Below are 55,916 nucleotides of genomic sequence, written 5' to 3'. Positions count from 1 at the left end.
TCGGCTCATCACATCCTGGGGCTGTAGCCGGTCCCAAGGGTATGGCTGTTCGCCATTTAAAGTGGTACGTGAGCTGGGTTTAAAACGTCGTGAGACAGTTTGGTCCCTATCTGCCGTGGGCGCTGGATATTTGAGGGGACCTGCTCCTAGTACGAGAGGACCGGAGTGGACGGATCTCTGGTGTACCGGTTGTCACGCCAGTGGCATCGCCGGGTAGCTAAATCCGGAAGAGATAAACGCTGAAAGCATCTAAGCGTGAAACTCGCCTCAAGATGAGATATCCCGGGGGTTCAACCCCCCTGAAGGGTCGTCCAAGACCAGGACGTTGATAGGTCGGGTGTGGAAGCGCAGCAATGCGTTAAGCTAACCGATACTAATTGCCCGTGCGGCTTGACCCTATAACAGTGAACTTCAGTTCCTGTGTAGCGAAACAACCAAAGACAGCACAATCACCACCCAATCCCCTTACTTCTTTCGAATCATGTGCTCCGGCCCAACGCCTCACCGCGCCATCCCGGAGCACCCCCTTTCAGTCTGGTGTCCATAGCGTCTTGGTACCACCCCTTCCCATCCCGAACAGGACCGTGAAACGAGACCGCGCCGATGATAGTGCACTTCACCGTGTGCGAAAGTAGGTCAACGCCAGACTCCCCCTCAAAACCCCCCTCCCGAATTGTCGGGTCGGGGGTTTTTGTTTGTATTGGCGCCGCCGTGTCGGGAACCTTGGCTCTGATGATTTTCCGTGGATTTCATAACACTCAGCACTGGTAAAATCGCCAAATGAAAACCAGTTTTCTCGAATTCGAACAACCCATCGCTGAACTAGAAGCGAAGATCGAGCAGTTGCGGTTTGTTCAGGACGATTCTGCCGTCGATATCTCGGAGGAGATATCTCGACTTGACGCGAAAAGCCAAAGCCTGACGAAAGACATCTACGCGAAACTCACGCCCTGGCAATGCGCGATGGTCGCGCGCCATCCGCAACGTCCCTACACGCTGGACTATCTGGAGCTGGTGTTTACGGATTTTCAGGAGTTGCACGGTGATCGGAGCTATGCCGACGACCATGCGATAGTTGGTGGCCTGGCGCGGTTCAACGGGCAGTCGTGCATGGTGATAGGTCATCAGAAGGGTCGTGACACCAAAGAGAAGATCCACCGCAACTTCGGCATGCCGCGCCCGGAAGGTTACCGAAAGGCTCTGCGACTGATGCGTTTGGCAGAGAAGTTCGGACTGCCGATTTTTACCTTCGTCGACACGCCCGGCGCCTACCCTGGAATCGACGCGGAGGAGCGCGGTCAATCCGAGGCCATCGGACGCAATCTTGCCGTCATGACCGAAATCAAGGTCCCGGTGATCGCTACCGTGATCGGCGAGGGGGGGTCGGGCGGTGCGTTGGCGATCGCGGTCGCGGACGTTGTTGCAATGCTGCAGTACTCGACCTATTCCGTGATCTCTCCGGAGGGATGTGCGTCCATCCTCTGGAAAAGTGCTGAACGGGCCGGCGACGCGGCCGAGACAATGGGAATCACCGCCCCACGACTGAAATCCCTCGGACTGGTTGACCGCATCATCAATGAGCCGGTCGGGGGCGCCCATCGCGACTATCGCCTCATGGCGCAGAACGTCAAAAAATCCTTGCAGGAAGCACTCAAGCAGCTTTCCTGCTTGTCATCCAGCGAGCTCATCGAGCGCCGCTTCGAGCGGCTGATGAGTTATGGTCGCTTCAAGGAACAATCGATTCACTGAGCCCGTGCTTCGGGCTGTCGCGTCCGCCCTTTCCGGACAGGTGACCCAGGCCGGCTCGGTTCTTCTTGTCGGTTATTCCGGTGGCCTCGATTCCACGGTTTTGCTGCACGCGTTGCACCACCTCGCCAGGGGTGGCAGCTACCGGATCGCGGCTCGTCATGTCCATCATGGTTTGAGCGGCCAGGCGGATGCCTGGGCCGAATCCTGCGTTCGGTTTTGCGCGGCTCTCGGCGTCCCGCTCGATGTGGTTCGGGTGAACATCGCAAACCACAAAGAAGAGGGCCTGGAAGCTGCAGCCCGCCGCTTGCGTCACGCTGCGTTGGCGGACCATCCGGCCGATTGGATCCTGCTTGCACACCATGCAGACGATCAAGCCGAAACGCTTTTGCACAACCTCTTTCGAGGAACGGGAGTGCGTGGCGCCGCAGCGATGCCCGCAGCGAACGGACGCCTGTTGCGGCCTCTGCTCGCCTTGGCGCGCAGTGATTTGCAGGAGTATGCGCGGACCAGATGCCTGTCCTGGATAGAGGACGAAAGCAACGCCGACCCACGCCATACGCGAAACTTCCTGCGGACTCGCGTACTGCCCGTCATTGCCGACCGATTTCCGCAGGTCAGTCACCGGCTTGCGTCGGCGGCACGTCGCTTCGGCGAAGCGGAGTGCTTGCTAGGTCAGCTTGCCTTGATCGACCTTGGCGAACGGTCTCCGCAATTTCCGCTACCGCTATACCTGTTTCGGGAACTGCAGGACGCCCGGGCACGCAACCTCTTGAGGGCTCTTCTTGGGTGGCAGCTAGTTCAAGCGCCCGACGAGCCACGGCTGGCGGAATTCGTTCGTCAATTGCGAACGGCCGGAAACGATCGACGCCCACGAATCGAGTTGCGCGACTATCTACTTTGGTGCGAGTCGGGCAGCTTGCACTTCCAACGCAAGGTCAGGCGGCTTGCGCGACCTTGCGAGCCGTCATCGTGACCGACTGCTTGCCTGCGGCGCCCGGCATGCGGGTACCGCTCTACAGCGGAGGACATCGATGCGGACATCCGTATGGATTGCTCGCACTTCCCTGGTTCGCAAAGACGCGGATTGTGCTGGAGAGTCCCGCCGCCAGAATGTCTCGTGCTGCCGTCGCCCCTGTCAATTGCATTGGAACGGCCCGATGAATCCAGTTCCAAGAGTCGGCGCTGGCAGTACGGCGGCCGGCCAGTGAAATTCGATCCCGAGGCGCGGCGGGCGGCGCGGCCGGCGCTGACCTATGACGAGGCGCTGCCGGTCAATGTGCTGCGCGCGGAGATCGGAGAGACGATACTCCGGCACCAGGTGGTGGTCATATGCGGTGAGACCGGTTCGGGCAAGACCACGCAGCTGCCGAAGATATGCCTCGAGATCGGCCGCGGCCTAAACGGCATGATCGGCCACACCCAGCCGCGGCGCATCGCCGCGCGCGCCACGGCGACGCGGATTGCGCAGGAACTCAAGTCTGAACTGGGCCGCCACGTCGGCTTCAAGATCCGCTTCACCGACAAGGTGACGCCTGGCTCCTACATCAAGCTGATGACCGACGGCATCCTGCTCGCCGAGACGCAGACCGATCCGTTACTGCGCCAGTACGACACGATCCTGATCGACGAGGCGCACGAGCGCAGCCTCAACATCGATTTCCTGCTCGGCTACCTCAAGCAACTGCTGCCGCGGCGAAGCGACATGAAGGTCATCGTGACCTCGGCGACGCTGGATGCGGAGCGCTTCAGCAGGCACTTCAGCATCGGCGGCAGGCCGGCCCCGGTGATCGAGGTGTCGGGGCGCCTGTTTCCGATCGAGACGCGTTTCCGCCCGTGGCAGGACAACAAGGAGGGCGACCTCAATGATGCCATCGTCGATGCCGTCGACGAGGCCCACCGCGAGGGACCGGGCGACGTGCTGGCGTTCCTGCCCGGCGAGCGCGAGATCCGCGAGGCGGCCGAGGCGCTGCGCAAACACCACCCACCGGGCCTTGAAGTGCTGCCACTGTTCGCGCGCCAGACGGCGGTGGAGCAGGGCCGCGTGTTCGCCGCGCACCAGGGTCGGCGCGTGGTGCTGGCGACCAACGTCGCCGAGACCTCGCTGACGGTGCCCGGCATCCGCTACGTGATCGATTCGGGCCTGGCGCGGGTCAAGCGCTATTCGCATCGCAACAAGGTCGAGCAGTTGCAGGTCGAGCCGATCTCGCGCGCCGCGGCCAGCCAGCGCGCCGGGCGTTGCGGCCGCGTCTCGGCCGGCATCTGCTTCAAGCTCTACGACGAAGAGGACTACAACAAACGTCCGCCCTACACCGAGCCGGAAATCCTGCGCTCCAGCCTGGCCGGCGTGATCCTGCGCATGAAGTCGCTGCACCTGGGCGATGTCGAAGACTTCCCCTTCCTCGAAGCGCCGGCGCCGCGCATGATCGCGGACGGCTATAACCTGTTGGCAGAACTCGGCGCGCTGGACGAGGCCAGCAAGGAGCTGACGCCGGTCGGGCACGAGTTGGCCAAGCTTCCCCTCGATCCCAAGATAGGCAGGATGATCCTCGCCGCGCGCGAACACGGCTGCCTGCGCGAGGTGCTGATCATCGCCTCGGCGCTGGGCACCCAGGACCCGCGCGACAGGCCCGCCGAGGCCGCCGGCTCGGCCGACCAGGCCCATGCCAAATGGAAGGACGAGAAGTCCGAGTTCCTTTCCTACCTGAAGCTGTGGGCCGCGGCGGACGAGGTCTGGAAGCACGAGACCAGCAACAAGCAGCGCCAGTGGTGCCGACACAATTTCATTTCCTGGCTGCGGCTGCGCGAGTGGCGCGACGTGCATGGCCAGTTGATGACGCTGTGCCACGAGCACGGCTGGAAAATTACAAGCGCCTACCCCCCTGCCCCTTCCCCCAGGGAGGGGGTGACCGGGGTTCGCTTCGCTCCGGGTTTGAACGCTGCCCCCGCCTTGGGGCGGCCCGGCGGCGGGGGCGATGCCGCCTACGAGGCGATCCACAAGGCGCTGCTCACCGGCCTGCTCGGCCACATCGGCTTGATCAGCGAAGAGGACAAGAACTACCTCGGTGCGCGCGGCATCCGCTTCTTCATCCATCCCGGATCGTCGCTGTTGAAGAAGGCCGGACGCTGGATCGTCGCCGCAGAACTGGTCGAGACTTCGCGCCTGTTCGCGCGCTGCATCGCGAAGATAGAGCCGGAATGGCTGGAACAGGTCGGCGCCCACCTGATCCGCAAGCATGTCTACGAGCCGCACTGGGAGAAGGGGCCGGGCCAGGTTGTGGCCTGGGAGCGCGTCACGCTGCACGGCCTGATGCTGCATGCCAAGCGGCGCGTGCATTACGGCCCGAGCGATCCGAAGCTGGCGCGCGAGATCCTGATCCGCGAGGCCCTGGTCGAAGGCCAGGTCGGGGAGGACTGGGCGCGCAAGTGGCGCTTTTTCCAGCACAACGCGAAGTTGAAGAAGGAGATCGAAACACTGGAGCACAAGTCGCGCCGCCCCGACGTGCTGGTCGATGACGAATTGATTTACGCGTTCTACGACGCCAAGCTTCCGCCGGGCATCATCACCCTGGCCGCCTTCGATCACTGGCGGCGCGAGGCCGAAGCCGCCGATCCCAAACTGCTCTGCCTTGAAAAAGAGCAGCTGATGCGCCACGAGGCAGCCGGCATCACCACCGATGCCTTCCCGCCCGAGCTCATCCATCGCGGCCGCGGCTACAAGCTCGCCTACCACCACGACCCCGGCGCGGCCGATGACGGCGTGACGCTGACCCTGCCGTTGGCGGCGCTCAACCAGTTGCCGGCCAACCGTTGCGAGTGGCTGGTGCCGGGCCTGCTCAAGGAAAAGGTGGTGGCCCTGCTGAGGACGGTGCAGCAGAAGTATCGCCACCGCTTGCAGCCGCTGGACGAGTTCGCGACGAACTTCTGCGATGCCGAACATGACCTCGACGAGCCGCTGGTGCGTGCGCTGACCCGTGCCGCCGAGGAACACCTGGCCATGAAGCTGCCGCTCGACGCCTTCCGCACGGGCGAACTGCGGCCGCACCTGTTCATGAATTTCCGCCTGGTCGACGAGCACGGCGGCACGCTGGCGATATCGCGCAACCTCGGCGAACTGCGCGCCGAGTATCGCGGGCGCGTCGAGCAGGCCTACGCCGACGCTGAGATCAGCCACGAGGCCGCCGCCAGCGATGCGCCGGGATACACCGCCTGGACCTTCGGCCCCTTGCCCGAACTGATGGAACTGAAAGTCGGCGCTGGCACTACGGTCGGTTTTCCCGCGCTGGTGGACCTCGGCGAAAGCGTGCGCCTCACCGCCTTCGACACCGAGGAAAAGGCCCACGTCGAACACCGCAAGGGCCTTGCGCGCCTGTTCGCGCTGCAGCTGGCGGCGCAGGTCAAGGCCGTCGAAAAGCTGCCGGGCCTGCGCGAGCTCGCGCTGCAGTTCATGGCGATGGGGCCAAATGCGGGCACCGAGAAGGATCTGCGCGAGCAACTGGTCGCGGTCACGCTGGAGCGCACCTGCCTGATGGACCCGCTGCCCGCCGAAGAGTCGGCGTTCGCCACACGGCGCGAAGCGGCGCGCGGGCGCATCCTGCTGGTGGCGCAAGAGATCCTGCGCCTGGTCGCGGCCGTGCTCACCGAGTACGCGGCGCTGACGAAAAAGCTCGCGTCCATGCAGAAGGCCTTTCCGCAGGCCGCTGCCGACATCGCCGCGCAGCTTGCCGAGCTGATGCCGAAGAAATTCATCCTGGCCACGCCTTTCGAGCGCCTGCAACACTATCCTCGCTACCTCAAGGCCATCGCCCTGCGCCTGGACAAGGCACGCAGCGACCCGGCACGCGACGCGCGCCTGATGGCCGACTGGCAGGGCTTGGGCAAACCCTGGGAACGCGAGCGCAACGCCATGCAGAAATCCGGCCAGCAGCAGGATGGCTTCCTCGACGAGTTCCGCTGGCTGCTCGAAGAGCTGCGCGTCGCGCTGTTCGCGCAGGAACTCAAGACCTCGTCACCGGTCTCCGTCAAGCGACTGCAGAAGATGTGGGATAGTCGCGAACGACGTTGATTCGACGCGACAAGGACACACCATGACGGAACTGCTGGCTGCCTTTACCCGTTCGCTGCGCGACCTCGGTCGCGGCGAGATCCTGTGGCACGCACTGTGGCCGCCACTGGCCTCGCTCGCGCTGTGGCTGACGGCGGGCTATACCTTCTGGTCCGAGGGCCAGATGCTGATGGCACGCATCCTGCCGCAACTGCCGTGGACCGGCTGGGAATGGTTCGCGCGCTGGGCCGCCGGCTTCCTCATGCTGGCCGCGCTGGCCGCCCTGATCTACATCACGGCGACCATGCTGGTGGCAATCTTCGCCCTGCCGCGCCTGATCGGCCTGGTCGCCGCGCGCGACTATCCCGAACTCGGCCGCCACGGCGAGAACGTGTTCTGGGGCAGCCTGGCCAATACCCTGACCGCCGGCGCCATCTTCGTCCTCGGCAGCCTGATCCTGCTGCCGCTGCTGCTGATCCCCGGCATGCTGCTGGTGCTGCCGCTGTTTTGGGGCGCCTGGCTCAACCAGCGCACCTTCCGCTTCGATGCGCTGGCCGAGCATGCGACGGCGACCGAGATGCGCCGCCTGGCGCGCGAGAACCGCCGCAGCTTCTACGCGGCCGGGCTTGCCACCGCGGCGGCGGCGCACCTGCCGCTGGTCAACCTGCTGGTGCCGGCCTTCACGGCGCTGGTTTTCGTCCATCTCGGCCTGGCGGCACTGCGCCGCCAGCGCCAGAACGGGGGTATCGAACTGTGACAAGCCAAGGCAAGGGCATCGGCGCCATCATCATCGGCGACGAGATCATCCTCGGTCGCCGCCAGGACAAGCATTTCGCGCGCATCGTCGACATCCTCGCCGCGCGCGGCCTCACCCTGGCCTGGGCGCTCTACGCCGGCGACGACCGGGCGCGGCTGACGGACACCCTGCGCCGCACCCTGGCCGGCGGCGACATCGTCTTCAGTTGCGGCGGCATCGGCAACACGCCGGACGACCATACTCGGCAGGCGGCGGCCGCGGCGGCAGGCGTCGAACTGGTGCTGCACCCGGATGCCGAACGCGAGATTCGCGCCCGCTATGCCGAGACCGGTCGCGAGGTCACGCCGTATGCGCTCGACATGGGGCGCTTCCCGGCCGGCAGCCGCATCATTCCCAACCCGGTGAATCGGATCGCCGGGTTTTCCCTGGCCGACCATCACTTCGTGCCCGGCTTCCCGCAGATGGCCTGGCCGATGATCGAATGGGTGCTCGACCATCAATATGCCGATTGCTTCAACCGCAATCCCTCGGCCGATGCGGCGATCGTGGTTTGGGAAGGCCTGGAAAGCGTTCTGACGCCGCTGATGGTCCGCATCGAGGCGGAATTTCCCGGGCTCAAGGTGTTCAGCCTGCCTTTCCTCGGTTCGGCCGAGGTCCGGCGCAACATCGAACTCGGCGTGCGCGGTGCCCCGGAGCAGGTGCCGGCGGCAATGGACCTGCTGCGGCGCGAAGTCGCCGCGCTGGGCTACGCCTGGGACGAAAAGTCCGCGCCGGCGAAGTGATTTATGATGGTCTTTCCCGTTTACGACATGGGTGGCACCGATGGATGAACTGAAACGGCAGCAGTTGCGGAGCACTCCACTGTTCGTCAACGTCGGTCAGGAAAGCGTCGAGTATCTGTTCGAGCACTGCGAAGACCGGACGCTGGAACGCGGCGAGCGCCTGCTCGAACCGGGTGCCGCCAACTGCCACCTTTACATCGTCCTCGAAGGCGAGTTGCGCGTCTATCTGAGCGACCGAACCCTGCCGCCGCAGGCCGTGCTCGGACCCGGCGAATGCGTAGGCGAAATGTCGCTGCTCGATGGCCAGGTAGCTTCCGCTCTGGTACTCGCGGCGCGCGACAGCAAGCTGGTGGCGATCCCGCACGAGGTGCTCTGGTCGCTGGTGGATTGCTCGCACGCCATCGCGCGCAACCTGCTGGCGGTTATTTCCGGCCGCATGCGGGACAGCAACCGCGCGCTGGTGGTTCTGCAGGAACGCAGCCTGGAGTTCGACGATGCCGCCAGCGTCGATGCGCTGACCGGAATCCACAGCCGGCATTGGCTGCGTAGTGCCTTTCCGCGCGCCATGGCACGCTGCGAGCATGACGGCGAGCCGGTCTGCCTGGTGGTTGCGGACATCGACAACTTCCGGCATTTCAACGAGCGCTTCGGCTACCTTTCCGGCGACACCGTATTGAAGCGCATGGCACGGCGGCTGGCGGACGGGCTGCGCGCACAGGACCTGATCGTCCGCTACGGTGGCGAGGCCTTCCTCATCCTGCTGCCGTATTCCACACTGGACGAGGCGGTGCCGATCGCCGAGCGCCTGCGCGAACTGGTCGCCATCGGCAGCGGTCTCAAGACCGGCGAAGGCGTGACCCTGAGCTGCGGCGTCGGCCAGATGAAGCCGGGCGAGCCCCTGGACCTGCTGCTGGCGCGCACCGAGGCGGCAATGCGCCGTGCCAAGGACAACGGCCGCGACCGCGTCGAGGCTGCCGACTAGTAGATCGTTCCGTACAACGATTGCAAAACCCGTTCGGCCTGAGCTTGTCGAAGGCCAGCGTTGTTGCCGAGCTAGCGGTTCGACAAGCTCACCGCGAACGGTAACCGGACTGGTTGAATTGACTACGCTAACCCGTCCCGCCGACCGTCAGTCCATCGATGCGCACCGTCGGCTGGCCGACGCCGACCGGCACGCTCTGGCCTTCCTTGCCGCAGGTGCCCACACCGGAATCGAGCGCCATGTCGGTGCCTATCATCGAAACGCGGTTCATCGCATCCGGACCGCTGCCGATCAGCGTCGCGCCCTTGACTGGCTTGGTGATTTTCCCGTTCTCGATCAGGTAGGCCTCGGCGGTGGAGAACACGAACTTGCCGCTGGTGATGTCCACCTGGCCGCCGCCGAAGTTGGCGGCGTAGAGCCCCTTCTTCACCGACTTGATGATTTCCTGCGGGTCGTGCCCGCCGTTGAGCATGGCGGTGTTGGTCATGCGCGGCAGCGGCAGGTGGGCGAAGGATTCGCGGCGGCCGTTGCCGGTGACCGGGACGCCCATCAGGCGCGCATTGAGCGTGTCCTGCAGGTAGCCGACCAGGATGCCGTCCTCGATCAGCACCGTGCGCTGCGTCGGATTGCCTTCGTCGTCGATGGTCAGCGAGCCGCGGCGGTCGGCGATGGTGCCGTCATCGACCACGGTGACGCCCTTCGACGCGACGCGGCTGCCGATACGGCCGGCGAAGGTGGAACTGCCCTTGCGGTTGAAATCGCCTTCGAGGCCGTGGCCGACCGCTTCGTGCAGCAGGATGCCGGGCCAGCCGGGGCCCAGCACCACGGTCATCTCGCCGGCCGGGGCGGGCTTGGCGGCGAGGTTGACGCTGGCCTGGTGCACCGCGCGTTCGGCGTAGTCCTTAAGCACCGCATCGCTGAAATAGCCGTAATCGAAGCGGCCGCCACCGCCCGACGAACCCTGCTCGCGCCGGCCGTGCTGTTCCATGATCACCGTGATCGAGACGCGCACCAGCGGGCGCACGTCGGCCGCCATCTGGCCGTCGGAGCGTGCCACCAGCACCACTTCCCAGGTGCCGGCGATGTGGGCCATGACTTCCTTGACGCGCGGGTCGGCGGCGCGCGCCATGGCTTCGATGCGTTCCAGCAGCTTGACCTTGGCGGTGTCGTCGAGCGAGGCGATCGGATCGTTGTCGGCATAGAGTGCGGCGGGCTGCCTGCTGCGCTTCAGCATCGGCGCCAGGCGCTGGGCGCCGGAGGCGGCGATGGCGCGCGTGGCGCCGGCGGCGGCCTGCAGCGCGGCCATGCTGATGTCGTCGGAATAGGCGAACGCGGTCTTCTCGCCGGACAGCGCACGCACGCCGACGCCCTGTTCGATGTTGAAGCTGCCCGATTTGACGATGCCCTCTTCGAGGCTCCAGGCCTCGGAGCGGGCGTACTGGAAATACAGGTCGGCGTAGTCGACGTGGTTGCCGAACAGCTGGCCGAAGACGCGCTCCAGCTGGTGCGGCGCCAGCCCGTGCGGCTCGAGCAGGGTCTGTTCGGCGATTTCGAAGTGGGGGATGGGGTTGGCGATGGCGTTCATGGTCTGGTCCCGGAAAGTATCTACAGTATGCGATGTTTCAGCGCCGGCAGGCTGGCGCGGGTGTCACTGATGCGCTGCGGGTCGAAGTCGGCGACGACGATGCCCTCGCCCTTGTCCATGCGTGCGACCACCTCGCCCCAGGGATCGACCACCATGGAATTGCCGTGCGTCATGCGCCCCGTGGGGTGCAGCCCGCCTTGCGCCGCGGCCAGCACGTAGCACTGGTTCTCGACGGCGCGCGCGCGCAGCAGCATTTCCCAGTGGGCGCGGCCGGTGGTCTCGGTGAAGGCGGCGGGCAGCACCAGCAGATCAAGGGTACCCAGGGCGCGGAACAGCTCGGGAAAGCGCAGGTCGTAGCAGATGGCCAGGCCAACGCGCCCGAGTGGCGTATCGAAGGCCACGACCTGGTTGCCGCGCTCGATGGTCGCCGCCTCGTCGTAGGCTTCCGCGCCCTTGCGGAAGCCGAACAAGTGGATCTTGTCGTAGCGCGCGACGCGCCGGCCTGCGGGGTCGTACACCAGGCAGGAGTTGCGCAGCTTCGCCGGATCGTCGGCCAGCAGGGGGATCGAACCGCCGACCAGCCACAACCCGTGCTTCTGCGCCGCCGCGGCGAGGAAATCCTGGATCGGGCCACTGCCGTCGCGCTCGCGCGCGGCAAGGCGGTCTGCGTCGCTCGCGCCGATCAGCGGAAAGTACTCGGGCAGCGCCACCAGTCGCGCGCCCGCCGTCGCCGCTTCGGCGATCAAGCGGCCGGCGGTTTCCAGGTTGGGTGCCACGTCGGGCCCCGAGATCATTTGCACGGCAGCCAGCTTCATGGCTTGCCGCCGGACCGCCCCAAGGCAGGCACTCCAGGGGCCTGCGAGCACGGCGCGTCGCGCTCACCCCCATGCCTGGAAAAGGGGTTGGGGGACAAGTCGTTCATTTGCCTTCCTCCGCGGGTTTCTGCTGGCCGAGTTTCTCGACCTTGGGATCCACCCAACTGCCGGTCACCCCATACTCGAAGGCGAAGGCCTGGTCGAGCGGGTCCTTGAATATCTTCTGCGCCGCCCAGACCACGGCGCCGGCGATCGGGTTGGCGAGCATGGCACCGACCGCGATCGTCTCGCCCACGGCGGGTTGCACGCGCACCTTGAGGTCCTGTGTCTCCTTGCCCAGGTTGACCGTGCCGCTCATCAGCACCTTCGCCGAGGGGCCCTGGATCTGCAAGTCCTTCGTTTCCATCACGCCGCGCGCGACGGCGAACTGGCCGCCGATGCTGTCGAAGGCGAAACCCTCGCTGAAGATGTCGCGGAAATCCAGCGTGATCCGGCGCGGCAGCGATTGCAGGCTGAGCACGCCCAGCAGCCGGCCGACGCCGGGTTCGAGCTTGACGAACTGGCCGTTGGCGGCGTCGAGCTTGAGGTTGCCGCCGAGCGAGGGGTAGTCGATGGTGAACGGCGTGCCGTTCCACGACAGGTTCCCCGCCAGGCTGGCGTTGCCGCGCCGCACGGCGTCCGGGTGGCCGATGCGCGCCAGCAGTTTCTCGATGCTCTTCGCCGCGAACTTGAAGTCGACGCGGGTGTCGGGCAGCGTGGGGCTGCGCCGCCAGCGGCCGCTGGCATCCAGCGTGCCATCGTCATTTTTCATCTCGATCCGGGCGTTCCAGCCGTCGTCCCTGTTTTCCGCCGCGACGCGCACCGTGCCTAGCGCGCGGTCCTTGTAGGAAAGCTGGTCGACCGTGATGTCGAGCGCCGGAATGTGGTCGATCACCTCGCTGGTCCTGGCTTGCAGCGTCGCCGGATTGGCGATTGATTCCGGTACCGCGAGCTGGGCGATGCGGCCCGTCAGCTTGCCTTCGCCGGCGCTGTTCCATTCGAAATTGCCCGCCAGTTCGCGGCTCCTCAGCTCGAAGCGGGTGCTGGCGGCGTCGTCGGCCCGGCCGCCGGCGATGCGTACGTCATTAAATGCCTTGTCATGGACATTCAGTTCGGATGTGCGCAAGTCGAACTGCAGCGCGGGCAAGGCTGGCAATGGTGACTCGGCGGCGCCGTTGCCGTTCTTCGGCGCGGTCAGCAGGCGCCGCCAGAAATCCGCGTCGATGCGCGGCAGGTTGACGGCGACCAGCAGGTTGCGATCCGGCAGGCTGGCGCCGCTGTCGCCGACGGCGACCACGCCGCGCACGATCGCGGGCGGGCTGCTGTCATGGCGGCGCACAATTTGCACGCGCAGCGCGCGGGCGAGATTGAGTTCCAGCAGGTCCTGGGTCGGGGCTGGCGCGCTTGCAGCCGGGGCAGGGCCGGTGTCCCTGGAAGTCGGCGCCCGCGGCACGGCGGCCGGTCGCCCTGCGGGACGCGCCGATGATTCCGGCGCCGCCTTGCGCTCGAAGCTGATCGGCATGGCGTCGGTGGCCGGCTTGTTGAAGGGCGGGGGGAGGCTGGAGGACAATCCGACCAGGTTCGACATCAGCTTCACTTCGGCCGACTTCTTGCGCACACGCACGCTGCCGGTCCACTTGCTGCCGCCCGCGAGGTCATCGAATACCGGGTGCGGAAACCGGCGGCGCAGGGTCGCGACGTTGATCTCGCCGGCGGCATTGACCTGCACGTTGCCGTCGCCCGTCGTTCGCAGGTCCACGCTCAGCGGCGAGTCGAGCAGGGTGCCGCGGATGCCGCGCGCCTCGAGATGGTCGGCGGAAAACTTCAGCGAGCCACGCACTTCGCCCAGCGGTGGCAGGTCGCTGTCCACGGTCAGGCGGTTGCCGTCGAAGCGGTAGCTGCCCTCGACCTTGGAGCTGTCCAGCCTGCGCAGGCGCAGGCCAAGCTTGAGGTCAAGTTCGCCGTTGCCTTCTGCCTTCATGTCCTCGGTGAAATGGTCGATGCGTTCGCCGACCGGGCTGGCCTCGATGAAACGAAGGAAGTCGGCGGTGGGGCCGTTCGCCTTGCCCGTGACGGTCAGCAGTTCATCCTGCTCTTCGAGGTCGGCGATCTCGGCGCGGACCTCGCGCAGGGCGACGCCGAAGATGCGGCCGCGCTTGCCGGTGATCAGCATGCGCTGGCCGGAAAACAGCAGTTCGCCTTCGATGCCGTCGATCACCGGCCAGCTCCCGGCATAGCGCAGGCCGGCGTCGATGAACCTGCCGCGTACTTCGAACAGTCCCTGCATGCCGTCGCGGAAGGGGAAGTGGACAAGATCGCCCTTCAGCTTGAGCGTCACGTCGTTGGCCTTGCCGCCGATGATGGCGCCATGGAGCCATTCGCGCACATCCTTGCCGACGCCCAGCGGCATGTAGCGCCAGACTGCTTCGCCGCTGCCGCGCGTGAGTTTTGCGCCGAGGTCGATGCGGCCGGGGCCGGCGGGTAGCGCGTGCCACTCGCCGCTGGCTTCACCGGCGGCATCCTTGTTGTGGAAGGCGGCCTTCTGCAAACGCACCCGCAGGTCGCCCGCGGCCGCTTTCCAGTCGAGCTCGGCGGAAAAGGCTTCCAGCTCCAGCTTGGGTTCGGCGAACACGGCGGGCAGTTCGAACAGGGCCTTCTGCCCGTCCAGCGTCAGCCGACCGCCCTTTTCGTCGCCCTCGACGCGGCCATTGACGCCGGAGATGCCGGGCACCGGGCCCAGCGCGGTCATGCCGAGGCCTTCGAAACGGCTCTTGACGCTCCACTTTTCAGGGGCACCGACGTTTTCCGGCGTGCCCTGCCAATCCAGCTTGAGGTCGAACACGCGTCCGCGCGGCGCGTGGCGAGCCAGGCGGGCGCGATTCACGTCGCTCAGCGGCAGGTGCGAGGCAAGGCGGGCCAGCGCGTCCAGATCCAGCCCATTGGCCGTCGCCGCGCCGCGCGAAGGACGGTTGGCGGCCGCCTCCTGCCAGGTCAGCTTGAGGTCGGTCGGCTGCAGCGTCAGGCCGTCTCGGGTGGCCAGCGCCAGGTGTTTGAGTTCGGCTTCGAAGCCGCCGTCGAGCCGGCGTCCGCCGAAGCGTCCGTCGAGCAGCACAAGGTCGAGTTCGGGCAGGTCGGGGCGCAGTCGCAGGCGCACATCGGCCAGGCGCACGTCGGCCGTGGCCGAGGTCAGTTGCTTGCTGGCGAAGCCCAGCCACAGTCGCAGTGCGCCGCTGCCTTGCGGCAGCGCCAGCGGGTAATCGACCCAGGCACGCCAGCCGGCGAGGTCGGCATAGTCCAGCTCGGCGTAGGCATCGCCCTTCCAGGCCTGGAACTGGTCGAGGTCGCGGCCGCGGAAATCGCCGCGGATGTCGACGCGCGCCGCAAGCTGGCGGGGCGGATCGGCGGTAAGGCCGAAGCGGTGTCGGCTGCCGCTGTTGTCGAGCTGGAAATTGAGGTGCTTCAATTCCAGCGGTGGTGCGCCGCGCAGTTCATCGAGCCAGGTGATGCCGGCGTCGCGGATCACTACGCGCTCCTGCGTCAGCAGCCAGTCGGCGAAGCCTTCCTCGTCGCCCGGCTGCGGGGTGATTTCCAGGCCGGCAGCGAACAGCCGTCCGTCACGGTCGCGGCGCAGCAGCAGGTTGGGCGCATCGAGTTCGAGCAGCGCCAGGCGCAGTTCCAGATGCCACAGGGAGCTCCACGACAGTTCGGCGTCCACCTGGTCGAAGCCCAGCGCTGCCCGCCCCTGCGCGTCGCGGATTTCGAAGCCCTCCAGGCTCAGCGCCGGTCTGAGGCCGGCCCAGTGCGCCTCGATCCTGCGTATTCCGACCGGGCGGTTGATGGAGGTCGAGATCATCCGTTCGACGTCGCCGCGGTAGCTTTCGATCTGCGGCAGGATCGCGTAGCGCAGCGCCAGCAGCAGCAGCGCGAAGGCGAAATAGGACAGAGTCAGCGCCCACATCAGCACGCGCGCCGCGACCGCCAGCCGGGGATGGGCGTTTGCGGCGCGGCGCAGGCGGGACAACGGGTGCGAAATGATGGACGTGGCGGCTCTGGAAGCGGACATGGAAGGGGCTGCGCCCTCGCCCGAGCTAGAATGGGGCGGTCACAGCGTTCAGCATGTACAAATTCTAACCGATGCCCTCACGCGCCGTTATCGCCGAAACATCCCCTTACTTTGCACGACTGCTGGCCGCGAAGCCCGCGCTGGCCGCCGAAATCGACGCCTCGCTGGAGCAGGCGGTGAGCGCCGACGAGCTGTCGGCCTGGCTGGCCGAGCAAGCCCTGACTGAAACCAACCTCAAGCCGGTATTGCGCCAGTTGAAGCAGCGCGCCTACGCGCGCATCGCCACGCGCGACCTGTGCGGCCTGGCGCCGCTGGGCGAGGTGGTCGAAGGCATGACCCTGATCGCCGAACTGGCGGTTTCTGCGGCGACGCGGGTGCTCACCCAGGGCCTGGTCGAGCGCTACGGCACGCCGCGCGGCACCGACGGCCGGACGCAGGAGTTGATCGTGGTCGGCATGGGCAAGCTGGGCGGACGGGAACTCAACGTGTCCTCGGACATCGACCTGATCTTCGTCTATCCGGAAGACGGCGACACCGATGGCGCCAGATCGATTTCCAACTTCGAATTTTTCACCCGCTTGGGCCGCGCGCTGATCAATGCCATCGCCGACTCGACCTCCGACGGCCAGGTGTTCCGCGTCGACATGCGGCTGCGGCCCAACGGTGATTCCGGGCCGCTGGTGTGTTCCTTCGAGATGCTGGAAAACTATTTCGTCACCCAGGGCCGCGAATGGGAGCGCTATGCCTGGATCAAGGCGCGGCCGCTTACGGGCGAGGGCGCGGGCAATGGCGAAAACTCGCGCTGGGACGAGCTGGAGGCGATCCGCCGCCCCTTCGTCTTCCGCAAGTACCTCGACTTCGGCACCATCAACGCCATGCGCGAACTGCACGCGCAGATCCGCCAGGAAGTGGCGAAGAAGGACAAGGCCGACAACGTCAAGCTCGGCCCAGGCGGCATCCGCGAGATCGAATTCATCGCCCAGGTGTTCCAGCTGATTCGCGGCGGGCGCGACCCGGCGCTGCAAATCAAGCCGACTCTTTCCGTGCTGCGGCTGCTGGCCGAAAGTGCGACGCTGGCCACGGAGACGGTGGGCGAGCTGACCGCCGCCTACGAATTCCTGCGCCGCGTCGAACACCGGCTGCAATACATCGACGATGCGCAGACGCACATGCTGCCCACCGCCGCCGACGACCGTGCGCGCGTCGCGCGCGCCATGGGCTATGGTTCCTTCGCGGGCCTGCTGGTCGAACTGGACGACCATCGCGCCAACGTCGCGCGCCACTTCGAGGCGGTGTTCGCCGACCCCAATCGCGGCGAGCACAAGCTGGCCGGCATGTGGCGCGGCGCGGGCGGAGAGGACCAGGGCGAGGAGTTCGCCAATCTTGGCTACAGGAATCCGCGCGAAGCCGCGACACGCGTCGCCGCGCTGCGCGAAGGGCCGCGCTACCAGCAGCTAGCCGCCAGCATCCGCGACCGCTTTGACGCACTGGTACCGCAGTTGATCCAGGCGGCGGCGGAAATGCCCAACCCGGACGCCACGCTCTCGCGCAGCCTTGACCTGCTCGAATCCATCTCGCGCCGCGCCGCCTACCTCGCCCTGCTGCAGCAGTATCCGCAGGCACTCAGGAAAGTGGCGGAGCTGGTCAGCAGTTCCAGTTGGGCCGCCGAGTACCTGCAACGCCACCCGATCCTGCTCGACGAGCTGCTCGACCCGCGCCTGCTCGACGTGCTGCCCGACTGGAGCGGCGTGCGCCGGCAGCTCGCGGTGAAACTGGAAGAACTGGAGCCGGACACCGAACGGCAGATGGACCTGTTGCGCGAGACGCACCATGCCCAGGTATTCCGCCTGCTGGCACAGGATGTGGCAGGCCTCTATACCGTGGAGCGGCTCGCCGACCACCTCTCGGAACTCGCCGATATCCTGCTCGATGCCGCACTCGCGCGCGCCTGGCTGAAGATGTTGAAGCGCCATGTCGAGCAGCCCAAGTTCGCCGTCATCAGCTACGGCAAGCTGGGCGGCAAGGAACTCGGCTTCGCTTCCGACCTCGACCTGGTCTTCCTCTACGACGATCCGGCGCCGGAGGCCGGCGAGAACTACGGCCGGCTCGGCACCCGGCTCAACACCTGGCTCTCGGCGCAGACCGCGGCCGGCCAGTTGTTCGAAACCGACCTGCGGCTGCGGCCCAACGGAGAATCGGGTCTGGTCGTCAGTTCCATGGAATCCTTCCGCAAGTACCAGCTCGAATCCGCCTGGGTCTGGGAACACCAGGCGCTGACGCGCGCCCGCTTCTCTGCCGGCGATCCGGCGGTGGGCGAGGCTTTCGAAAAGATCCGCTGCGAGGTGCTGTGTCAGCAGCGCGACCAGGCCAAGCTGCGCGCGGACATCGTCGAGATGCGGCAGAAGATGATGGACAGCCACGCCACGCGCGGTGACCTGCGCGACACCGTGTTCGACCTCAAGCACGACCCCGGCGGCCTGGTCGATGTCGAATTCATCGTCCAGTACCTGGTGCTCGGCCATTCGCACGCCCACCACGAGCTCACCGGCAACAAGGGCAACATCGCGCTGCTGAAAATGGCCGCCGATGCCGGCCTGATCCCGGTCGAACTGGCCGAGACGGTGCGCAACGCCTACCGCGATTACCGTCGCATGCAGCATGGGTTGCGCCTGAACGGCACCAAGGCGCGCGTCGCACCGGAAGAAGTCGGCGCCCGCGTCACGGCGGTGCGGGAATTATGGCGGCTGGTGTTCGGCGATTCCTAGTCGGTTGGGGGGCGGTGCTCCGGCCGTCCCGACGGCGAAGAGATCGTCCAATCGCCGCACCGCCAGTAGAAAGATGTCAGGGTCGCGGTTGTTTTGGCAACGGCGTGCCCGTCGTTGAACGCCGTTGAACTGCAGTGGTGTTTGGCCTATACTGCCTCGATTCGTTCATCGGGAGGCGGCCATGACCACCATGATTCTTTCGGGCAAGCGGCAAGTTGTGTTGCCCGCCGAGCTTTGCCGGCAGGTCTCGCTTGCGCCGGGTACCCGTGTTCGCGTTGAGCTGGCGCCGAATGGAGAAGGGATTCTGGTGCGCTCCGCCAGTGCCGGGGAAACAAAGCCGGCCTCGGTCCTGTTCGATCGCGTCGAGCGTCGCGGCAAGCCGCTGGCAGTCGAAGACTTGCAGGGCCTGGCGGTGGCGAAGAAGCAGGGCAAGCCATGATCGCGCTGGACACCAATGTCCTTGCACGCGCCATTGCGGTCGAAATCGATGCCGACACGGCGACCAAAGCACAAAGAAAGCGCGCCCAGGCCTTGCTGTCGTCGGGAAGCCGGTTGTTCGTGCCGGTGACGGTGATCGAGGAACTCGAGTGGGTGCTGCGCGGCGCTTACGGCATGCCGCCGGACGATATCGCCGCCGTGTTCGAAGACATGCTTGCGGTCGAGAACCTGACCGTCGACCGCGCCGCCGCCGTCGGCCAGGCACTGGTCTGGTATCGACAGGGACTGGATTTCTCCGACGCCTTGCACCTTGCCCAGTCCGGTCTGTGCAGCGGACTCGCTACCTTCGATGCGCGCTTTGTCAAAACCGCGCGCCGTCTTGGGCTGGACCCCCGAGTGTCGGCGCCGGGTTAAGGGCTGCGGGATTTGGCGGGATGGCCGCATCTCCGGCCCGGATTCGCCGTCCTTCCAGCGCCGACTCTTGATGCTTGGCAGGGTGTTGCCGGCTAAACTGCCTGCTTTCCTTTGAACCCACTCCGCAGGCCGCCACCATGCCCGTCAACTACGCCACTCCCGCCCCAGAAGCCCTGTTCCCCGTCGCCGGCGTGCGCCTCGGCACCGCCGAGGCCGGCATCCGCAAGAAGGACAGGCGCGACCTGACGCTAGTCGAACTGGCGCCGGGCAGCCGTGCCGCCGGGGTGTTCACCCAGAATCGCTGCTGTGCGGCGCCGGTGACGCTTTGCCGCGAGCACCTGGCGGGCGATGGTAGCCTGCGCGCGCTGGTGATCAACACCGGCATCGCCAATGCCGCCACCGGCGAGCAAGGCATGCGCGCGGCGAGTGCGACCTGCGATGCCGTGGCCGGTCTGCTCGGCTGCGCGCCGCGCGAAGTCCTGCCATTTTCCACCGGCGTGATCCTCGAACACCTGCCGGTCGAGCGCCTGATCGCCGGGCTGCCGGCCGCGAAGGCGGATCTCGCGGCCGACCACTGGCACGCGTCCGCGCACGCCATCATGACCACCGACACCGTGGCCAAGGCCGCCTCGCGGCGCATCGAACTGGGCGGCAAGACCATCACCGTCACCGGCATCAGCAAGGGCGCGGGCATGATCCGGCCCAACATGGCGACCATGCTCGGCTTCGTCGCCACCGATGCCGGGATTGCCGCCGGCCTGCTGGCCCAACTGGCCAAGGACGCGGCGGACCAGAGCTTCAACTGCATCACGGTTGACGGTGATACCTCGACCAACGATTCCTTCGTCGTCATCAGTACGGGCGCCGCGGGGCTGGAGGTCGATGCCGCCTCTCCGCACTGGCCGGCGCTCCGCGACGCGGTGATCGGCGTGGCGCAGGAGCTGGCGCAGGCCATCGTGCGCGATGGCGAGGGCGCGACCAAGTTCATCACGGTGAAAGTCGGCGCTGGCGCCACGGCGGAAGAATGCCGCCAGGTGGCCTATGCCATCGGCCATTCGCCACTGGTGAAGACGGCCTTCTTCGCTTCCGACCCCAACCTCGGACGGATACTGGCCGCGATCGGCTATGCCGGCATAGCCGACCTCGATGCCGCCGGCGTGCGCGTCTGGCTGGGTTCGGGCAGCGAGGAGGTGCTGGTTTCCGAGAACGGCGGGCGTGCCGCCAGCTACCGCGAGGAAGACGGCTCGCGCATCATGAAGAACGCCGAGATCACGGTGAGCGTCGACCTCGGCCGCGGCTCGGCCACCGCAACCGTGTGGACCTGCGACTTCTCTTACGATTACGTGAAGATCAACGCCGACTACCGGAGTTGATCGCGCTCCGATGATGGACCAACTGCCGCTGGCCATCGGCTGGGTGCTCTACGCCGCGCTGCATTCGCTGCTGGCCGACCTGCGCGTCAAGGCCGCGGTGACCTCCCGTTTCCCGGGATTCGCCGCGTGGTACCGGCTGGCCTACAACGGCGTGGCGCTGCTCGCGGTCCTGCCGTTGATCTGGCTGATGCGTGCCGTGCCGGGCGCGGAGCTGTGGGCCTGGAACGGCGCCTGGGCCTGGCTGGCCAACGGCCTTGCCGCCGCCGCGCTGTTCGGTGCTCTGCAGTCGTCGCAGGCCTACGCCATGAACGATTTCCTCGGTCTCGGCGTGCTGGATGGCGACAAGGCGATCGAACGCGACGTATTCCGGCTCTCCACCCCGCATCGTTTCGTGCGCCATCCCTGGTACAGCTTCGGCCTGGTCATCGTCTGGACCCGCGACATGAACGCGGCGATGCTGGTTTCGGCGCTGGCGATCACGATCTATTTCGTCGCCGGTTCCTGGCTGGAGGAAAGGAAGCTGATCGCCATCCACGGCGACACCTACCGCCGCTACCAGGAGCGCGTGCCCGGTCTGCTGCCCCTGCCGTGGAAATACCTGCGAAGCGAGGAGGCGAAACGCTTTACTTGAGCCGGCGGGTCGCCCAGCGGGTACCATAGCGGGCTTTGCAATTACAAGAAAGCAGGAGGATGTCCATGATCGTGGACCCGGTCCGCTTCGAGCGGGCCATTACCCTTTTTGACGCGGCAAACGCGGAAGATCCGAACCAGGACGAAGGCCAGCCCAAGGAACTGCTCTACGCCAGGCGCATGACGGACATGATCGGTCGCTATGCACCGGACGCCAGCGAGGCGGCGCAGCTTGCCGTGCGCGCCCAGCACATCAAGCGCTGGACGGTGCCGCGCAACAGCCAGCCGATGACTCGGGAGGGCTACCACGCCTGGCGCACGGGACTCTACAGGTTCCACGCCGAGACGGCGGGCGAACTGATGCGTCAGGCCGGCTATGACCAGGAGATGATAGCCAAGGTGATGATGGCGGTCGGCAAGCGCCAGCTCAAGCTGAACGCCGACACGCAGATGATGGAGGATGTCACCGATCTCGTTTTCATCGAACACTACCTGCTCGGCTTTGCCGGCCAGCACGCGGACTACAGCGAGGAGAAATGGCTGGACATCATCCGCAAGACCTGGAAAAAAATGTCGGATCGCGCCCACGCTTTCGCCACCGGCGGCGGCATCAAACTGCCGGAGCCCCTGGTACCACTGATACTGAAAGCCGTCTCGGAGGAAAAAAAATGAACGTCGGATTCATAGGCCTGGGTCTGATGGGCCGCCCGATGGCCCTGCACCTGGAAAAGGCCGGACATGCCCTGCACCTGTGGGCGCGTCGCCCCGAGTCGCTGGCGCCGTTTGCCAGCGTCAATGCCAAGACTTACGCGACGCCGGCACAGGTGGCGGCCAATGCGGATGTCGTGATCACCATGGTGGCCGACGCCCCGGATGTCGAGAATGTTTGCCTCGGCGCCGACGGCTTGGCCGCCGCTGGCAAGCCCGGGCTGATCGTGGTCGACATGTCCACCATCAACCCCAATGCCGCGCGCAGCATAGGCCAGCGCCTGGCCGAGAAAGGCATCGAGTTCGTCGACGCCCCGGTCTCGGGTGGCGAGACGGGCGCGATCAACGCCGCGCTGACCATCATGGTCGGCGGCACGCCGGCGGCCTTCGAGAAGGTCAAGCCGCTGCTCGAAAAGATGGGCAAGTCGGTGACATTGATCGGCGGCTCGGGCGCCGGCCAGGTGGCCAAGGCCTGCAACCAGATACTCACCGGGGTTGGCGTCATGGCCGTGGCAGAGGCCTTCAATTTCGCGGCCAAGAGCGGCGTTGACGCGGCGAAGGTGCGCGAGGCCCTGCTCGGCGGCTTTGCTTACTCGAAAGTCCTGGAGAACCACGGCCAGCGCATGCTCGACCGCAACTTCAAGCCCGGCTTCAAGGCCTGGATGCATCAGAAGGACTTGCGCATCGTCATGGAAGAGGCGCACCGCATGGGCCTGATGCTGCCCTCGGCGGCGGCTACGGCGCAGGTCTTCAACGCCATCGTCGGCAGCGGCATGGGCGAGAACGATTCGATAACCGCCCTGCAACTGCTGGAGAAGATGAGCACGCCCGAAGCATGAACATTGGCTTCATCGGCTTCGGCACCATGGGCCTGTCCATGGCCGAACACCTCATCAAGGCCGGGCACGCGCTGCGCGTCTGGAGCCGCCGTGTCGCCAGCGCCGACTCCTTGGTGGCACTGGGCGCGCTGCGTTGCGACTGGGTGCATGAGCTGGCGATGGGCAGCGAGATCGTCTGCACCAACCTCACCGGCAGCGCCGACGTGGCGGGTTTGGCCGACGCGCTACGGCCGGGCCTTGCGCCGGGCGCGATCCATATCGATTTTTCCACCATCGCACCGGGCGCGGCGCGCGCGATCGCGGCGAAACACGCCGCCGTCGGCGTGGAGTTCGTCGATGCGCCGGTGTCGGGCGGCGGCGTCGGCGCACGCAATGCCTCGCTGGCCATCATGTGGGGCGGGCGCGAGGAACTCGCGCCGCGTCTGGCGCCGATCTTTTCGGTGCTGGGCAAGAGCGCGGTGCGCATCGGCGAGGCCGGCGCCGGCCAGGTGGCCAAGGCCTGCAACCAGATGATCCTGGTCAACCTGATTCAGGCCTGCGCCGAAGCCGCCGCGCTGGCCGCCGCGGCCGGCCTCGATTTCAGGCTGGTGAGGGAGGCGATGCTCGGCGGTTCCGCCGGCTCGCGCGCGCTGGACGTCTTCGGCGGACGCATGGCGATACGCGACTTCGGCGCCGGCGTCGAGGCCCGCCTGCACCACAAGGACTACGCGCTGCTGATGGACGAGGCGGCACGCGTCGGCGCGCCGCTGCCGATCGCGGCGGCGGTCTGGCAGCAGCTCAACGCGCTCATGGCGCAGGGCCTGGGGACGCGGGACACGTCTTCGCTGCTGCGCGTGCTCGAGGGCGCGACGGGCCGGCATACGGACTGAGGGGCGGTCGAAAGATGGTGCAGGCGCCGAAGAAGGCAGTCCTCGAACTCAACGCGATCTTCGAGAACGCGACGGTCGGCATCCTGTTCACCAAACATCGGCGGCTGACGCAGGCCAACCGCCTGTGCGCCGGGATGTTCGGCTATGAACTGGACGAGTTCCTCGGCCAGTCGGCACTGATCCTGTATGCGGACGACGAGGCGTATTCCGCGCTCGGCCGCGTGGCGGGGCCGGTGCTCTCCGAGGGCAAGCCCTTCCGCGCCGAGGTCCAGCTCAAACGCCGCGACGGCAGTCTGTTCTGGTGCCGCGTTTCGGCCAAGGCGGTCGATCCCGAGCGGCCGCGCGATGGCACGCTGTGGATCATCGAGGACATGACCGATGACCACCGCATGCTCGAGGCGCTGGAACGCAGCACCCGGGAGCTGACGGCGATCCTCGATACCGCCTCGATCGGCATTGCCGTGGTGCGCAACCGCGAGTTCGTGCGCTGCAACCGGCGCTTCGAGGAATTGTTCGACCTCGAGGCGGGCTCGCTGGTGGGGAGCTCGGCGCGGGTGCTGTTTGACAGCGACGAGGAATACGAGCGCATCGGCCAGCAGGTCTATGCCGAGTTCGCCGCCGGGCGGGTCCATCACCGCGAGCAGCTGCACCGGCGCAGTGACGGCGGATTGTCGTGGCTGCGGGTCAGCGGCAGCGTCTTCGATGCGACCACCCCGCACGCCGGTTCGGTCTGGCTGACCGAGGATGTTACCGCGACGCGCGCGGCGGAGGCGCGCGCGCGCCAGGCCTACGACGAGCAGCAGATCATCTTCGACAACGCGGCGGTGGGCATCCTGTTCGCCAGCGATCGCATGGTGAGGCGATGCAATCGGCGCCTCGCAGAGATTTTCGGCTACGAGCCGGAGGAACTTGCCGGGCGTTCGACGCGGGTGTTTTTTCTTGGCGAGGAGGACTACCAGAACCATGGAGCGGTCGCCTTTCCGCCGATCCTGGCCGGCGGCACGCACGTCGCGGAGACCCGCGTCCGCCACAAGGACGGCCACGCGTTCTGGGTACGCGTCACCGGACGACAGGTTGCCGGGACCAACGACAGTGTCGACCTGATCTGGATCTTCGAGGATGTCACCGAGCGCCACCAGGCCGAGGAGGCGCTGCTGCGCGCCCACGACGAACTCGAGCAGCGCGTGGTCGAACGCACCGCGGAACTCGCCAGCGCCAACACGCAGTTGCAGGAGGAAGTCTTCGAGCGCATGCAGGCCGAGCAGCGCATCTGGCAGGTGGCCCACCACGACAGCCTGACCGGGTTGCCCAACCGCGCGCTGCTGCACGACCGGCTGGAGCAGGCGCTGGCCAAGGCGCAGCGCAGCCGCAATCGCGTCGCGGTGATGTTCCTCGACCTCGATCGCTTCAAGTCGGTGAACGACACGCTGGGCCATGCCGTCGGCGACGAACTGCTGAAATACGTCGCGGCGCGACTGACCGGGGTGGTGCGCGCGGTGGACACGGTATCGCGCCTGGGCGGCGACGAGTTCGTGATCGTGCTGCACGAAGCAAGCTCGTCCGATGACGTGGCGCAGGTCGCGGAAAAGATCCTCGACGCCCTCTCGCCTGAAGTGAACATCGGCGGCCACCCCTTGCGTGCCACGCCCTCGATCGGGATCAGCATCTACCCGGACGACGGCGACGAAGTGTTCGCGCTGATGAAGAACGCCGACACCGCGATGTACCACGCCAAGGCTGCCGGACGTAACAACTACCAGTTCTTCGCGCGCAAGATGAACGAGCAGGCGGCGCACTTCTTCAAGCTGGAGAGCCGCCTGCGCCACGCCATCGACAGCGGCGCGCTGCTGCTGCACTACCAGCCGCTGATCGACTGGCCGCGCCGCGCGGTGTGCGGCATGGAAGCCCTGGCGCGCTGGAAGGATGCCGAAGACGGATTGATCGCGCCGGCCGATTTCGTTCCCATTGCCGAGGAGACCGGCCTCATCGTGCCGGTCGGCGAATGGGTGTTGGCCGCCGCGCTGCGCCAGAACCGGCTCTGGCAGCAGCATGGGCGGCCCCTGCTGCCCGTCTCGGTCAACCTTTCGCCGCGCCAGTTCCGCCAGAAGGACCTGGTCGGCACCCTGCGCCGCATCCTGGCCGACACCGGGCAGCCGGCGCGCTTGCTGGAACTGGAAATCACCGAGAGCACCCTGATGCACGACATCGAGGAGACCCAGGCGCGCCTGCAGGAGATCGCTGCCATGGGCGTGCGGCTGGTGATCGACGATTTCGGCACCGGCTATTCGAGCCTTGCCTATCTCAAGCGCTTCCCGGTGCACAAGCTGAAGGTCGACCAGGGCTTCGTGCGCGAACTGACGCACGACCCGGAAGACGCGGCGATCGTCACCGCGATCATCGGTCTGGCACGGAGCCTGGCGCTCGACATCGTGGCCGAGGGCGTCGAGACGCGGGCGCAGCTTGATGCCCTGCTCGGTCTCGGTTGCGAGAAGTTCCAGGGCTACCTGTTCGCGCGGCCGCAGCCGCCGATCAACGCCGACGATATCTTCCGGCCCCGGTTGCCGGCGGTCACTCAGGCATAATTCCCGCGTCCAACCACCCCTTCACGGAGCAATGCAATGACACAAGTCACCACGGCCAGCGGCCTGATCATCGAAGAACTGGTAGTCGGCGATGGCGCCGAAGCCACGGCAGGGCAGCAGGTATCCGTGCATTACACGGGCTGGCTGACCAACGGCAAGAAGTTCGATTCAAGCAAGGACCGCAACGATCCCTTCGAGTTCGCGCTGGGCGCGCGGCACGTCATCGCCGGCTGGGATGAGGGTGTCCAGGGCATGAAGATCGGCGGCACGCGCAAGCTCACCATTCCGCCGGAACTGGGATACGGCGCGCGCGGCGCGGGCGGCGTGATTCCGCCCAACGCGACGCTGGTGTTCGAGGTGGAACTGCTCGGACTGTCCTGAGCCTTACCCGCCGATCTGCATGACCGCGTGGCCGCGCCTAACGGCGCCGGCGCGCCGGCCCCGGAGCGCCCCCCGCCATGAGCCTGTACTTTCCGTCGCGCCTGCCCAACGTCGGCACCACCATCTTCACCGTCATGTCGCGCCTTGCCGTCGAGCACGGCGCGATCAACCTGTCGCAAGGCTTCCCTGATTTTTCGCCTTCGCCGCTGTTGCTGGAGCGCGTCACGCACCACATGGCGGCAGGCGCCAACCAGTACCCGCCGATGGCCGGGGTGGCGGCGCTGCGCGAAGCCATCGCGGAAAAGGTGGCGCGCCTCTACCTTGCCAGCTATGACCCGGAAAGCGAAATCACGGTGACGGCGGGCGCCACGCAGGCGATCTACACCGCGATCGCGGCCTGCGTCCGGTCCGGCGACGAGGTCATCGTCTTCGCCCCCGTGTATGACTCCTATGTTCCCGGCATCGAACTCAACGGCGGCCGCGCCGTGTATGCGCACCTGCGCTTTCCCGGCTACCGCCCCGACTGGGACGAGGTGCGCGCGCTGATCACGCCGCGCACGCGAATGATCATCATCAATTCGCCCCACAATCCCAGCGGTTCGGTGTGGTCGACCGATGACATGGCGATGCTGGAAACCCTGGTGCGCAACACCAAGATCGTGGTGGTCAGCGACGAGGTTTACGAGCATGTGGTGTTCACCGCCGACGGTGGCGCCCCGACCGCGCGGCGGCACGAAAGCGTGAGCCGCTATCCGGGCCTGCGCGAGCGCAGCTTTGTCGTTTCCAGTTTCGGCAAGACATACCACGTGACCGGCTGGAAGGTGGCCTACTGCCTGGCGCCGCGCGCGCTGACCAGCGAATTCCGCAAGGCGCACCAGTTCATCGTCTTCACGGTGCATCATCCGTCGCAACTCGCGCTGGCCGATTTCATGCGCGCCCAGCCCGAGTTCGCGGACAAGCTGGCGGCCTTCTACCAGGCGCGGCGGGACTTCTTCCGGCGCCAGCTCGACGGTTCGCGCTTCGTCCTGCTGCCCTGTGCCGGCACCTACTTCCAACTCGCGACCTATTCCGCGATCAGTGACGAGCCGGACACGCAGTTCGTCCAGCGCCTGACCCGCGAGCACGGCGTCGCCGCGATTCCTGTGTCCGTCTTCAATCCCGACGGCGAAGACCGGCGCGTGATCCGCTTTTGTTTCGCCAAGAACGAAGCCACGCTGGCGGCGGCGGGGGAGCGGTTGAGGAAGCTTTAGGCGCTGCGCGCCGTGGCGCCAGCGCCGACTTTCGGGGCGTGCTGGCAGGATGACCGCCATACGGTCCGCTCTTCCAGAGCAGACATATCCGACAGGGGGATACCGTCCCTGCATTTCGCAGGTACATAAAAAAGACCCGATGCGTTGCGGCATCGGGTCTGAAACCAGCCCCTTTGCGGGGCCGGAGGAGGAGACGTTGCGGTGTTGCTCAGGCGGCCTTCTTGGCCTTCGGAGCGGCGGCGCCGGTGCCGACAGCCTTGACGGTGGCGGAGGTCGCGGCAGCCACATTGGCTTCGGCGATCTCGGCGACTTGCTTGGCAGCCTTGGTCATGCTGTCGTAGGCCGAGTTGGCGGCGGCGATCGCGGACTTGACGGCGGCGACGGCGACGTCGGAGCCGGCCGGGGCGTTCTTGGCGGCCTTGTCGAGGGCGGTGGCGACGTTCTTGTTGATTTCCGAGAACTGGCCTTCGACGACCTTCGACAGCTCTTCCTGGGTCTGGGTGGCGATCTCATACACGCTACGCGAGTAGGCGACCGCTTTTTCAACAGCGGGCTGGGCCAGCGTGGTCTGCATCGCGATGAACTGCTGAACGTCCTTGACGGCGAGCAGGGCCTTGGCGCTGGCAACGCTGTCTTCCAGCATGGCGCGGGCGGTGTTCAGGTTCAGGGCGGCAAGGCGCTCGGCGCTGGCGAAGGCGGTGTTGGCGATGGTCAGCAGGGTCTCGACGTTGGCTTTGTTGGCGCTGGCGAATTGTTCGGTGGTGGCGTTCATGATGTTCTCCTGGATTGGATTCAAAAGATTCTGAAAGTTGGTTTTGTATCGCTCGCCCCTCTGTTCCGGGTCGATGTTGCGGTGCATCATGATTCGTATTATAGGGATGAGAACCGCTCTGTCAAGAACTTTTTGGTGCAACGCAACATTTATTTTTTTGAGAATAGAAATTTATATAAAACAGTGTATTGAAAATGCAGAAAAGGCCCCGTAGGGCCTTTAATGGTGCGACGCAGAAGGATATTCGCAGGGAATGCCGGGGGGACTCCCGGGCTCGCGTGTCAGCAATCGCGGAAGACTGGCTTGCGCTTTTCGACGAAGGCCTTCATGCCTTCCTTCTGGTCGGCCAGGGCGAAGGCCGAGTGGAAGGTACGGCGCTCGAATAGCAGGCCTTCCTGCAGGCCCGATTCATAGGAGCGGTTGACCGACTCCTTGATCATCATCACCACGGGCAGCGAGAATCCGGCGATGGTCGTCGCCGCGGCCATGGTTTCCTCGAGCAGCTTGTCGGCCGGGATGATGCGGGCCACGAGGCCGCCGCGCTCCGCTTCCTGGGCATCGACGAAGCGTGCGGTGAGGCACATGTCCATGGCTTTGGCCTTGCTCACGGCGCGCGGCAGGCGCTGGGTGCCGCCCGCGCCGGGCAGGATGCCCAGCTTGATTTCTGGCTGGCCGAATTTCGCGGTATCGGCGGCGTAGATCATGTCGCACATCATCGCCAGTTCGCAGCCGCCGCCCAGGGCGAAGCCGGCCACGGCCGCGATCAGCGGCTTGCGGCAGCGGGTGATGCGGTCCCAGTTGCGGCTGATGTAGTTGGCCTTGTAGACGTCCATGAAATTCCATTCGGACATGGCGCCGATGTCCGCGCCGGCGGCAAAGGCCTTGTCCGATCCGGTGAGCACGATGCAGCCGATGCCGTCGTCGGCCTCGAAGGCGTCGAGCGCGGCGCCGAGCTCGTCGATCAGCTTGTCGTTCAGTGCATTGAGCGCCTTGGGCCGATTGAGCGTGATCAGCCCGACCTTGCCGCGTGTTTCGACGATGATGTTTTCGTAGCTCACTTGCTTGCCTCCTGACGGGGGGTGATATCCACGGCGCCCTTGAGCGCCGGCACGAGGGTGGCCGCCGGTGGCGACGATGCCGCGCCGGTTGCCGGGGTCTTGGGCTGGATCACGGCGCGCACGCGCTCGCCGCTGCCCGCCTGGGCGCGGGTGCCGTTGGGGCCGCTGGTGACGAAATACTGTTCCGAGAGCGCATCGTAGGAAATGAACTGGCCGCGCACTTCGTCGAGCCCGCTCTTCACCCGCGCCCGGTTGAAGAACAGGGTTTTCTCCGCCCTGGCGTCGTGTTCGATGCGCTCCGCTTCGCCTTCGATGTAGCCATCCTGGGCCTCGCGCTTCTGGCGGAAGCTGGGCAGCGCGCCGCCGCTGCCGGTGGCGACGCCGCGCTGGTAGCCATCATCGTCCTGGATCACGACGATGCGTTCGGCGCGGATCACCAGCGTGCCCTTGGACAACTGCACGTTGCCTTCGAAGGCCTGCACCTTCTTCACGTCGTCGACACTGACCCGATCCGCCTCGATGTTCACCGGCTTGTCGCGGTCGGCCTTTTCCGCCCTGGCGACGGTTGGGGCCAGGAAGCTGCCGGCGATGCCGGCCAGCGCGGCGTAGCGTAGGAATGCGTTCATGGTTTTTCTGTCCGGTTGCTGTGGAGGGTGCCGGTGACGCGTCCGCGCAGGACCGTCACGCCGGTTTTGTTGTCGAACTCGAGCCCGCTGCCGCGCAGGACGCTCCTGCCCTGGGTGATCGCTACCGGCGCGCCGGTGCGTCCCGTTTCGGCATCGGGAAAGATCTTCAGCACCCGGGTTTCCAGCACGGTCGGCGGCACGTCGCCCGCCGCGCCCCGGCGCACTATGCGAACGTCACCGACGAGGTCGATCTCCTTGCCATCGGTGCCGACGTAGGCCATGCGCGCCGAAATTTCCGCCGGCGCCCCCTGGTGGTAGGTGAGTTGCGGCGCCGTGACGATGGTGGTGTCGTCATCCGGGTAATGCAGCAGCTTCTCGGCGACCAGGGTGTGCTGCAGTTTCCCGTCCATGTCGAACCGGCGCACCTCGAAGTTTTCGACCCAGTAATCGGGATCGTGCCGTTGCGGGCCGCGCGGCTTGTCGCCCTCGATCACCCGATTGAGCCAGAAGGTCAGGGCCGCGAGCAGCACCAGCATGGCCAGCGGGAACAGCGAGGCGCCGCGGTTCTTCAAGCGAGATACTCCGCCATGGCGTCGTCCCACTTGCCCCGGGCGCGCAGGATCAGGTCGCACACTTCGCGTACGGCGCCGCTGCCGCCTTTCTTGCCGGCCACGTAATCGACGCGGCCGAGTACCTCCTCGTGGGCATCGGCCACCGCGGCGGAAAAGCCGCAGGCGCGCAGCAGCGGCAGGTCGACCACGTCATCGCCCATGTACCCGGCCTGGGCGAAACCAATCGCGCGCCGCGCGAGGAGTTCTCCCATCACGGCGCGCTTGTCGTCGATGCCCATGTGCAACTCCGTGATGCCGAGGTTCGCCGCCCGCAGTTCCAGTGCGGCGGAACTGCGGCCGCTGATGATGGCGACTTCGACGCCACCACGCTGCAGCATCTTCAGGCCATGGCCGTCGAGGCTGGAAAAGGCCTTCATCGCATCGCCCTGGGCGCTGAAATAGAGGGTGCCGTCGGTCAGTACGCCGTCGACGTCGAACCCCATCAGGACCACCTGACCGGCCTTGGTCATGGCGCTGGTCGCCCCGCCGGCCATCAGACCACCTTCGCCCGGAACAGGTCGTGCATGTTCAGCGCGCCGAGCAGGGCGCCTGCGTCGTCAGTCACCAGCAGCTGGTTGATCTTGTTGGCTTCCATCATCTCCACCGCTTCCACCGCCAGTCGGCGCGGGCCTATGCCGCGCGGGTGGCGCGTCATGACCGCCGACACCGGGGTGGCGCGCAGGTCGCCGAGGCGTTCCAGGGCGCGCCGCAGGTCGCCGTCGGTAAAGATGCCGGTGATCTTCCTTCCGGCGTCGAGCACCACGGCCATGCCCATGCCGCCCAGGGTCATCGCCGCCAGCGCCGCCGGCACGGGCGTGTCCTCGGCGAGCGTCGGCACCTCCGATCGCATCACGTCGCCGACATGGGTGAGCAGTTTGCGACCGAGCGCTCCGCCGGGGTGGGAGCGGGCGAAATCATCGGCGCCGAACCCGCGCGCATCGAGCAGGGCGACGGCCAGCGCGTCACCGAGCGCCAGCGCCGCGGTCGTGCTGGCGGTGGGCGCCAGATTCAGCGGGCAGGCTTCCTGATCGACGCGGGCATCGAGGTGGATGTCGGCTTCCTGGGCCAGCGAGGAGGTCTCGTTGCCGGTGATGGCGATCAGCTTGCCGCCAAGGCGCTTGACCAGCGGCACGATGGTCAGCAGTTCGTCGTTCTCACCGGAATTGGAAATCGCGATCAGCACGTCGTCGCGCGTGATCATGCCGAGGTCGCCGTGCACGGCTTCGGCGGCATGGACGAAATAGGCTGGCGTGCCGGTGCTGGCGAAGGTGGCGGCCAGTTTCCTGGCGATGTGGCCCGACTTGCCGATGCCGCTGACCACGACGCGGCCGCGGCTGTCCAGGATCAGCCTGACTGCGGCGCTGAATTCGGGGCCCAGCCGGCGTGCCAGCGCAGCCACCGCGGCGGCCTCGATTTCCAGCACCTGCCGGCCCATGGTGACGGCGCGATCGCCGTCGTTCCTGGTTCCGGCGGTCGGCGGAATGGCTTGGTTCATCTCGGGCTGACGTTTATGATGGAGCCAAATTATAGCAACCGCGTTGCGCGGCCTTTTTCTTCTTTTGCCCCTGCCTGCGACCGCCCGATGACCGAAACACTGCCGCTGATCCTGCTGCTGCTGGCCGCTGCCGTGGTCGTCGTGGCGATCTTCCGCATGCTCGGATTGCCGCCTATCATGGGCTACCTGCTGGTCGGCGCCGGGCTCGGGCCGCATGCCGCGGGCTGGGTGCCCGATACCGAGCAGACGCGGCACCTTGCCGAGTTCGGCGTCGTTTTCCTGATGTTCAGCATCGGTCTGGAATTCTCGCTGTCGCGGCTGTACAGCATGAAGCGCATCGTGTTCGGTCTGGGCGCGGCCCAAGTGCTGGGCAGCGCACTGGTCGCTACCGTGCTGGCGCGCGTGGCGGGCATACCCTGGTTGGCCGGGCTGGCGTTGGGTGGCGCCTTGGCGATGTCGTCGACGGCGATGCTGTCCAAGATGCTGACCGAGCGCGGCGAGCTCGACGCACCGCATGGCCGCGAGGTGATCGGCGTGCTGCTGTTCCAGGACATCGCGGTGGTACCGCTGCTGGTGCTGATCCCGGCCCTGTCGCAGCCGCTCGAGGTGATGGCCGAGGCGCTGCTTTGGGCGGGCATAAAGGCCGCGGTGCTGCTCTCGTTGGTCCTGTTTATCGGCCAGCGCGTGCTTTCCGCATGGTTCTACCTTGTTGCGCGCCGCCGCTCCGCCGAACTCTTCATGCTCAATGTGCTGCTGATCACGCTCGGGCTGGCCTGGCTGACCGAGCTGGCCGGACTGTCGCTGGCACTGGGCGCCTTCACCGCCGGCATGCTGATCGGCGAAACCGAATACCGCTATCAGGTCGAAGAAGACATCAAGCCCTTCCGTGACGTCCTGCTCGGGCTGTTCTTCGTCGCCATCGGCATGCGCCTGAACGTGCTGCAGATCGTCGATCAATGGCTGTTGGTCACCGGCCTGCTGGTCGCGCTGATGACGGTAAAGCTGGTGGTGGTCGGCGTTGCCTCGAGGCTGCTGGGCAGTACGCCGGGCACCGCGCTGCGCAGCGGCCTGTGGCTTTGCGCCGGCGGCGAGTTCGGTTTCGTCATCCTTGCCCGGGGCGAAGATGTCAGCCTGCTGGACGCGGCCACGTTGCAGCCGGTGCTGGCCGCCATGGTGCTGTCGCTGTTGCTGGCGCCGCTGATCGTGCATTTCTCCGAACGCCTGGTGTTCCGTTTCGTGGCGTCGGAATGGCTGTTGCGCTCGATGCAGTTGACGCAACTGGCGGCGCAGTCGCTTTCCTCCGACAAGCACGCCATCATCTGTGGCTACGGCCGCACCGGCCAGCATCTGGCGCGCTTCCTCGAAGCCGAAGGGGTTTCCTTCATGGCGCTCGACCTCGATCCGGAACGCGTGCGCGAAGCCAGCATTGCGGCCGAGGCGGTTTCCTACGGCGATTCTTCGAAGAAGGAAACCCTGCTGGCGGCCGGCCTCTCGCGCGCCAGCGTGGTGATCATCACTTTTGCCGATGTCGATGCCGCGCTGCGCGTGATCCACCGCGTGCGTGAACTGCGGCCGGATGTCGCCATCGTCGCCCGTGCGCCGGAACAGGACGATGGTGAAAAGCTCTACGAGGCGGGCGCCGCCGAAGTCGTGCCGGAAGCCCTGGAATCGAGCGTGATGCTTGCCACCCATGCGCTTGCCTTGTCGGGGATCCCGATGCACAAGGTGATCAAGCGCCTGCGCGAAATGCGCGAGCAGCACTATGCGCTGTTGCGCGGCTTCTTCCATGGCGCCACCGACACCGGCGCGCACCTGGCAGACGCCGACCAGCCGCGCCTCCACGCGGTGACGCTGACGCCAGGCGCCTGGGCCATCGGCCGCGCGGTCGGTACGCTCGACCTGGAAAAAGTCGGCGCTGGCGCCACGGCAATCCGCCGTCGCACGCAGCGCGCGATCAAGCTGGAACCCGCGCTGGAGCTGATCGAAGGCGACGTGGTGGTACTGATCGGCACCGCCGCGGCGGTGACGGCGGGGGAGGAACTGTTGCTGCGCGGGAAATAAAAAAGCCCGCCGAAGCGGGCTTTCAGGATGTGACGCGAGTCCCGATCAGAGACCCATGCAGACCACGTAGGATGTCGCATCATCCGTCAGCAGGGTCGATACAGGCAGGCTGTTGCGTGTAGCGCGGTTCGCCATGGTAAGGACGCGCATGTTGCCGGTTGCTGTCTGGCCGTCGTCGAGCGTGGTATCGAGTTGCTTGGCGTACTTGCCGAGGATGCCTTCGGAGCAGATCAGATAGGTCGGCGAGAACGTAGTCGGGGTTCCCAGGGCCGTAACGGCACCCGTGGTCGCGTCGACCGCGCCGTTCTGGATCAGCGCGCCACCCGTTGCGCCGCCGCCGCTCTCGATGCCGATCAGGCCGCCGTCGGCATTGCGTGGCAGGTAGTTGGCATCCGCGGTGTTCGTCGGTCCCGCGCCGAGACCGGCCAGGCGAGCGTGTTGCCAGAAAGTGAAGGTTTCGTCCGTAATCGCGGTGGCCGTCCATACACCGTTGATCACGCCGTTGCCTTTGGCGCAAATGCCAGCGGCGTCTGGAGTGCAACTCGTACCGGAGGTGCCGAATCTGCCGGCGGCGGCCCCGGTGACTTGAACGTCGTCTCCGGGCAAGGCCTTGAACTTGTCCTGGTAGCCGTAGATCAGAAGCGGAATATTGCGGAAATCTGTGGCGAAGTTCTTGACCTTCGCACTATTGATCAGCTCCTGACCTTTCAGTACGCCGCCCAGCAGCAGGCCGATGATGACCAGCACGATCGCGATTTCGATCAGGGTAAAGCCGGATTGTTTGTTGTTCATGATCGTCTCCCCTATGGGGTGGTTGTTGATGCCCAAACACAAGCATAGTCCATGCCAGACTATTTAATTTATAATAATCAAATGGAAAGGTGATTCGCTTAAACAAAGTCCGAATCACATCTGTCGATTATTGGACAGGTTCGTCAGCTATTTGGCAGACCGATGGTCATCGTGGTGGCTAGAATCGGCCTATCCTTCGCGCTTTCTGCCTTTCAGATCCGGCATTTTCCGTGGCGATCCTTCCCGTTCCAGAAACGCTTTCCGCGCGATTGATCGCGGTGCGCCGCGGCTTGTTGCTGGCCTTGCTGGCGGCCCTGTACCTCGTCTTGTGGCAGGGTCCCCACAGTCTTCTGGGGCGCACCCTGTTCATCGCCCATCTGGGGCTGTTCATGCTCTGGCAACCCTTCGTGCAGACAGAACGGCGGCTTTCGCCGACGTCCCTGATGGCGGTCGTCGCCGCGGCCTTGCTGGCCGGTGCCTACCTGAAGGGCTGGATGATCGTGCTCTGGATCATGATGCTGGCCGGCGTCATCGGCGGCAAGGTTCTGCTTTATGGAAGCCGGGCATCACGCCTGTTTTACCTGTTCGCACTGGCCTTCCTCCTGCTCGCATTGATGATCATGGCGGCGCCGATGGCGGTGCCCATCGCCAAGCCGCCGGCGGAAGTCCTCTGGCTGGGCTTCACCGGGCTGCCCCTGGTGCTGATGCTGATGGCGCTGCTGCCGCCGGGGCAGGAGGTGGAAAAAGCGCGCGAAGTCGTCGATTTTGTTTCCAGCCTTTTCGTATTCCTGTTGCTTACCGTGCTGATGCTCGGCAGCCTGGCGGCCATGTTGCTGCTGGGCAGCGGCTATATCGAGGCAATGCTGCAGACTTTGCTGGTGACCGGCCTGACACTCCTGTTGCTGGGCCTGGTATCGAATCCGCGTACCGGATTCACCGGCATCGGCAGCGTGATCTCCCGCTACATGATGTCGATTGGCCTGCCCATGGAACAGTGGTTGCAGGCCCTGTCCAATCTGGCCCTGCGCGAAGAGGATCCGCAAGCCTTCCTCGAACAGGCCTGCGTGGAAATTGCGCAGCGCCTGCCCTGGGTTCGCGGTGGCGAGTGGATCACCGGCAGGAGCAGCGGCAGTTTCGGCACCCTGGAAGGCCGCCGCTCCGAGTTCAGCCATGGCGGCATGGTGCTCGTGTTCTATACGTTGCACTCCCCCTCGCCGACGCTGATCTGGCATTACAACCTGCTGGCGCAGTTGCTGGCGCAGTTCCACGCCGACAAGCAGCGTGCCCTCGAGCTCAAGCAACTGTCCTATTTGCAGGCTATCCATGAAACCGGGGCGCGGCTCACCCACGACGTGAAAAACCTTCTGCAGTCCCTCAATGCACTGTGTTCGGCCGGCGTCGAGCCGGGCGCCGAGTCGTCGCAGGAGTACCAATCGCTGTTGCGGCGGCAACTGCCGGCGATCACCGAACGTCTGGCCGAAACCCTGGTCAAGCTCAACGCGCCGCAGGACATCGCATCGGCGCGCTGGGTGGGCGCCGCCGACTGGTGGCGTGAGCTCAGTCAGCGCATGGCGGCGCTGCAATGGATCGAGTTCCGCGCCGCGACGCCGCTGACAGGCGATCTGCCGGCCGAAGTGTTTTCCGGCGTGGCCGATAACCTGATTCGCAACGCCGCGGAAAAGCACCTGCGCGAGCCGTCGCTGCGTGTCGAGATCGAACTGTCGATGACCGTTGTCGGCTTCCAGTTGATGGCCTGCGATAACGGCTCGGCGATGCCGGAGGAGGTGGCATCCAGCCTGTTCCTGGGCCCGGTGACATCGGCCAGTGGTTACGGGATCGGGCTATACCAGGCGGCGCGCTATGCCCAGGTTGCCGGTTACCGACTGGAACTTGCGTGCAACCGTGCCGGGCGCGTCTGCTTCCGCCTTGCGGTAGCCTGACCAGGATGATGTCGGGCTTGCCCGGCGCGGCAATTCCTCAAGCCCACGGGGCGCTGTCTTCGGCAACTGCTCCCTTGCGGCCGACCAGGCGATAGACGGTCATGTTGCCCTTGCCCTTGAGGTAGATGGTCTGCGGCTCGTGGAAATCGAAACTCGATGCGAGGCGGTGGTAGGTCATGGTGTCGCACTGAATCATTCCTGGCACGCCTTCCGACGTTATGCGGCTGGCAATGTTGACGGTATCCCCCCAGAGGTCGTAGATGAATTTCTTCTTGCCCAGCACGCCTGCAACGATGGGTCCGGTGCCGATTCCGATACGCACTTCGAGATGGGATGAGTTGATGGCGAAGTCCCGACGCAGCAGGTCGCGCATAGCCAGGGCCATGTCGGCGATTGCCGCCGAATAATTGGTGACGTTGTCATCGAGTCCGCCGGCGACCATGTAGGCATCGCCGATGGTCTTGATCTTTTCCAGGCCGTATTGTTCCGCCAGTTCGTCGAAGGCCGAGAAGATGCGGTTGAGCATGGCGAACACTTGGGATGGCGACATGTTGGCCGCCACCTGGGTGAAGTTGACGATGTCCGCGAACATCACGGTGACGTCGGCGAAGCCGTCGGCGATGGTCTTGTCAGACGTTTTCAGGCGATCAGCGATGGACCCGGGCAGGATGTTGAGCAAAAGCTTTTCCGAGCGCTCCTGCTCGATCTGGATCTGCTTGTGGGCCAGTTCCAGGCTGTCGAGCGTCTTCCGCCGCTCGGCGATCGAACGGCGCAGCAGCAGGTAGATGATGGTCGAGATCGCGATGAAGTTGAGCGCGAAGAACACGATCGTGGTGCGCACCGGGACGTTGCTCTTCTTGCCGAACACCGTATCGGCCAGGTACCAGTCGGCGGCGCCCGAAAGCGCGGTGAGCACGACCCAGGCGATGAACCAGCCGACGGATTGGCGCACGCCGATGCAGAGGAGGGCGCCGATGGGGCCAAGCAAGGCCCACAGCAGCACGCCGCTGGTCGAAATGATGGTGCCGCTCCACTGCGCGACGAAGGGCAGGAAAAGGAACAGGCCCAGTTGGGTGACGCGGAAGAAGTCGAAATTGCGCGTGCGGATGAACAGCAGCATGTTGCCGGCCAGCAGCAGTTGGAAAACCAACGGTGCGGTGGTCGAGAACTGCGGCCCGAGCGTCAGGTAGATTGCCACCCAGATCATGATGGCGACACTGGCGAAGCCGGTGGCCAGCATCAGCAACGATTTGTTGAGCCTCAGCTCTTCGCTGTCACCGGGTTCGATGCCGGCGTTCTGCAGTCTTGCCAGAAAGCGCTGTGGAGTTGAGCCTGTTTCGTAAGTGATCATGTTCTGGGATACCGTTTCCCCATGCAATGCGGGCGACATAAAACGACTTCGGGCTGGGGCGGCGGCGGCGAATCGGTTCGCATGGCGGAAGTGTCGCGGAATCGGGCGAATTGGTCAAGAATCATGCTTGGTGTTCCACTTTGCGGATGATCGCGCCCGGGCATTTCTTGCCGGTTCGGCGATTTTGGTGTTGAATGCGGCCCTCATGGCCGAATCGAAGAAATACGACGTGACGGTTGCCGTCGCGACCCACTATATTGCGGAGCAGTCCGATCCGGCGATAAACCGGCACGTGTTCGCCTACACGGTGACCATCACCAATACCGGAAACGTTCCGGCTCAGTTGATCTCGCGCCACTGGATCATCACCGATGCCGAGGGCCACGTGCAGGAAGTGCGCGGACTTGGCGTCGTCGGCCACCAGCCCTTGCTGGCACCCGGCCAGAGCTTCGAGTACACCAGTGGTTGCCAACTCGCCACCCCGGTCGGGACGATGAAGGGCAGCTACCAGATGACGGCCGAGGATGGTATCCAGTTCGACGCGCGGATTGCCGAGTTCGTCTTGTCGATGCCGCGCGTCCTGCACTGAGCCAGGTTCCTCGCCGGCTGCCGCGCGTCGCTATTTCCTGACCGTTAGCAGTATCACGCGTCGCGCCGGCTTCCGCGCCGCGCCGGTAGCGATGATCCGCCTTCCTTCCCGCACCCGCCACCATAGCCGCCAGCCGAGCAGGATGGCCAGCAGTAGTGCGCAGGCTACCGGTTTGGCGACTTCGGCCTTGACCATCCAGGAATAATGCAGCACCGCGAGCAGGCCGACAAGGTACACACTGCGATGCAGTTTCTGCCAACGCCGGCCGCCCAGTTTGCGCAGGGCAAGGTCATTCGAGGTGATGGCCAGTGGCAGCAGCAGCGCGAATCCGAGCATGCCGGCGACCATGAACGGACGTTTGACTACATCCGCGATGATTGCCAGCCAGTCAAATTGCTGATCGAGGCCGAGATAGGAGGCCATGTGTGCGGATGCATAGAAGAATGCGTAAAGCCCGATCATGCGGCGCAGGCGCGCCAGCCACGCCCAGGCCGTGTGCTTGCGCAATGGCGTTAGCGTCAGCGTGAGCAGCAGGAAGGCCAGCGCCCAGCCGCCGAGACCGCGAGTCAGGGCGTCGATCGGGTCTTCCCCGAGGGTATCGGTCCAGGCGCCCCGGAGATAATATGCGAGCGGCAGCAGGCAGACGAGAAACAGCGGTGCCTTGATCTGGGCAGGGTTCACGGCTGCTTCTCCCATGCCATGCCCATATGCGACGCCACGGCCAACCCGCGTCTATTTCCGTAGGATTTTGGATTCATGCAGTTGACCTGACGGCGTTCTGGCCGTTAGAATATCCCGAGTTATTTACTCAACTATTATTGGAACACACAATGGACATCAAGGAAAAAATTCACCAGACCGTGACGGGCAATCCCGTTGTTTTGTACATGAAGGGAACCCAGCAGTTTCCGCAGTGCGGCTTCTCGGCGCGCGCGGTGCAGATACTCAACGCCTGCGGTGTAAAGAACTTCGTCAGTGTCGACGTGCTGGCTGATCCCGACGTGCGTCAGGGCGTCAAGGATTACGCCAACTGGCCGACCGTGCCGCAACTCTACATCAACGGCGAATTCGTCGGCGGCAGCGACATCATGACCGAGATGTACCAGTCGGGCGAACTGCAGAAACAACTGGAACCCGTGGTCAAGTCCGCCTGACGCACCCCCGTGGTCAGCGCCGCAGGTCGGCCAGCAGGCGTTCGATCATGCGCTGCGCCTGCCCGAGGTAGGCACCACCGAACAGGTTGAAGTGGTTGAGGATGTGGTAGAGGTTGTACAGCGGTTTGCGTGTTTCGTAACCGCGATCCAGCGGCCAAGCGCTGCGGTAAGCAACGTGGAAGCTTTCGGGGAAACCGCCGAAGAGTTCCGCCATGGCGAGGTCGGTTTCGCGGTCGCCCCAATAGCAGGCGGGATCAAATATCAGGGGACGGCCGCAGCGGTCTTGCGCGGCGTTGCCCGACCACAAGTCCCCATGCACAAGGCTTGGCAACGGGCGATAGTCGATGAACAGGCCACCGAGGCAGTCGACAACGCCGAGCCCCATGGCCACGAGCTTCGGGTCCATCCCGTTTTGTCGGGCCAGTGCAAGCTGAGGCCGCAATCGGTGTTCGCCGAAGAAGTGCGGCCAGTCCGTGTGCAGGGTATTGCGCTGGAAGGTGGCGCCGATGAAGTTATCTTCGGTCCAGCCGAAGGCGGGGCCCTGGACGCGATGCAATGCCGCCAGCGCGCTGCCCAGCCGAGCGCCGCCCTGGTTGTTCAGCGCTTCCAGGTCGAGATGTTCGAGCACCAGAAAGGATAGTGCCGCGACGTCACCCATCGCCACAAAAGTCGGCGCCGGTACCACGGCGGCTTCCGCCAGTGCGCGCAACCCGGATGCTTCGGCGGCAAACATCGCGGCCGCGGCGGTGTCGCCGGTCTTCACGAAATATCGGCGTTCACCATCATCAACGCGCCAGGCGCGATGAATCGAGCCGCCAGCGACGGAACGGATCGAACGGGGGCTGAAGGGAATTCCCGTGTGTGCCGCGATGGCTGCGGCAATGGGCCCGAAATCGGGTGTCAAAGCGCCGCGAGTCTGGCGTTGGCGTCGGCCAGGCGCCCCGCGATGACGTCGAGGAAGCCCTGGTAGAAGTGCATCCGGCAGGCGTCGGAGGCGTGCTGCAGTGCCTGCGCGGAAACCGTGACTACCTTGGTGGCGGTCTGCGCCACGACGTCGGCCCCACGTGTGTGTTCGCCGCGACGGATGATGGCCATCTCGCCAAAGCACTCTCCGGCCGCCAGCGTTCCAAGGGTATGGCCGCACTTGGAAACGGCCAATTCCCCCTCGAGCAGGAATGCGAAGAAATCCCCGCGTTCGCCATCGCGCATGATCACGGTGCCGGCGGCCACTTCGTCCCACCGCGAGAAGCGCACCACTTCCCAAAGATTGACGTCGGTGAATTCGCGGAAGAACGCCAGCCCGCGGAGGCTCTCGAACTTCTCGCTGTCCGGGAAGGCCTGCCGCTGGGATACCAGCAGCTTGTTGCGGAAGGACTGCGCCAGGTCATGGGAGAACTCTTCCCAGCTCTGGTAGCGCGCCTCGATGTCCTTCTGCATGGCGCGCGCGACCACGGCATCGAGGCTGGTCGGCATGTCGGTGCGAAAGGTCGACGGCGGCGGCGGATCGGTATTGCAGATCTGGTAGATCATCCCGTAGTTCGAGGTCGACTGGAACGGCAGGCGCGCGGTCAGCAACTGGTACATCACCACGCCCAGCGAGTAAATGTCGGTCTGGTGGTTCAGCGGCATGTCGCGCACCTGCTGCGGCGACATGTAGGCCGGGGAGCCGACGCCAGACACCTGGGTGCGGCTTTGCTCCCCGGTGCTCATCATCGCCGCGCCGAAGTCCGATATCTTGATATCGCCGCTGGCATGCTCGCGGCTGTCGCCCGGATCGACGAGCAGGATGTTTGCCGGCTTGATGTCGCGGTGGGTGATGCCGGCGCGGAAGGCATAATCGAGTGCCCGCGTGCACTTGAAGATCATCTCGACCAGTCGATCCACGGGCAGCAGGCTGCTCGGCGTGCAGAAAGCCTCCAGCGTGCCGCCCTTGACGTATTCCATGACGATGTAGCTTTGTTCCTCGGCCACCACGGCGTCGTAAATCTGCACGATGTGCGGATGGTTCAATTTGCCGGCAAGGGATGCCTCGGTCATCAGAAGGTTGCGGTAGAGCTTGCCGCGTTCCTTGTCGCGCAAGACTTCCGGGAAGATGGCCTTGACCGCGACCTCGCGCTTGGCGAAGGGGTCGTAGCCGAGGTAGACGATGGAGGTGGCGCCTTGCCCAAGTTGGCGGTGAATCTCGTACTTGCCTATCCGATGGGGTATGGCCATCGGTCAAAGTCGTGCGCGCGATCGCGCTATCGCGGCGCGCACCTGTGCTGGCGCGGTGCCGCCAAGATGGTCGCGCGCGGCCAGCGATCCGGCGACGGTCAGCACCGCGAAGGCATCGTCCGCCACCAGCGGCGAGAACGCGCGCAGCTCGTCCAGAGTCAGGTCCGGCAGGTCGCAACCGCGTGCTTCGCAGGTGCGCACGGCGCGGGCGACCACTTCGTGCGCGTCGCGAAAGGGCAGGCCCTTCTTCACCAGATAGTCGGCGAGGTCGGTCGCCGTGGCGTAGCCCTGGCGCAGGGCGGCCGCCATGGCATCGGGCTTGACGCGAATGCCAGGCACCAGGTCGGCAAAGATGCGCAGGGTGTCGATCAGGGTATCGGCCGTGTCGAACAGCGGCTCCTTGTCTTCCTGGTTGTCCTTGTTGTAGGCCAGGGGCTGGCCCTTCATCAACGTCAGCAAGCCCATCAGGTGGCCGAAGACGCGGCCGGTCTTGCCACGCGCGAGTTCAGGCACGTCGGGATTCTTCTTCTGCGGCATGATCGAAGAACCGGTACAGAACCGGTCCGCGAGGTCGATGAAGCCGACGCGCGGACTCATCCAGAGCACCAACTCTTCGGAAAAGCGCGACATGTGCATCATCGACACCGAGGCGGCGGCACAGAATTCGATCGCAAAGTCCCGATCGGAAACCGCGTCCAGGGAATTCTCGCAAACGCCTTCGAAGCCAAGTTCGCGCGCCACCGATTCGCGGTCGATGGGGAAGGTGGTGCCGGCCAGGGCGGCGGCGCCCAGAGGGAGCTGGTTGGTGCGGCGCCGACAGTCGGCAAAGCGCTCGCGATCACGGCGCAGCATTTCGAAATAGGCCAGCAGGTGGTGGCCGAAGCTGACCGGCTGCGCCACCTGGAGATGCGTGAAACCGGGCATCGGGGTCTCGGCATGGGTTTCGGCCGCTGTGAGCAAGGCGACCTGGAGGTTGCGCAGCAGGATGTCGATATCGTCGATCGTATCGCGCAGCCACAGCCGGATGTCGGTGGCTACCTGGTCGTTGCGCGAGCGGCCGGTATGCAGGCGCTTGCCGGCATCGCCGACAAGTGCCGTAAGGCGCTTCTCGATGTTCAGGTGCACATCCTCGTCATCGAGGTTCCAGTTGAAATTGCCGGCCTCGACTTCGTCGGTTATCGTCGCCATGCCTTGTTCGATCGCGGCCAGGTCTCTGGCGGCGATGATGCCCTGGCGCGCCAGCATGCGCGCATGCGCCAGCGAGGCCCGGATATCCTGCCGCCACATGCGACGGTCGAAAAACACTGATGCCGTGTAGCGCTTGACCAGATCGGAAACGGGTTCGGAAAACCGCCCGGACCAGGCGGCCTGGGGAATGGGGGAGGCGGGAGGTTTCGGCTGGCTCATGATGGGAATGCGATTGCGGCTGGCAAGCGGTGCAGTTGAACGTTATTTCCTCGGCGCCAGCACCGGGTCAGCCGGCATCCGGTGTCGGGACGGAAATCAAAACCACCGGAAAATCATAGGAGAAAGTTGATCTGTTCAAGCCCGAAGTATAAGGGGAAACCCCCTGTCATCCTGCCTGCAGGGCTTCCGTTGACGCCGACCGATGTGCCGCCTAACATCGCGCTTTCGCTTCAGCTTCCTACATCCGCCGTGGACTTTTCCAGCCTGTACGCCCCCATTGACGCCGACATGCGTGCAGTCGACGCCGTGGTTCGAGTTCGTTTGCATTCCGACGTGGCGCTGGTGCGTCAGGTCGCCGAATACATCGTTTCCGCCGGTGGCAAGCGCATGCGCCCCGCGCTTGTCCTGCTGGCGGCCGGTGCCTGCGGCTATTCCGGCACCCGCCATCATGAACTGGCGGCCGTGGTCGAGTTCATCCACACCGCAACCTTGCTGCACGATGACGTCGTCGACGAATCCTCGCTGCGTCGAGGCCGCGATACCGCCAATGCAGTATTCGGCAATCCCGCCAGTGTGCTGGTCGGCGATTTCCTGTATTCCCGCGCGTTCCAGATCATGGTCGGGGTCGGCAGCATGCGGGTGATGCAGGTGTTGGCCGATGCGACCAACACGATCGCCGAAGGCGAGGTGTTGCAACTGATGAACTGCCGCAATGCCGACATCGAAATCGGCGCCTACCTGCAGGTGATTCGCTACAAGACTGCCAAGCTGTTCGAGGCCGCCGGTCGTCTCGGCGCAATCCTCGGCGAAGCCAGTGATGGCGTCGAACAGGCACTGGCAGCCTACGGCACGCACATCGGTACTGCATTCCAGCTGATCGATGACGTGCTCGATTACTCCGGGCAGGAAGCGGAAACCGGCAAGCACCTGGGCGACGACCTGGCCGAGGGCAAGCCGACGCTGCCGCTGATTCATGTCATTCAGCATGGCAATCCGGAGCAGGCCGCCTTGGTCCGGGACGCGATCGAGAACGCCAGCGGCGAGAATTTCGTGGCGGTGCTTGCGGCAGTGCGCGCCAGCGGCGCGCTGGCCGCGGCCCACACTCATGGAGTGGCGGAAGCCGGACTTGCAAAAGCGGCTCTTGCCGCATTGCCGGATTCAAAGTTCAGGGAAACGCTGCTACAATTGGCGGACTTCGCGGTACAAAGAAGGTTTTGATCGCCGCAAGGTTCGCAAGGATGACTCTCGGGCAGCAGCGTTCCGCCCGATCCCGCATGTCATGCCGTGCCACCCAATACCATCGGGGCGTAGCTCAGCCTGGTAGAGTACTGCGTTCGGGACGCAGGAGTCGGAGGTTCGAATCCTCTCGCCCCGACCACTATTTACAAGGGTTTCTACATCAGCCCTTGCCCTCTTTCCCGCTCGACGTAACCGGAACGTAACCGGTCCAACACGCCGACCGCGGATTTCAGCCTCTCCGGTGCAAGGTGCGCATAGCGTTCGGTCATCTCAATACTCGAGTGGCCGAGCACGTCGCGTACTTCCATCATCGAAGCCCCTTGCTGCACCATCCAGGACGCGCAGGTATGTCGGAGATCATGAACCCTGAATTGCTCGATCCCGGCCCGCCTGCAGGCGCTCTGGAAACCCTTCTGCATGAACTTCACGCGTTCGCCGTCCTGGTGGGCGAACACCCACGGAGACGCCGGACAAAATTGCGCCCGGAAACGAGCACGACCCAACATTGCCTTTCGCGCTTCCTCGTTTAGCGGTACTACTCGCCGCTTACCGCTTTTCGTGTGATGGCCTTCGAGGTATATCAATCCCTCTCGAAGATCGACACGATCCCACGATAGTTCCAGCAGCTCGCCTTTGCGACATCCAGTATTCAGAGCCGCTCGAATGAAATCCGCCAGATGTGGCGATTTCCTGTCCTGCTCCGCTTCCGAAATCAGCGCATCAGCCTCGGCACGACTGATCCAACGCAAACGGCCTTCCGGCTGACGCAACGACATTCCTGAACAAGGATTGCCGATGTTCCAGTCCCAACGCTTCCTGGCGTAGTTGATTGCTGCTGACAACATATCCAATTCACGATTGATGGTTGCCGGGCCTACTTTCGCCCGCTTCCGCATTTCGATGTACCCGGAAATGTCGGCGCGATTAAGACGCTCCAACACCTTTCCAGTGAAATACGGTTGCAGGCGCTTCACTGCAAAAGCCGTTCGCTCAGGACTTCGGACTTCGTCGTTCGTGGCTTCGAGATACCGAACCATCAACTCGTCGAAAGTGTGTTCAGGCTGGATGCCCCACTTCCGCTGCTGATGGACTTCAAGACGCCGCTTTGCTTCGAAGGCTTCCGCTTCCTTGCGGTCAGCTGTTCCAGTAGTTTCGTAAGCTGTTTTGCCGTTTGCGTCGGTGTATTTGATCCACCAATACGGCGAATCTTTACGTCGGTATGCCATGTGCTGGACTCCTCACACGCAACCGACTCCGCGCGTGTCAGATTGTCCGCTTCTTGTGCCACAACGACAACAGACTTCGACACGCCGACCGGAGTTTCGCACGCGAAACCGTATCCGCCGACAGCAGTGCGCTGCACATAGGCGCGGATCGAGCTGGCCGGTATCCGCAGCAATCTCAGACCGACTCGACACGAGGCCAGTTCGCCGCGTTCGATCAACCGGCGAACCGTACTCTTGGACACACCGCCGAGGCATTTGCCGGCTTCTTCGAGGGTCAGCAATAGCGGATATTCTTCGGTCGGCACAGTCACGCTGGCCACCTAATCCCCGCGTCCCTTAGGATCGTCCGAGGCATCGCGCATGATTTCTTGCCCGCGCTCATGTCTGACCACGTATTCCCCAAGTACAACCGCCGCCATCGTCGAAGGTGTCAATCCATAGACCGCAGCCGCTCGAACGAAACGCTGCATCATGTCCGGTTCAAGGCGAACCCTGATCGACTCTGTTCGTTTTCCTGCTTGCTCAGCTCGTGACATATAGCCCTCTTTAAGTGTCTATTAAGTGCCTATAGTGTCACTCTTTGGTGTACTCATGTCAAGCCACTGCTTTTCATTCGCCAGAAACCGCCGATATCGTGACAACGCCGCTTGATTTCGCGGATTGGTCAGGATTCGGCATACCAGGTGCACCTCGATGTAGGACACGCCCAGGGAGAGCAGCCGCTTTTTCTCTGTTGCGATTCGACGCCACGCCCTTCGCCGGCAAGCGTTGTCATGCTGACGACACCACCGCTTCATGAAGTAGAGATTTGCCAACCTCCCGGCCCAAGGCGGTAGCACCCAATCACCGCAACCATCAGGACTGGTGAACATCCTGTCCGAGGCTAAGATTCTCGACCGATTGCCAAGGCTTTGGCGCAGTGACCGACTCGAACGACCGGCGATCGAAATAAACGCCCTCGTCAGACAACTGCTGCGCGATTACCAGCGCCGTTTCAGACTTAAGTAACCGGGGTTGCCCTGACTTCTCCGCCTTAAGGTAGTGGTAAGGAACCTCACGATCCCCCCGGGGGGAAACTGAAAGAACCCATCGACCATGATGCGCCCAACACCTGACCGCCCATTGCCAACGCCCAATCTTCATGAAGGCGCGCATCTGATTAAGCCTTAATCCAGTAGCCATTTTCCGCTTCATTTACCCTCCCGCAATCTTCCGCAATAAGCACTGTTTGCGAAACCAATCACCGCAAAAACTGCGATTTGCGCGCAAACGAGCCGATTTGCCGGTTCTGCAGAAACATCGCAAATCCTTGTAAAGCCTTGCAGCGCAAGCGCTCACAGAGAAAAGAAAGCATAGAATTATCAAAATGAGAATCTCCGGCGTAAGTGTTACTAAGCCGAAACGAAATTCCGATCCGGCCACAGGTTCGATTTCCGTGACATTTCAGGGCCGCAGCAACCGTCCGAGAGGCGCAGCCGGACGCCTCGGCTGCCGCCCCTTGCGGGGCTGGCAGCCGAGCGACGCGCCTGCATTTCCTCGTGCCGATCAGCGCTACTGACACCGCCGCTAGCAAGCGATCCGCAACCGACTCCGGCAAATCCTCGGCATGCGAATCCGCGCCTCTGTCGGCATGGGATTGGGGGAAGAGAGAATTCCCCCCAATCCCACCCCTAGAGCGTTCCCTGCGGGGCTGGAGGCCGTACAAGGGCCTTTCGCGGCATAAACGGTTCCCCCCGCTACGCGGGTCCCCCCATTTATTCCACGGTGCCCTTGACGGAATAGCGGCCTTACTGGCATTGACGGCTAGCCCCCCCCGATTCCCTGCCGTGCGATCGCCGCGCCGACGCGGGACCCTGGCGAAGCGTGTCGTCGGCGCTGCGCGCCGCCACACGCTTCGCCATCCCGCATCATTCCTGGGCGCTACGCGCCCAGGCACTGCGTGCCGGCGACCGCACTGATCGAGGATTTCAACGATCACAACGTTTGAATTCCAGTTCGGTGATGCTCGCCGCCAGGTGACCGACCCACCGGAAACTCGGGTACTTGATTACAAGCGCCATCGTCGGCCCTAGGACGAACACAAGGGACAAGTACCACCACCAGAAATAAGTAAAGCCCTTTCGCCGCCTCAACTCCTCGAAGTTGGGATCCCAAGGCAGTCTCATGGCTCTACTCCACCCGCCGCCACATTGGCCAGCCCTACCTCGAGCTCGAAGCCTCGAACGGCCCGACTCAAAGCTAACGAGGTCAAATGCGACACCGGGATATTCATACGCTCTGCGACTTTTTGCAGCCGCACCTTCAATCCCGAATCTACCGAAATATGCATGCTCGACTTGCGCCGCTGCGCTTTGTTCTGCGTAACCATTTCGTAACTGCCTCCTGATGAATTGCCCGAATTTCTGCGACTTCTTGAGAACCCGGCGCGGTGCCGGCTACGTGAAACTGTTGAAAAATCGATGTTCTCGCCAAGCCTAAAAAATTCGGGACGCAGGAGTCGGAGGTTCGAATCCTCTCGCCCCGACCAGATCCTTGAAGTGCTGCAGGCCATGCAGGCCGGTTTTCCGCGACTTTTCTTGCCCGGTCGATTCTCTTGTTCCGGGCATGTTGCCGGGCATATTTCCTTGAATGATCGAACCTCATGGTTTAATCTGAAAATGTTGCGTCATAACGACGTCCCGTCAGGAGAGAATCACAATGAAGTCATTGCATTCAGCAAGGAAACTCAGCTTTTCGATCCTCCTGCTCGCGCTTGCAGGTGCGGTTTTCGCGGCCGAGTCAGGGTCCATCGACAAATTGTCTGGCGAGGTCACGATAACGGGGACAGACAAGCAATCGCGCAAGGCCGGGCCGAACGAAAGAATCCAGTCGGGCGATACGGTGGCCACCCAGGCCAAGAGCGAAGTTGTTCTGAAACTCGCCGATGATTCGGTCGTCGCATTGCGACCGAACACACAATTCAAGCTGGATGACTTCAAGTACGAAAAGAAGTCGACGGACACCGCGCAGTTTTCCCTGCTCAGGGGCGCCGCCCGCTTCCTGACGGGCCTGATCGGCAAGACGTCACGCGATCGCGTCCAGGTGACTGCAGCCACTGCCACGGTGGGTATTCGGGGCACGGATTTCGAAGTTGCCATCGTCGCCGAGGACACCCCGGACGCCCGCGCCGGCGTTTACGACTATGTCCACGACGGCGCCACCAACATCAAGCTGGCGGCGGGTCCCGCGCTGGACGTGAAGAAGGAACAGACGGCATTTGCGCCCGACAAGCCGAAGCCCGGCGAGGCGCCCCTGTACATCCTCGATTCGACCCCGGTATTCCTGCAACAGGGTGGCGGATTCGATTCGCTGATGCAGTCCCTGACGATGCAGCCGGTAAACGTGATCCACCAGATGCCCTCGTTCCGCTGAACCGTTTTCTAACTCCCGGCTATCTTGTGAGGCAGGACTGGACTCGCAACTCCTTCCAGTCCTCCTTCCAGCAGCATTGGTGGTCGTAGTCCTCCTTGTCAACCACCCGTGCGCCCGGAACCTGCGTCAAAAAGCGGCGGCTAGTTGCCGGCGGCACCAGGGTATCTTTGCGGCCGCGGAAATGTGTCTGCCTTAGCGGCCCGAGTTTTTTCGCATGGTCGGCCGGATTCAGTGAATAGCTCAGTCGCGAAACCCCGATTGCCGAGGTCCATGCATCGGTGTCCATCGGGGCGGCGATCGTAACGAGGCAATTGATGTCGTCGCGCCGCGCGGCGACCAAGGCTGCCATCGCACCGCCACCAGAGTATCCAACGAGGTTGATCGAGGACGCTTGCGCACGCCTCTTCATTGCGCTCAATGCGGCGTTCGTAGCCTTTACCGCGTCCTCGCTGAAGCGGCCGAGCATCCACAAGGCCGGATCGCATTGGGCCAGCGCACTCGGCGTGAGGTACTGGCACGGACGACCAAGGTAAGCCACGGCACCGCCGGGGTCGGCGGCCGCCATCTGCAGCACCATCGGTTTGTGTGGAGTCGGATCGAATGGCGGCTCATCCGGCACTCGCCAGGGGGCGCCGTCGCTTTCTATGTAGACCGTAAGCGTCTGAACCACGCCGGGTGGGGATTTGAGCCTGAAGAAGCCCTTCAGCCGCGTGTCCGGAAGATCGACCGATGAGAATCCGGCATCGGTGGCAATGGCAAAGGCGTGTTCGGCGGGTGCCTGAAGCAGGGCGCAAGCCCCCAGAAACAAAACTGCCGAACCGGGAATGACCCAATTCGGCAGTTTCATTTGAGGCGTTACGTCGGCGCTGAACTGCCGACCGTTCAAACTTGCTTAGAAGCGTGCGCCCAGGTTCAGCATGATCTGGTTGTTCTTGATCTGGCTGCGGTTGAGCTCCGACGAGTACTGCAGGCCGCCGTAGAAGCCGCTCGGGACGCTGAACTTCAAGCCAAGCACGGCCTGGAAGGCATCACGGTCATTGGCGGCACCCGCCTGGCTCGGCGCGCTGACGTCATAGATGTAATTCAGGCCCGCATAGGGGACGAACACACCGGCGTTATAGGCCGCCTGACCACCAAAGCGCAGTTGCGACAGGCTGACGCTGGCATCCGGCACGAAAGTACCGTTGGACATCGTGTAGGCGCCCAGCTTGTCCCTGACCGCGAGGTAGGAACCGCGCCCGGTGAGCATCCACTTGTTGTCGTTGCCCGCCATCTGGCGATACGACATACCCAAGCTGGCAGTACGGCGATTGTCCGTCATGCGACCCGTAATACCGGTGACTTCCGTATCAACCGTGGTCTTGCCCCAGCCAACCGACATGTCAGCCGACCAGTTCTTGTTTAGCGGGATGCCGACATACGGCGAGTAGGTGGTTCCCTTGCCGGTCAGCTTGCCACCGACGAAGTTCAGGTTGATGTCGGACTTGTCGGCAGCAATGGCCATACCGGCCACGATATTGTTCCTGAAGGTGTAGTCGACACCGATCAGGCCAACACGGACTTTGCCGCTGGATTGCAGGGGAGCGTAATCGTAGGACACAGTATTCTGCGAAGCGGCAAACCACGCGTTCCATGCCTTGCCACCTGGGGCTGCAGCCGCACCGGTCCCGCCCTGTCCTGGAAGTGCCAAACGGGTAACACCGGCGGGGAGTGCCGATTGGGCGCCGCCAAAACCGCCACCCGCAGCCGCGCTGCCAGCAATCGCGCCAACCGTGCTACCGATGGTTGCCGCCGTCGCGGCGCCGGTTGTCGTCAGAAGGCCGGCAACCAGGCCGGGATTGTTGCTGGGTTGAGCTGCCGCTGCCGCTGCCGCCTGGGTCGAGGAAGCAGTGGCAGATGCAATGCCGCTTGCACCGACCAGCCCAAGGGCGATGAGTGTTTTGATTGAAACGCTGGTTGAAATCCGCATGGCTCGATTGCCCCCTTATTGCTTTCGATTTAATACCTTGCCATATGGCAGGGTTACTAGCTACCAATATTATCAGATTTGCCGCCAGCGTGTCCGCAATGAATATGCAGAAGCTATTTTTGTTGTATCCCGACAACAGCCAGCAGGCGTTGAATTCCGTTTTCGTCGAGCCGCTGCCTGGCTCGCTCAATGGTCTCGTTAACGGTATCCATGTCATTGATTTGTTTTGCCATAATCACCCTCTCGGAATACGGCTCGATCTCGTTGGGTATAGCGGCCTCCATGTGGTCAAGCAGGCGAAATGCGCTCCGATTGTCCCCTTCATTGAACCTTAACTGAGCCCAGTTTCGTAGCAGCAATGGCTGGTTGGGGAATATTTCATACGCTCGGGCAAAAAGCTCGTCGGCCTCCAGTGCGGCTTTTCCGCCATCTTCAGGCGCAAATGGTCGAATGGCAGAAAGTGCCCGTATCTGCATCACGTTGGCAACGGCAAGGACGATCCACGGGTCCGCGGGGAACCGGCGCATGGCCTCCCGTGCCTGATCTTCGGCTTGATCCAGCAGGCCGCGAATTTTCGGGAAATTTTCGGCCGAGCTGGAATGCTTGACTTCTTCCATGGCGCGGGCGAGCAAATCGAAGGTTCGCTGCCGCTGGTAGTGACGCTCGTGGGGCATCGCAGCGATTGTTGCCAGCAGGATCCGATCGCTGACATCGGGTTGCTTGTTTGCCGCCCAGTTTCCGACGGTCGATCCGATGTCGGCTTTGAGTGCCGTCAAGGCGAAGAACCCGGCGAGTCCGGCGAGTACGAATGCGGGAAGTGCGACGAACATGGAACGGATGGAAATCTTGGGTTCTGCCGTCATCCGACCCTGCCGCCAGGCCGTCACCGCCGCGGCGACGGAAATCAGGAGGATGAACAGGCCGCCGACGCCAGCGATACCGGTGAGTCGGGCGACATTTTGCGGATCGACAAGCGGCCCGACATTCGGGACCAGTAGCCAATGCAGCATCGCATAGGCGGCCGCGAATCCCGTGACGATCGTGGTCCAGCGCAACACGTGAGCCGGACGGCCACTGTCTGCCGCGCTTCGAATCCATGCGTGGAGCGCGCCGAGTGCCAGCAGCGATCCGATGGGAATCCCGCTCAGCCACCAGCGCTCGGTTTCCTGGGCGCGCATGCTCGCATCCAGGGCGACCGCCGGCAGGAAACTCGCGCAGGCGGCGATGATTGGGAACACCACTGCCCACGATGGGGTGGTCGCGAGCACGGGGCTTTCCTCGCCGGCCGGGTTCGACAAGCCCGATGCCACGGCAAGCACCAGGGCGGCGATTCCGAACGAAATCAATCGGCTGGTCAGGGTCGGAATATTCACCTGGACGTCGATCCAGAACACCAGTAGCGACGAGGTGAGCGCAGCCAGCAGCATCCACAGTTCCGGGCGCGAGCGGAGGCTTTCGGGCAAGCCATTGCGAGAGGCGCGCCAGGCGAAGGCCGCCAATACGAGAAGCCAGCCACCACCGACGCCGATCCCCACGGCGGGTACCATCGTCGATGGCAGGCCAACGAACCGGGCCAATCCGGCGGCTATCGCAGCGACTGCGAGGGGTATCAGCGTGAACGCCAGATACAGCCACCTGCCGCCGACTCCGAAGAGGGCTCTCGCTGCCGCGATCAGGACTGCGCTGAACAGGCCGAAGTAAGCAAGCCAGCCGAAAATCCCGTAGTTAAGAGCGATGTCCAGCGTGTCGGCGTGGAAACGGTCGTAGGAGTTCGATTGCCAATAGCCGTCGACCTGCATCACTTCGTCCGGCAGGTGCGGGTAATAGTGGGTGTATGCGGACTCCGGCCCGAATCCGAACAGTTTCGCGGAGGTGGGTGCCGCGACATAGGTTTCCGTGGCAGCCTTCCAGATGCCAAGGCGTGCCGCCGTGCTGCGCGAAGCCAGCGAGGTCGCGGTTCCCGGCTGGCTGCCTTCCAGGTTGTATATCAGCCGTCCGAGCACGGGAAGGTCGCGGGCCACGCGCTGGGCAGTGACATTGGCATTGATCAGCACCAGCATGGCGATGACCGCGACCAACAGGACCCCGATGGCAACGAAGGTGCCTCGCGACCGCCTGAATCCGGCCGCGAGGACGGCCAGCAATCCCAAACCCAGGACCAGCGCCAGCAGCGGCCCGCGGCTTTGGGATATCAGCAGGCCGGTGGCCTGGAGCAGGATGATCGGCAGCCACAGGGCCAACTCGGCCAGGCGGTGACGCCCAAGCCAGCAACGGACCACCGCGACCGGCAGCAGCACTGCGAAATACGCGCCTAGGAACACCGGGTTGCCCAGCGTCCCGTTCGGTCGCCCCGGATCGCGATTGCCTACGAAAAAGAAATCCAGGCCCAGGCGTTGCTGGATCGCATAGGCGGCAGGGATGACGCTGGCAAGCAGGAGCAGTTCCACGATCTCGATGACGCCAGACCGGGAACGGCCCGGAGTCCAGCGCAGGACCGCAATGAAGAACGCGGCGTAGGCGGTCCACGCGAGAAGCCCTTCGCGCCTGAAATAGCCGCCGAAAAACGCTACCGCCGGCTGCGCCGAGAGCAGGGTCGAGATACCCGCCAGGAGGAGGAATGCGAGGAAGCACAGCGTGGCCACCCGCGCTTCGCCGGACCCCGCGCCTTGCCGGCGCCAGCCTTTGGCCATCAGGATCGACGCCAGGGCAAGCAATGCCAGTGGCTCGGCGAGTGCAAGCTTGGCGACCTCGTAACCGCGGTCCATGATCGAACTCATCATGATCGGCGTGGCGGAAACGATTGCCAGGATGAGCGTGCCTGCCAGGGTGTTCCAGAATGTCGCGTGTCGCAGCATCGTCAGGGTTTTTCCGTGGGTCCGGGTGGCGTACGCCGCAGCGACCACCAGCGCGGCGAGCGGAAGCGCACGATGCGCACGTAGGCATACACGTAGGCTGCCGCAAAGACGATGCAGCCGATCTGCAGGACAAGCGTCTTTTGCCAGAAGACCACCGCCGGCCCCACGCCGATCGACGTGAGAATCCAGAGATAGGGCGAGGTCAGCGCGTTGCCATGTTCGTGCCTGACCTGCATTCCGCTCGGGCCGGCCAGCCAGCGCACCAGGCGCTTGTAGATCAGGTGGTGCAAATGCGCGATGTCCGGCGCGCCGGGATGGGAGCGGCGGACAAAGGCGCGGCGGTAGATCGAGAACAGCATTTCGCACACCGGGTAGGAACACAGCAGCGCCGGAAACCAGGCCGATACCTGCGGGTTGCGCGCCACCAGCATGATCAGCAGTTCGCCGATCCAGAACCCCAGCAGGTAGGCGCCACCGTCGCCGAGGTAGATCAGGCCGCGCGGAAAGTTGAAGAGCATGAAGCCGGCGATGGCGCCGATCGCCGTGAGCGACGCCGTCAGCACCACGAGATCGCCGACCTTGAAGGCGACGTAGGCGATGCCGACCAGGATCAGGCTGGCGACGCCGCCGGCCAGCCCGTTGAAGCCGTCGATGATGTTGAATGCATTGACCAGGCCCGCCACCATCAGGCACGAGAACGCGATGGCCACGGCGGGAATGGCGAAAGCCACGTCGAGTGCGGGCACATCGATCCGATTCACCCAGGTGTCGAGGAACAGTCCGGCCAGCAGCGCCGAAACGAATGCCGCCACCAGTCGCAGCGAGGGACGCACGCGCTGCGTGAAATCGTCCGCCAGGCCGGCGACAAACACCGGTGTCGCCGCCAGCAGCAACCAGAGGCTGGTCCCCGCAATCGCCGAATCGTCGAACAGCCGCAGCGCAAGGCTGAGCAGAAGGCCTGCCGCCACCCCCAGTCCGCCCGCGCGCCCCCAGCCCTTGAGGTTGGCCTCGCGGGTCCATGCCGTCAATCGGGTTCCGGGCGGAATCCCCTGTTGCAAGCGAGAGTCGGCAAAGCTGCGACGCA

The 55,916-nt window shown here is 64.4% G+C and carries 44 protein-coding genes, 1 tRNA gene, 2 rRNA genes and 1 pseudogene (1 of these 48 running past the window's edge); 26 read left to right on the top strand and 22 right to left on the bottom strand.

Annotated features, from left to right (window positions below):
• From J0M27_RS09460 to J0M27_RS09425, 8 genes are all read left to right on the top strand, one after another.
• A 23S ribosomal RNA gene (locus J0M27_RS09460) occupies nucleotides 1-398 on the top strand; the annotation flags it as partial.
• A gap of 135 nt (nucleotides 399-533) precedes the next feature.
• Nucleotides 534-648: ribosomal RNA gene (rrf, locus tag J0M27_RS09455) — 5S ribosomal RNA — on the top strand.
• A 132-nt stretch (nucleotides 649-780) separates the two neighbouring features.
• Nucleotides 781-1,749, top strand: coding sequence for an acetyl-CoA carboxylase carboxyltransferase subunit alpha (locus J0M27_RS09450; RefSeq protein WP_294990388.1), 969 nt, complete (start codon nucleotides 781-783; stop codon nucleotides 1,747-1,749).
• Nucleotides 1,718-2,722, top strand: coding sequence for a tRNA lysidine(34) synthetase TilS (tilS, locus tag J0M27_RS21365; protein ID WP_365962490.1), 1,005 nt, complete (start codon nucleotides 1,718-1,720; stop codon nucleotides 2,720-2,722). Before J0M27_RS09450 ends, tilS begins: the two co-directional genes overlap by 32 nt.
• A 231-nt stretch (nucleotides 2,723-2,953) precedes the next feature.
• Nucleotides 2,954-6,811, top strand: a complete 3,858-nt coding sequence (hrpA, locus tag J0M27_RS09440; RefSeq protein ID WP_294990385.1) for an ATP-dependent RNA helicase HrpA — start codon at nucleotides 2,954-2,956, stop codon at nucleotides 6,809-6,811.
• Between the two features lie 22 nt (nucleotides 6,812-6,833).
• A complete protein-coding gene (locus tag J0M27_RS09435) occupies nucleotides 6,834-7,547 on the top strand; it encodes an EI24 domain-containing protein (protein ID WP_294990383.1) in 714 nt (237 codons plus the stop codon).
• Nucleotides 7,544-8,329, top strand: coding sequence for a molybdopterin-binding protein (locus tag J0M27_RS09430; protein WP_294990381.1), 786 nt, complete (start codon nucleotides 7,544-7,546; stop codon nucleotides 8,327-8,329). The genes J0M27_RS09435 and J0M27_RS09430 overlap by 4 nt, the downstream gene beginning before the upstream one ends.
• Before the next feature lie 40 nt (nucleotides 8,330-8,369).
• Nucleotides 8,370-9,311, top strand: a complete 942-nt coding sequence (locus J0M27_RS09425) for a GGDEF domain-containing protein (RefSeq protein ID WP_294990380.1) — start codon at nucleotides 8,370-8,372, stop codon at nucleotides 9,309-9,311.
• Between the two features lie 127 nt (nucleotides 9,312-9,438).
• Here the strand turns inward: J0M27_RS09425 and tldD are convergent, their stop codons facing one another.
• The 3 genes from tldD to J0M27_RS09410 form a co-directional block, all read right to left on the bottom strand.
• Nucleotides 9,439-10,896, bottom strand: a complete 1,458-nt coding sequence (gene tldD, locus J0M27_RS09420; RefSeq protein ID WP_294990378.1) for a metalloprotease TldD — start codon at nucleotides 10,894-10,896, stop codon at nucleotides 9,439-9,441.
• A gap of 20 nt (nucleotides 10,897-10,916) precedes the next feature.
• Complete coding sequence (locus J0M27_RS09415; protein ID WP_294990376.1) at nucleotides 10,917-11,711, bottom strand: carbon-nitrogen hydrolase family protein; 795 nt, start codon at nucleotides 11,709-11,711, stop codon at nucleotides 10,917-10,919.
• 103 nt (nucleotides 11,712-11,814) lie between these two features.
• Nucleotides 11,815-15,813 carry a YhdP family protein gene (locus J0M27_RS09410; RefSeq protein WP_294990374.1) on the bottom strand — a complete coding sequence of 1,333 codons (3,999 nt, stop codon included), beginning with the start codon at nucleotides 15,811-15,813 and terminating at the stop codon, nucleotides 11,815-11,817.
• A gap of 71 nt (nucleotides 15,814-15,884) precedes the next feature.
• Here J0M27_RS09410 and glnE point away from each other — a divergent pair, with 71 nt between their 5' ends.
• The 11 genes from glnE to J0M27_RS09355 all read left to right on the top strand — a co-directional run bounded on the left by glnE (nucleotide 15,885) and on the right by J0M27_RS09355 (nucleotide 28,062).
• Nucleotides 15,885-18,578: a bifunctional [glutamate--ammonia ligase]-adenylyl-L-tyrosine phosphorylase/[glutamate--ammonia-ligase] adenylyltransferase gene (gene glnE, locus J0M27_RS09405; RefSeq protein ID WP_294990372.1), complete on the top strand. Its 2,694-nt coding sequence runs from the start codon at nucleotides 15,885-15,887 to the stop codon at nucleotides 18,576-18,578.
• A 181-nt stretch (nucleotides 18,579-18,759) separates the two neighbouring features.
• Nucleotides 18,760-19,017, top strand: a complete 258-nt coding sequence (locus J0M27_RS09400; RefSeq protein ID WP_294990371.1) for an AbrB/MazE/SpoVT family DNA-binding domain-containing protein — start codon at nucleotides 18,760-18,762, stop codon at nucleotides 19,015-19,017.
• Entirely contained in the window at nucleotides 19,014-19,430 is a 417-nt protein-coding gene (locus tag J0M27_RS09395) for a type II toxin-antitoxin system VapC family toxin (RefSeq protein ID WP_294990369.1), read from the top strand. The genes J0M27_RS09400 and J0M27_RS09395 overlap by 4 nt, the downstream gene beginning before the upstream one ends.
• A gap of 137 nt (nucleotides 19,431-19,567) precedes the next feature.
• A complete protein-coding gene (gene argJ, locus J0M27_RS09390) occupies nucleotides 19,568-20,803 on the top strand; it encodes a bifunctional glutamate N-acetyltransferase/amino-acid acetyltransferase ArgJ (protein ID WP_294990368.1) in 1,236 nt (411 codons plus the stop codon).
• A 10-nt stretch (nucleotides 20,804-20,813) separates the two neighbouring features.
• Nucleotides 20,814-21,434: a hypothetical protein gene (locus J0M27_RS09385; protein ID WP_294990367.1), complete on the top strand. Its 621-nt coding sequence runs from the start codon at nucleotides 20,814-20,816 to the stop codon at nucleotides 21,432-21,434.
• Nucleotides 21,435-21,499: 65 nt separating this feature from the next.
• On the top strand, nucleotides 21,500-22,105 hold the full coding sequence (locus J0M27_RS09380) for a DUF4202 domain-containing protein (RefSeq protein WP_294990365.1): 606 nt from the start codon (nucleotides 21,500-21,502) through the stop codon (nucleotides 22,103-22,105).
• Complete coding sequence (locus J0M27_RS09375; protein WP_294990363.1) at nucleotides 22,102-22,980, top strand: NAD(P)-dependent oxidoreductase; 879 nt, start codon at nucleotides 22,102-22,104, stop codon at nucleotides 22,978-22,980. Before J0M27_RS09380 ends, J0M27_RS09375 begins: the two co-directional genes overlap by 4 nt.
• Entirely contained in the window at nucleotides 22,977-23,849 is an 873-nt protein-coding gene (locus J0M27_RS09370; RefSeq protein ID WP_294990361.1) for an NAD(P)-dependent oxidoreductase, read from the top strand. The genes J0M27_RS09375 and J0M27_RS09370 overlap by 4 nt, the downstream gene beginning before the upstream one ends.
• 14 nt (nucleotides 23,850-23,863) lie before the next feature.
• Nucleotides 23,864-26,431, top strand: coding sequence for an EAL domain-containing protein (locus J0M27_RS09365; RefSeq protein WP_294990360.1), 2,568 nt, complete (start codon nucleotides 23,864-23,866; stop codon nucleotides 26,429-26,431).
• Between the two features lie 36 nt (nucleotides 26,432-26,467).
• Nucleotides 26,468-26,812, top strand: a complete 345-nt coding sequence (locus J0M27_RS09360; protein WP_294990357.1) for an FKBP-type peptidyl-prolyl cis-trans isomerase — start codon at nucleotides 26,468-26,470, stop codon at nucleotides 26,810-26,812.
• 77 nt (nucleotides 26,813-26,889) lie between these two features.
• Complete coding sequence (locus J0M27_RS09355) at nucleotides 26,890-28,062, top strand: pyridoxal phosphate-dependent aminotransferase (RefSeq protein ID WP_294990355.1); 1,173 nt, start codon at nucleotides 26,890-26,892, stop codon at nucleotides 28,060-28,062.
• Nucleotides 28,063-28,270: 208 nt separating this feature from the next.
• Here the strand turns inward: J0M27_RS09355 and J0M27_RS09350 are convergent, their stop codons facing one another.
• The 6 genes from J0M27_RS09350 to J0M27_RS09325 form a co-directional block, all read right to left on the bottom strand.
• A complete protein-coding gene (locus J0M27_RS09350) occupies nucleotides 28,271-28,834 on the bottom strand; it encodes a phasin family protein (protein WP_294990353.1) in 564 nt (187 codons plus the stop codon).
• Between the two features lie 281 nt (nucleotides 28,835-29,115).
• Nucleotides 29,116-29,892, bottom strand: a complete 777-nt coding sequence (locus J0M27_RS09345; protein ID WP_294990351.1) for an enoyl-CoA hydratase — start codon at nucleotides 29,890-29,892, stop codon at nucleotides 29,116-29,118.
• Nucleotides 29,889-30,518: a lipopolysaccharide transport periplasmic protein LptA gene (gene lptA, locus J0M27_RS09340; RefSeq protein ID WP_294990349.1), complete on the bottom strand. Its 630-nt coding sequence runs from the start codon at nucleotides 30,516-30,518 to the stop codon at nucleotides 29,889-29,891. Before lptA ends, J0M27_RS09345 begins: the two co-directional genes overlap by 4 nt.
• On the bottom strand, nucleotides 30,515-31,090 hold the full coding sequence (gene lptC / locus J0M27_RS09335; protein WP_294990346.1) for an LPS export ABC transporter periplasmic protein LptC: 576 nt from the start codon (nucleotides 31,088-31,090) through the stop codon (nucleotides 30,515-30,517). The genes lptA and lptC overlap by 4 nt, the downstream gene beginning before the upstream one ends.
• Complete coding sequence (locus tag J0M27_RS09330) at nucleotides 31,087-31,599, bottom strand: HAD hydrolase family protein (protein ID WP_294990343.1); 513 nt, start codon at nucleotides 31,597-31,599, stop codon at nucleotides 31,087-31,089. Before J0M27_RS09330 ends, lptC begins: the two co-directional genes overlap by 4 nt.
• 23 nt (nucleotides 31,600-31,622) lie before the next feature.
• Nucleotides 31,623-32,564, bottom strand: a complete 942-nt coding sequence (locus J0M27_RS09325; RefSeq protein WP_294990394.1) for a KpsF/GutQ family sugar-phosphate isomerase — start codon at nucleotides 32,562-32,564, stop codon at nucleotides 31,623-31,625.
• 147 nt (nucleotides 32,565-32,711) lie between these two features.
• On the opposite strand from J0M27_RS09325, the gene J0M27_RS09320 reads away from it, so the two are divergent.
• On the top strand, nucleotides 32,712-34,685 hold the full coding sequence (locus J0M27_RS09320; RefSeq protein ID WP_294990340.1) for a monovalent cation:proton antiporter family protein: 1,974 nt from the start codon (nucleotides 32,712-32,714) through the stop codon (nucleotides 34,683-34,685).
• A 45-nt stretch (nucleotides 34,686-34,730) separates the two neighbouring features.
• Here the strand turns inward: J0M27_RS09320 and J0M27_RS09315 are convergent, their stop codons facing one another.
• Complete coding sequence (locus J0M27_RS09315; protein WP_294990339.1) at nucleotides 34,731-35,477, bottom strand: prepilin-type N-terminal cleavage/methylation domain-containing protein; 747 nt, start codon at nucleotides 35,475-35,477, stop codon at nucleotides 34,731-34,733.
• A gap of 230 nt (nucleotides 35,478-35,707) precedes the next feature.
• On the opposite strand from J0M27_RS09315, the gene J0M27_RS09310 reads away from it, so the two are divergent.
• Nucleotides 35,708-37,417, top strand: coding sequence for a sensor histidine kinase (locus J0M27_RS09310; RefSeq protein WP_294990337.1), 1,710 nt, complete (start codon nucleotides 35,708-35,710; stop codon nucleotides 37,415-37,417).
• Nucleotides 37,418-37,454: 37 nt separating this feature from the next.
• Here the strand turns inward: J0M27_RS09310 and J0M27_RS09305 are convergent, their stop codons facing one another.
• Nucleotides 37,455-38,768: an adenylate/guanylate cyclase domain-containing protein gene (locus tag J0M27_RS09305; RefSeq protein ID WP_294990335.1), complete on the bottom strand. Its 1,314-nt coding sequence runs from the start codon at nucleotides 38,766-38,768 to the stop codon at nucleotides 37,455-37,457.
• Nucleotides 38,769-38,973: 205 nt separating this feature from the next.
• On the opposite strand from J0M27_RS09305, the gene apaG reads away from it, so the two are divergent.
• Nucleotides 38,974-39,357 carry a Co2+/Mg2+ efflux protein ApaG gene (apaG, locus tag J0M27_RS09300; protein WP_294990392.1) on the top strand — a complete coding sequence of 128 codons (384 nt, stop codon included), beginning with the start codon at nucleotides 38,974-38,976 and terminating at the stop codon, nucleotides 39,355-39,357.
• A 30-nt stretch (nucleotides 39,358-39,387) separates the two neighbouring features.
• Here the strand turns inward: apaG and J0M27_RS09295 are convergent, their stop codons facing one another.
• Nucleotides 39,388-40,038, bottom strand: coding sequence for a protein-methionine-sulfoxide reductase heme-binding subunit MsrQ (locus tag J0M27_RS09295; RefSeq protein ID WP_294990333.1), 651 nt, complete (start codon nucleotides 40,036-40,038; stop codon nucleotides 39,388-39,390).
• A 149-nt stretch (nucleotides 40,039-40,187) separates the two neighbouring features.
• On the opposite strand from J0M27_RS09295, the gene grxD reads away from it, so the two are divergent.
• Nucleotides 40,188-40,511: a Grx4 family monothiol glutaredoxin gene (gene grxD, locus J0M27_RS09290; protein WP_294990331.1), complete on the top strand. Its 324-nt coding sequence runs from the start codon at nucleotides 40,188-40,190 to the stop codon at nucleotides 40,509-40,511.
• 13 nt (nucleotides 40,512-40,524) lie between these two features.
• Here grxD and J0M27_RS09285 read toward each other — a convergent pair whose 3' ends face one another.
• The 3 genes from J0M27_RS09285 to argH are packed head-to-tail and all read right to left on the bottom strand — an operon-like array spanning nucleotide 40,525 to nucleotide 44,132.
• A complete protein-coding gene (locus J0M27_RS09285; protein WP_294990328.1) occupies nucleotides 40,525-41,415 on the bottom strand; it encodes a fructosamine kinase family protein in 891 nt (296 codons plus the stop codon).
• Nucleotides 41,412-42,725: a protein kinase gene (locus J0M27_RS09280; RefSeq protein ID WP_294990325.1), complete on the bottom strand. Its 1,314-nt coding sequence runs from the start codon at nucleotides 42,723-42,725 to the stop codon at nucleotides 41,412-41,414. The genes J0M27_RS09285 and J0M27_RS09280 overlap by 4 nt, the downstream gene beginning before the upstream one ends.
• A 3-nt stretch (nucleotides 42,726-42,728) precedes the next feature.
• Nucleotides 42,729-44,132: an argininosuccinate lyase gene (argH, locus tag J0M27_RS09275; protein WP_294990322.1), complete on the bottom strand. Its 1,404-nt coding sequence runs from the start codon at nucleotides 44,130-44,132 to the stop codon at nucleotides 42,729-42,731.
• A 288-nt stretch (nucleotides 44,133-44,420) separates the two neighbouring features.
• Here argH and J0M27_RS09270 point away from each other — a divergent pair, with 288 nt between their 5' ends.
• Nucleotides 44,421-45,350: a polyprenyl synthetase family protein gene (locus J0M27_RS09270; RefSeq protein ID WP_294990390.1), complete on the top strand. Its 930-nt coding sequence runs from the start codon at nucleotides 44,421-44,423 to the stop codon at nucleotides 45,348-45,350.
• Between the two features lie 83 nt (nucleotides 45,351-45,433).
• Nucleotides 45,434-45,510, top strand: a tRNA-Pro gene (locus J0M27_RS09265).
• Between the two features lie 16 nt (nucleotides 45,511-45,526).
• On the opposite strand, the gene J0M27_RS09260 is transcribed toward J0M27_RS09265, so the two are convergent.
• The 3 genes and pseudogenes from J0M27_RS09260 to J0M27_RS09255 all read right to left on the bottom strand — a co-directional run bounded on the left by J0M27_RS09260 (nucleotide 45,527) and on the right by J0M27_RS09255 (nucleotide 48,965).
• On the bottom strand, nucleotides 45,527-46,597 hold the full coding sequence (locus J0M27_RS09260; RefSeq protein ID WP_294990319.1) for a site-specific integrase: 1,071 nt from the start codon (nucleotides 46,595-46,597) through the stop codon (nucleotides 45,527-45,529).
• A 140-nt stretch (nucleotides 46,598-46,737) separates the two neighbouring features.
• Nucleotides 46,738-46,902: pseudogene (locus J0M27_RS21360) on the bottom strand (helix-turn-helix domain-containing protein); the annotation flags it as partial.
• A 1,856-nt stretch (nucleotides 46,903-48,758) separates the two neighbouring features.
• Nucleotides 48,759-48,965: a hypothetical protein gene (locus J0M27_RS09255; protein ID WP_294990316.1), complete on the bottom strand. Its 207-nt coding sequence runs from the start codon at nucleotides 48,963-48,965 to the stop codon at nucleotides 48,759-48,761.
• Between the two features lie 329 nt (nucleotides 48,966-49,294).
• Between J0M27_RS09255 and J0M27_RS09250 the strand changes: the two genes are divergently transcribed.
• Nucleotides 49,295-50,008 carry a FecR family protein gene (locus J0M27_RS09250; protein WP_294990313.1) on the top strand — a complete coding sequence of 238 codons (714 nt, stop codon included), beginning with the start codon at nucleotides 49,295-49,297 and terminating at the stop codon, nucleotides 50,006-50,008.
• A 19-nt stretch (nucleotides 50,009-50,027) separates the two neighbouring features.
• On the opposite strand, the gene J0M27_RS09245 is transcribed toward J0M27_RS09250, so the two are convergent.
• From J0M27_RS09245 to J0M27_RS09230, 4 genes are all read right to left on the bottom strand, one after another.
• On the bottom strand, nucleotides 50,028-50,855 hold the full coding sequence (locus J0M27_RS09245; RefSeq protein WP_294990311.1) for a hypothetical protein: 828 nt from the start codon (nucleotides 50,853-50,855) through the stop codon (nucleotides 50,028-50,030).
• 45 nt (nucleotides 50,856-50,900) lie between these two features.
• The gene (locus J0M27_RS09240; protein ID WP_294990309.1) at nucleotides 50,901-51,977 is read right to left on the bottom strand and encodes an autotransporter outer membrane beta-barrel domain-containing protein; all 1,077 of its coding nucleotides are present in this window, start codon (nucleotides 51,975-51,977) and stop codon (nucleotides 50,901-50,903) included.
• A 113-nt stretch (nucleotides 51,978-52,090) separates the two neighbouring features.
• Nucleotides 52,091-54,832 carry an O-antigen ligase family protein gene (locus J0M27_RS09235; RefSeq protein ID WP_294990307.1) on the bottom strand — a complete coding sequence of 914 codons (2,742 nt, stop codon included), beginning with the start codon at nucleotides 54,830-54,832 and terminating at the stop codon, nucleotides 52,091-52,093.
• A 2-nt stretch (nucleotides 54,833-54,834) separates the two neighbouring features.
• Nucleotides 54,835-55,916, bottom strand: the 3' portion of a protein-coding gene (locus J0M27_RS09230) for a glycosyltransferase (protein ID WP_294990304.1). The gene runs 55 nt beyond the window's last position; the window shows 1,082 of its 1,137 coding nt (coding positions 56-1,137); its start codon lies beyond the right edge, outside the window — the gene reads right to left on this strand; the stop codon is at nucleotides 54,835-54,837.

It is taken from the genome of Sulfuritalea sp. (assembly GCF_017302275.1).
Taxonomy (GTDB): domain Bacteria; phylum Pseudomonadota; class Gammaproteobacteria; order Burkholderiales; family Rhodocyclaceae; genus Sulfuritalea.
The sequence above is the reverse complement of the archived record's forward strand: the minus strand, read 5'-3'. Positions and strand labels throughout refer to the sequence as shown.

Excerpts from the sequence above, each read along its gene's own strand:
- J0M27_RS09450 (WP_294990388.1), top strand. The coding sequence starts at position 781 with ATGAAAACCAGTTTTCTCGAATTCGAACAACCCATCGCTGAACTAGAA.
- tilS (WP_365962490.1), top strand. The coding sequence starts at position 1,718 with ATGGTCGCTTCAAGGAACAATCGATTCACTGAGCCCGTGCTTCGGGCT.
- J0M27_RS09435 (WP_294990383.1), top strand. The coding sequence starts at position 6,834 with ATGACGGAACTGCTGGCTGCCTTTACCCGTTCGCTGCGCGACCTCGGT.
- J0M27_RS09425 (WP_294990380.1), top strand. The coding sequence starts at position 8,370 with ATGGATGAACTGAAACGGCAGCAGTTGCGGAGCACTCCACTGTTCGTC.
- tldD (WP_294990378.1), bottom strand. The coding sequence starts at position 10,896 with ATGAACGCCATCGCCAACCCCATCCCCCACTTCGAAATCGCCGAACAG.
- J0M27_RS09415 (WP_294990376.1), bottom strand. The coding sequence starts at position 11,711 with ATGAAGCTGGCTGCCGTGCAAATGATCTCGGGGCCCGACGTGGCACCC.
- J0M27_RS09410 (WP_294990374.1), bottom strand. The coding sequence starts at position 15,813 with ATGTCCGCTTCCAGAGCCGCCACGTCCATCATTTCGCACCCGTTGTCC.
- glnE (WP_294990372.1), top strand. The coding sequence starts at position 15,885 with ATGCCCTCACGCGCCGTTATCGCCGAAACATCCCCTTACTTTGCACGA.
- J0M27_RS09400 (WP_294990371.1), top strand. The coding sequence starts at position 18,760 with ATGACCACCATGATTCTTTCGGGCAAGCGGCAAGTTGTGTTGCCCGCC.
- J0M27_RS09395 (WP_294990369.1), top strand. The coding sequence starts at position 19,014 with ATGATCGCGCTGGACACCAATGTCCTTGCACGCGCCATTGCGGTCGAA.
- argJ (WP_294990368.1), top strand. The coding sequence starts at position 19,568 with ATGCCCGTCAACTACGCCACTCCCGCCCCAGAAGCCCTGTTCCCCGTC.
- J0M27_RS09385 (WP_294990367.1), top strand. The coding sequence starts at position 20,814 with ATGATGGACCAACTGCCGCTGGCCATCGGCTGGGTGCTCTACGCCGCG.
- J0M27_RS09380 (WP_294990365.1), top strand. The coding sequence starts at position 21,500 with ATGATCGTGGACCCGGTCCGCTTCGAGCGGGCCATTACCCTTTTTGAC.
- J0M27_RS09375 (WP_294990363.1), top strand. The coding sequence starts at position 22,102 with ATGAACGTCGGATTCATAGGCCTGGGTCTGATGGGCCGCCCGATGGCC.
- J0M27_RS09370 (WP_294990361.1), top strand. The coding sequence starts at position 22,977 with ATGAACATTGGCTTCATCGGCTTCGGCACCATGGGCCTGTCCATGGCC.
- J0M27_RS09365 (WP_294990360.1), top strand. The coding sequence starts at position 23,864 with ATGGTGCAGGCGCCGAAGAAGGCAGTCCTCGAACTCAACGCGATCTTC.
- J0M27_RS09360 (WP_294990357.1), top strand. The coding sequence starts at position 26,468 with ATGACACAAGTCACCACGGCCAGCGGCCTGATCATCGAAGAACTGGTA.
- J0M27_RS09355 (WP_294990355.1), top strand. The coding sequence starts at position 26,890 with ATGAGCCTGTACTTTCCGTCGCGCCTGCCCAACGTCGGCACCACCATC.
- J0M27_RS09350 (WP_294990353.1), bottom strand. The coding sequence starts at position 28,834 with ATGAACGCCACCACCGAACAATTCGCCAGCGCCAACAAAGCCAACGTC.
- lptA (WP_294990349.1), bottom strand. The coding sequence starts at position 30,518 with ATGAACGCATTCCTACGCTACGCCGCGCTGGCCGGCATCGCCGGCAGC.
- J0M27_RS09330 (WP_294990343.1), bottom strand. The coding sequence starts at position 31,599 with ATGACCAAGGCCGGTCAGGTGGTCCTGATGGGGTTCGACGTCGACGGC.
- J0M27_RS09325 (WP_294990394.1), bottom strand. The coding sequence starts at position 32,564 with ATGGGCCGGCAGGTGCTGGAAATCGAGGCCGCCGCGGTGGCTGCGCTG.
- J0M27_RS09320 (WP_294990340.1), top strand. The coding sequence starts at position 32,712 with ATGACCGAAACACTGCCGCTGATCCTGCTGCTGCTGGCCGCTGCCGTG.
- J0M27_RS09315 (WP_294990339.1), bottom strand. The coding sequence starts at position 35,477 with ATGAACAACAAACAATCCGGCTTTACCCTGATCGAAATCGCGATCGTG.
- J0M27_RS09305 (WP_294990335.1), bottom strand. The coding sequence starts at position 38,768 with ATGATCACTTACGAAACAGGCTCAACTCCACAGCGCTTTCTGGCAAGA.
- apaG (WP_294990392.1), top strand. The coding sequence starts at position 38,974 with ATGGCCGAATCGAAGAAATACGACGTGACGGTTGCCGTCGCGACCCAC.
- grxD (WP_294990331.1), top strand. The coding sequence starts at position 40,188 with ATGGACATCAAGGAAAAAATTCACCAGACCGTGACGGGCAATCCCGTT.
- J0M27_RS09280 (WP_294990325.1), bottom strand. The coding sequence starts at position 42,725 with ATGGCCATACCCCATCGGATAGGCAAGTACGAGATTCACCGCCAACTT.
- argH (WP_294990322.1), bottom strand. The coding sequence starts at position 44,132 with ATGAGCCAGCCGAAACCTCCCGCCTCCCCCATTCCCCAGGCCGCCTGG.
- J0M27_RS09270 (WP_294990390.1), top strand. The coding sequence starts at position 44,421 with ATGCGTGCAGTCGACGCCGTGGTTCGAGTTCGTTTGCATTCCGACGTG.
- J0M27_RS09260 (WP_294990319.1), bottom strand. The coding sequence starts at position 46,597 with ATGGCATACCGACGTAAAGATTCGCCGTATTGGTGGATCAAATACACC.
- J0M27_RS09255 (WP_294990316.1), bottom strand. The coding sequence starts at position 48,965 with ATGGTTACGCAGAACAAAGCGCAGCGGCGCAAGTCGAGCATGCATATT.
- J0M27_RS09250 (WP_294990313.1), top strand. The coding sequence starts at position 49,295 with ATGAAGTCATTGCATTCAGCAAGGAAACTCAGCTTTTCGATCCTCCTG.
- J0M27_RS09245 (WP_294990311.1), bottom strand. The coding sequence starts at position 50,855 with ATGAAACTGCCGAATTGGGTCATTCCCGGTTCGGCAGTTTTGTTTCTG.
- J0M27_RS09240 (WP_294990309.1), bottom strand. The coding sequence starts at position 51,977 with ATGCGGATTTCAACCAGCGTTTCAATCAAAACACTCATCGCCCTTGGG.
- J0M27_RS09235 (WP_294990307.1), bottom strand. The coding sequence starts at position 54,832 with ATGCTGCGACACGCGACATTCTGGAACACCCTGGCAGGCACGCTCATC.